Source organism: Halorubrum aquaticum, assembly GCF_900113615.1.
Taxonomy (GTDB): domain Archaea; phylum Halobacteriota; class Halobacteria; order Halobacteriales; family Haloferacaceae; genus Halorubrum; species Halorubrum aquaticum.
This window is the reverse complement of sequence record NZ_FOPZ01000009.1, coordinates 57,436-102,398: the sequence shown is the minus strand read 5'-3', so window position 1 is coordinate 102,398 and position 44,963 is coordinate 57,436. Positions and strand designations below refer to the sequence as shown.

General features: G+C 69.5%; 52 protein-coding genes (1 of these 52 running past the window's edge). 19 read left to right on the top strand and 33 right to left on the bottom strand.

Features of this window, described 5'->3' with window-relative positions:
* Positions 1-216, top strand: a 216-nt coding sequence (locus F3H10_RS16355; RefSeq protein WP_223174287.1) for a hypothetical protein, incomplete at its 5' end; no start/stop codon positions are given.
* A gap of 148 nt (positions 217-364) precedes the next feature.
* On the opposite strand, the gene F3H10_RS09500 is transcribed toward F3H10_RS16355, so the two are convergent.
* The 7 genes from F3H10_RS09500 to F3H10_RS09470 all read right to left on the bottom strand — a co-directional run bounded on the left by F3H10_RS09500 (position 365) and on the right by F3H10_RS09470 (position 4,815).
* Positions 365-637 carry a DUF7314 family protein gene (locus tag F3H10_RS09500; RefSeq protein ID WP_149784536.1) on the bottom strand — a complete coding sequence of 91 codons (273 nt, stop codon included), beginning with the start codon at positions 635-637 and terminating at the stop codon, positions 365-367.
* Positions 638-641: 4 nt separating this feature from the next.
* Entirely contained in the window at positions 642-1,016 is a 375-nt protein-coding gene (locus F3H10_RS09495) for a DUF7315 family membrane protein (RefSeq protein ID WP_149784540.1), read from the bottom strand.
* A gap of 158 nt (positions 1,017-1,174) precedes the next feature.
* A complete protein-coding gene (locus F3H10_RS09490) occupies positions 1,175-1,963 on the bottom strand; it encodes a cytochrome b family protein (RefSeq protein ID WP_149784535.1) in 789 nt (262 codons plus the stop codon).
* 4 nt (positions 1,964-1,967) lie between these two features.
* On the bottom strand, positions 1,968-2,777 hold the full coding sequence (locus F3H10_RS09485; RefSeq protein ID WP_149784534.1) for a cytochrome b: 810 nt from the start codon (positions 2,775-2,777) through the stop codon (positions 1,968-1,970).
* Between the two features lie 7 nt (positions 2,778-2,784).
* Positions 2,785-3,174, bottom strand: a complete 390-nt coding sequence (locus F3H10_RS09480) for a DUF7318 family protein (protein WP_149784533.1) — start codon at positions 3,172-3,174, stop codon at positions 2,785-2,787.
* Positions 3,171-3,818 (bottom strand): halocyanin domain-containing protein, encoded by a 648-nt coding sequence (locus F3H10_RS09475; RefSeq protein WP_149784532.1) that lies wholly within the window; start codon positions 3,816-3,818, stop codon positions 3,171-3,173. Before F3H10_RS09475 ends, F3H10_RS09480 begins: the two co-directional genes overlap by 4 nt.
* A 97-nt stretch (positions 3,819-3,915) precedes the next feature.
* Positions 3,916-4,815, bottom strand: coding sequence for a DUF7319 domain-containing protein (locus F3H10_RS09470; protein WP_149784531.1), 900 nt, complete (start codon positions 4,813-4,815; stop codon positions 3,916-3,918).
* Between the two features lie 113 nt (positions 4,816-4,928).
* Here F3H10_RS09470 and F3H10_RS09465 point away from each other — a divergent pair, with 113 nt between their 5' ends.
* The 7 genes from F3H10_RS09465 to F3H10_RS09435 all read left to right on the top strand — a co-directional run bounded on the left by F3H10_RS09465 (position 4,929) and on the right by F3H10_RS09435 (position 10,468).
* Complete coding sequence (locus F3H10_RS09465) at positions 4,929-5,411, top strand: DUF7321 family protein (protein WP_149784530.1); 483 nt, start codon at positions 4,929-4,931, stop codon at positions 5,409-5,411.
* Positions 5,412-5,480: 69 nt separating this feature from the next.
* Entirely contained in the window at positions 5,481-6,101 is a 621-nt protein-coding gene (locus tag F3H10_RS09460) for an HAD family hydrolase (RefSeq protein WP_149784529.1), read from the top strand.
* Positions 6,098-7,057 carry a CobD/CbiB family cobalamin biosynthesis protein gene (locus F3H10_RS09455; protein WP_149784528.1) on the top strand — a complete coding sequence of 320 codons (960 nt, stop codon included), beginning with the start codon at positions 6,098-6,100 and terminating at the stop codon, positions 7,055-7,057. The genes F3H10_RS09460 and F3H10_RS09455 overlap by 4 nt, the downstream gene beginning before the upstream one ends.
* Positions 7,054-7,872: an adenosylcobinamide-GDP ribazoletransferase gene (gene cobS, locus F3H10_RS09450; protein WP_223174286.1), complete on the top strand. Its 819-nt coding sequence runs from the start codon at positions 7,054-7,056 to the stop codon at positions 7,870-7,872. Before F3H10_RS09455 ends, cobS begins: the two co-directional genes overlap by 4 nt.
* Positions 7,857-8,603, top strand: coding sequence for an NTP transferase domain-containing protein (locus F3H10_RS09445; RefSeq protein ID WP_223174285.1), 747 nt, complete (start codon positions 7,857-7,859; stop codon positions 8,601-8,603). The genes cobS and F3H10_RS09445 overlap by 16 nt, the downstream gene beginning before the upstream one ends.
* 45 nt (positions 8,604-8,648) lie before the next feature.
* On the top strand, positions 8,649-9,656 hold the full coding sequence (locus F3H10_RS09440; protein ID WP_149784527.1) for a pyridoxal phosphate-dependent aminotransferase: 1,008 nt from the start codon (positions 8,649-8,651) through the stop codon (positions 9,654-9,656).
* On the top strand, positions 9,653-10,468 hold the full coding sequence (locus F3H10_RS09435) for an adenosylcobinamide amidohydrolase (protein WP_149784526.1): 816 nt from the start codon (positions 9,653-9,655) through the stop codon (positions 10,466-10,468). The genes F3H10_RS09440 and F3H10_RS09435 overlap by 4 nt, the downstream gene beginning before the upstream one ends.
* Here the strand turns inward: F3H10_RS09435 and F3H10_RS09430 are convergent.
* The 4 genes from F3H10_RS09430 to F3H10_RS09415 form a co-directional block, all read right to left on the bottom strand.
* On the bottom strand, positions 10,465-12,081 hold the full coding sequence (locus tag F3H10_RS09430; RefSeq protein WP_149784525.1) for an ATP-binding protein: 1,617 nt from the start codon (positions 12,079-12,081) through the stop codon (positions 10,465-10,467). The genes F3H10_RS09435 and F3H10_RS09430 overlap by 4 nt on opposite strands.
* Positions 12,082-12,137: 56 nt before the next feature.
* Positions 12,138-13,016: an MBL fold metallo-hydrolase gene (locus F3H10_RS09425; protein WP_149784524.1), complete on the bottom strand. Its 879-nt coding sequence runs from the start codon at positions 13,014-13,016 to the stop codon at positions 12,138-12,140.
* Positions 13,017-14,834: a radical SAM protein gene (locus F3H10_RS09420; RefSeq protein WP_149784523.1), complete on the bottom strand. Its 1,818-nt coding sequence runs from the start codon at positions 14,832-14,834 to the stop codon at positions 13,017-13,019.
* A gap of 74 nt (positions 14,835-14,908) precedes the next feature.
* Entirely contained in the window at positions 14,909-15,253 is a 345-nt protein-coding gene (locus F3H10_RS09415; RefSeq protein ID WP_142986701.1) for a TrmB family transcriptional regulator, read from the bottom strand.
* Positions 15,254-15,359: 106 nt separating this feature from the next.
* On the opposite strand from F3H10_RS09415, the gene F3H10_RS09410 reads away from it, so the two are divergent.
* The 3 genes from F3H10_RS09410 to F3H10_RS09405 all read left to right on the top strand — a co-directional run bounded on the left by F3H10_RS09410 (position 15,360) and on the right by F3H10_RS09405 (position 16,444).
* Complete coding sequence (locus F3H10_RS09410; protein WP_149784522.1) at positions 15,360-15,743, top strand: hypothetical protein; 384 nt, start codon at positions 15,360-15,362, stop codon at positions 15,741-15,743.
* Positions 15,744-15,834: 91 nt separating this feature from the next.
* Positions 15,835-15,990, top strand: coding sequence for a DUF7559 family protein (locus tag F3H10_RS16085; protein ID WP_188127913.1), 156 nt, complete (start codon positions 15,835-15,837; stop codon positions 15,988-15,990).
* Between the two features lie 4 nt (positions 15,991-15,994).
* On the top strand, positions 15,995-16,444 hold the full coding sequence (locus F3H10_RS09405) for an Hsp20/alpha crystallin family protein (RefSeq protein ID WP_149784521.1): 450 nt from the start codon (positions 15,995-15,997) through the stop codon (positions 16,442-16,444).
* On the opposite strand, the gene F3H10_RS09400 is transcribed toward F3H10_RS09405, so the two are convergent.
* On the bottom strand, positions 16,445-17,647 hold the full coding sequence (locus tag F3H10_RS09400; RefSeq protein WP_149784520.1) for an NAD(P)/FAD-dependent oxidoreductase: 1,203 nt from the start codon (positions 17,645-17,647) through the stop codon (positions 16,445-16,447).
* A gap of 81 nt (positions 17,648-17,728) precedes the next feature.
* A complete protein-coding gene (locus F3H10_RS09395) occupies positions 17,729-18,568 on the bottom strand; it encodes a DUF7388 family protein (protein WP_149784519.1) in 840 nt (279 codons plus the stop codon).
* A gap of 293 nt (positions 18,569-18,861) precedes the next feature.
* Here F3H10_RS09395 and F3H10_RS09390 point away from each other — a divergent pair, with 293 nt between their 5' ends.
* Entirely contained in the window at positions 18,862-19,887 is a 1,026-nt protein-coding gene (locus tag F3H10_RS09390; RefSeq protein WP_149784518.1) for a glutathione S-transferase family protein, read from the top strand.
* A gap of 174 nt (positions 19,888-20,061) precedes the next feature.
* Here the strand turns inward: F3H10_RS09390 and F3H10_RS09385 are convergent, their stop codons facing one another.
* The 5 genes from F3H10_RS09385 to F3H10_RS09365 all read right to left on the bottom strand — a co-directional run bounded on the left by F3H10_RS09385 (position 20,062) and on the right by F3H10_RS09365 (position 26,857).
* A complete protein-coding gene (locus F3H10_RS09385) occupies positions 20,062-20,877 on the bottom strand; it encodes a response regulator (protein WP_149784517.1) in 816 nt (271 codons plus the stop codon).
* A 139-nt stretch (positions 20,878-21,016) separates the two neighbouring features.
* A complete protein-coding gene (locus tag F3H10_RS09380; RefSeq protein WP_149784516.1) occupies positions 21,017-21,382 on the bottom strand; it encodes a HalOD1 output domain-containing protein in 366 nt (121 codons plus the stop codon).
* Positions 21,383-21,443: 61 nt separating this feature from the next.
* On the bottom strand, positions 21,444-22,094 hold the full coding sequence (locus tag F3H10_RS09375; RefSeq protein ID WP_149784515.1) for a helix-turn-helix domain-containing protein: 651 nt from the start codon (positions 22,092-22,094) through the stop codon (positions 21,444-21,446).
* A 140-nt stretch (positions 22,095-22,234) separates the two neighbouring features.
* Complete coding sequence (locus F3H10_RS09370; protein ID WP_149784514.1) at positions 22,235-24,736, bottom strand: efflux RND transporter permease subunit; 2,502 nt, start codon at positions 24,734-24,736, stop codon at positions 22,235-22,237.
* Between the two features lie 66 nt (positions 24,737-24,802).
* Complete coding sequence (locus F3H10_RS09365; RefSeq protein WP_149784513.1) at positions 24,803-26,857, bottom strand: COG1361 S-layer family protein; 2,055 nt, start codon at positions 26,855-26,857, stop codon at positions 24,803-24,805.
* Between the two features lie 253 nt (positions 26,858-27,110).
* On the opposite strand from F3H10_RS09365, the gene F3H10_RS09360 reads away from it, so the two are divergent.
* Complete coding sequence (locus tag F3H10_RS09360; protein ID WP_149784512.1) at positions 27,111-27,770, top strand: TetR/AcrR family transcriptional regulator; 660 nt, start codon at positions 27,111-27,113, stop codon at positions 27,768-27,770.
* A 7-nt stretch (positions 27,771-27,777) separates the two neighbouring features.
* Here F3H10_RS09360 and F3H10_RS09355 read toward each other — a convergent pair whose 3' ends face one another.
* Positions 27,778-28,479 (bottom strand): HD domain-containing protein, encoded by a 702-nt coding sequence (locus F3H10_RS09355; protein WP_149784511.1) that lies wholly within the window; start codon positions 28,477-28,479, stop codon positions 27,778-27,780.
* 493 nt (positions 28,480-28,972) lie between these two features.
* Between F3H10_RS09355 and F3H10_RS09350 the strand changes: the two genes are divergently transcribed.
* From F3H10_RS09350 to F3H10_RS09340, 3 genes are all read left to right on the top strand, one after another.
* Positions 28,973-29,833 (top strand): alanyl-tRNA editing protein, encoded by an 861-nt coding sequence (locus F3H10_RS09350; RefSeq protein ID WP_149784510.1) that lies wholly within the window; start codon positions 28,973-28,975, stop codon positions 29,831-29,833.
* A gap of 61 nt (positions 29,834-29,894) precedes the next feature.
* On the top strand, positions 29,895-30,218 hold the full coding sequence (locus F3H10_RS09345; RefSeq protein WP_149784509.1) for a transcription factor S: 324 nt from the start codon (positions 29,895-29,897) through the stop codon (positions 30,216-30,218).
* Between the two features lie 95 nt (positions 30,219-30,313).
* Positions 30,314-30,826 (top strand): hypothetical protein, encoded by a 513-nt coding sequence (locus F3H10_RS09340; RefSeq protein WP_149784508.1) that lies wholly within the window; start codon positions 30,314-30,316, stop codon positions 30,824-30,826.
* 32 nt (positions 30,827-30,858) lie between these two features.
* On the opposite strand, the gene F3H10_RS09335 is transcribed toward F3H10_RS09340, so the two are convergent.
* From F3H10_RS09335 to F3H10_RS09320, 4 genes are all read right to left on the bottom strand, one after another.
* The gene (locus tag F3H10_RS09335) at positions 30,859-31,158 is read right to left on the bottom strand and encodes a DUF4242 domain-containing protein (RefSeq protein WP_149784507.1); all 300 of its coding nucleotides are present in this window, start codon (positions 31,156-31,158) and stop codon (positions 30,859-30,861) included.
* Positions 31,159-31,265: 107 nt separating this feature from the next.
* Positions 31,266-31,772: a DUF7332 family protein gene (locus F3H10_RS09330; RefSeq protein ID WP_149784506.1), complete on the bottom strand. Its 507-nt coding sequence runs from the start codon at positions 31,770-31,772 to the stop codon at positions 31,266-31,268.
* Between the two features lie 44 nt (positions 31,773-31,816).
* Positions 31,817-32,254, bottom strand: coding sequence for a methylglyoxal synthase (locus tag F3H10_RS09325; protein WP_149784505.1), 438 nt, complete (start codon positions 32,252-32,254; stop codon positions 31,817-31,819).
* A 76-nt stretch (positions 32,255-32,330) separates the two neighbouring features.
* Positions 32,331-34,256, bottom strand: coding sequence for a beta-CASP ribonuclease aCPSF1 (locus tag F3H10_RS09320; protein ID WP_149784504.1), 1,926 nt, complete (start codon positions 34,254-34,256; stop codon positions 32,331-32,333).
* A gap of 221 nt (positions 34,257-34,477) precedes the next feature.
* Between F3H10_RS09320 and F3H10_RS09315 the strand changes: the two genes are divergently transcribed.
* Positions 34,478-34,993: a hypothetical protein gene (locus F3H10_RS09315; RefSeq protein WP_149784503.1), complete on the top strand. Its 516-nt coding sequence runs from the start codon at positions 34,478-34,480 to the stop codon at positions 34,991-34,993.
* A gap of 21 nt (positions 34,994-35,014) precedes the next feature.
* On the opposite strand, the gene F3H10_RS09310 is transcribed toward F3H10_RS09315, so the two are convergent.
* The 9 genes from F3H10_RS09310 to F3H10_RS09270 form a co-directional block, all read right to left on the bottom strand.
* Entirely contained in the window at positions 35,015-35,881 is an 867-nt protein-coding gene (locus F3H10_RS09310; RefSeq protein ID WP_149784502.1) for an SDR family oxidoreductase, read from the bottom strand.
* A 53-nt stretch (positions 35,882-35,934) separates the two neighbouring features.
* Positions 35,935-36,420: a GNAT family N-acetyltransferase gene (locus tag F3H10_RS09305; protein ID WP_149784501.1), complete on the bottom strand. Its 486-nt coding sequence runs from the start codon at positions 36,418-36,420 to the stop codon at positions 35,935-35,937.
* A 72-nt stretch (positions 36,421-36,492) separates the two neighbouring features.
* A complete protein-coding gene (gene psmA / locus F3H10_RS09300) occupies positions 36,493-37,272 on the bottom strand; it encodes an archaeal proteasome endopeptidase complex subunit alpha (RefSeq protein WP_149784500.1) in 780 nt (259 codons plus the stop codon).
* A gap of 4 nt (positions 37,273-37,276) precedes the next feature.
* Positions 37,277-37,756: an Rpp14/Pop5 family protein gene (locus tag F3H10_RS09295; protein ID WP_149784499.1), complete on the bottom strand. Its 480-nt coding sequence runs from the start codon at positions 37,754-37,756 to the stop codon at positions 37,277-37,279.
* A 60-nt stretch (positions 37,757-37,816) separates the two neighbouring features.
* Positions 37,817-38,461 (bottom strand): class I SAM-dependent methyltransferase, encoded by a 645-nt coding sequence (locus tag F3H10_RS09290; protein ID WP_149784498.1) that lies wholly within the window; start codon positions 38,459-38,461, stop codon positions 37,817-37,819.
* Positions 38,445-39,188, bottom strand: a complete 744-nt coding sequence (locus F3H10_RS09285; protein ID WP_149784497.1) for an RNase P subunit p30 family protein — start codon at positions 39,186-39,188, stop codon at positions 38,445-38,447. The genes F3H10_RS09290 and F3H10_RS09285 overlap by 17 nt, the downstream gene beginning before the upstream one ends.
* A gap of 77 nt (positions 39,189-39,265) precedes the next feature.
* Positions 39,266-40,153: a DUF6498-containing protein gene (locus F3H10_RS09280; protein ID WP_149784496.1), complete on the bottom strand. Its 888-nt coding sequence runs from the start codon at positions 40,151-40,153 to the stop codon at positions 39,266-39,268.
* A 102-nt stretch (positions 40,154-40,255) separates the two neighbouring features.
* A complete protein-coding gene (locus F3H10_RS09275) occupies positions 40,256-40,453 on the bottom strand; it encodes a DUF5800 family protein (protein WP_142986680.1) in 198 nt (65 codons plus the stop codon).
* Between the two features lie 508 nt (positions 40,454-40,961).
* Positions 40,962-41,138, bottom strand: a complete 177-nt coding sequence (locus F3H10_RS09270; protein WP_149784495.1) for a DUF5786 family protein — start codon at positions 41,136-41,138, stop codon at positions 40,962-40,964.
* Between the two features lie 152 nt (positions 41,139-41,290).
* Between F3H10_RS09270 and F3H10_RS09265 the strand changes: the two genes are divergently transcribed.
* Complete coding sequence (locus F3H10_RS09265; RefSeq protein WP_149784494.1) at positions 41,291-42,649, top strand: polymer-forming cytoskeletal protein; 1,359 nt, start codon at positions 41,291-41,293, stop codon at positions 42,647-42,649.
* Here the strand turns inward: F3H10_RS09265 and F3H10_RS09260 are convergent, their stop codons facing one another.
* Positions 42,650-43,411, bottom strand: coding sequence for a ribonuclease H-like domain-containing protein (locus F3H10_RS09260; RefSeq protein WP_149784493.1), 762 nt, complete (start codon positions 43,409-43,411; stop codon positions 42,650-42,652).
* Between the two features lie 537 nt (positions 43,412-43,948).
* Between F3H10_RS09260 and F3H10_RS09255 the strand changes: the two genes are divergently transcribed.
* On the top strand, positions 43,949-44,963 hold the 5' portion of the coding sequence (locus F3H10_RS09255) for a lipopolysaccharide biosynthesis protein (RefSeq protein WP_149784492.1). 494 nt of this gene lie beyond the right edge of the window; only the first 1,015 of its 1,509 coding nucleotides appear in the window; the start codon lies at positions 43,949-43,951; its stop codon lies beyond the right edge, outside the window.

Here is a 44,963-nt window from a genome sequence, read left to right as displayed (position 1 = left end):
TCAAAGGGGCAGTCGCCGGCGGCGGAGCCGCCGGCTGCCAGAGGCGCGGAGCGCCTCGCTGCCACGAGGACGAAGCCCGGCGAAGTAAGCACCGCAGGAGCGAACAAAGTGAGCGACGAGGAGCACAACGAGCCGCGCGAGTCCTCGTGGCTGGGGCTTTGGCGGTGTTCACTCCGCCAGCAACGACTCCCCTCTCCTCACCTCGATCATCACTGAAACACCCGTCCTATAAGCACTCGAAATATAACGGCCGTTTCACGCGAGAACCGGCCCGGAACGATTGGAGCGAAACGAGGTCGCCGAACGAGAGCCGACGCTCCGAAGAGCGTCGAAACGAGAGGACCGAAACGAGAGGATCGGCGCGTCAGTTCGCGGCGTCGCCGCCGATGTTGCTCCGCAGCTGCCGGCTGATCGGGATGAGTACCCAGAACGTGAGCGGGCCGAGGATCATCAGCCAGTAGAGCACGTCGCCGGTGAGAACGCCGATCTCGCCGTACACCGTCTCGACGCCCTCCGCCGGGTTGACCAACTGAACGACCTCGTAGTACGAGGGGGTCCGGTACCACGCGCCGAAGGTGATCCAGCCGAGGGCCCCGAGCGAGAACAGGGCCAGTCCTTTCATGAACTCGTCTGCCATTGTATCACCCTTCGTTGGAGTCCTCTTGAGGCTTTCCCATTCCCTGAGCGCGGAAGCGCGTGCCGAGGACGTACACCGCCGTTCCGAGCAGTATGGAGCCGACGCCCGCGATGGCGAGAAGCGCCGTTAGCGTGTCGGCCGCGAGCCCGATCCCGACGGCGCCGAGCGCGAAGACGATGAGCCGGCGGACGACGCTTACCTGGAGGGTCGCGGCGTCGATGAGGACGAACCCGACGAGATACGTCACCACGGCTGCCAGCGTCGAGAGCGCGGTGACGGTCTTGTAGAGCCGAAGCGGAACGACCACCTCGCGGCCGTTCGGGCCGACCCGCGGGCCGACCGGCTCGTTCCGCGGGTCCTCCTCGTCGTCCGCGGCGATCGGGTCGCCGGTCGCGTCGACCGCCTGACGCTCGTCGTGATCGCCGAACCCGTCGCGGTCGGCGGACTCGGTGCGGTCGGCGGACTCATCACGGTCGACGGGATCGTCGGTGTCGGGCATGGGAACGAAACGAGGGAGGACGAAGCGGTCGTCGGCCGTTACTTCGGCGGGCGCAGCATGTAGTAGCGACGGTTGAGGTCGTACATGTATCCCTCCCGCATCGTCTTCAGGACGGCGTAGGTGATGATCCCGCAGAGCACCGGCAGCAGGAACGTCAGCGTGACGAGCAGGTCGAGCTCGAACGGGAAGAAGTTCTGGATCGCGAGCGCGGCGAGCGTGAGCGACAGCACGACGCCGGTCACGCCGACGGCCGCCCAGAACGGCTCCTCGACCGGCCGGCGCGCGCTCCCCTTGTTGAGGAACGGAACGAGCCCGATCGCGCCGAAGACGATCCCGTGAGCGATGATCCCGAGGAACTCGTTGCCGAGCAGGATGTTCCCGTCGAGCACCGCGAGCTGGGGGTTGAGCGGGTTGAGCTTCAACAGCCCGAACGACCAGTAGAGGTACCAGTCGGGAAGGATGATCGCCGGGGTCGACCCGGGGTTGGCCGGGTGGCCGAAGTGCGGCGGCATCAGCGCCGCGATGAAGATCAACATCCCGATGAAGAAGCTCGTGATCGCGAGGTTGCGGATCGTCTCGTGGGGCCACGCGGGGAAGCCCAACACGTCGCGCTCGACGTACGTCGACTCCGCTCGCAGGTCCTCGTCCTCGCGGCGGGAGCGCTCGAAGTACTGATAGGTGAGCTGTGCGAGCCCCTGTGAGCGCTCCTTGCGCTCGCTCCAGGTGGGCGTCTCGTCGTCCGGCGGCACCGTCGCCGGCGGGCCGCCGTCCGTGCGTGCGTCCTCGTCGGTTCCACCGTCCGTCATGGGTTCGTTGTCTTCGGTCATTGGCTTAGTGCGGCTCCGCGATCCCCTGCACCCAGACGATGCCGACGTGGAGCGCGATGAGCGACGTCACCACGAACGGCAGCACGAACACGTGCAGGATGTACATTCTCACGAGCGTCGCCTGTCCGAGCGTGAACCCGCCGAACAGGAGTTGCGCCGCCCACTCCCCGACGATCGGGGTCGCGAGCGCCATCTCGACGCCGATCTGTGCCGCCCAGAAGGACAGCTGCTTCCACGGGAGGACGTACCCGGAGAACCCGAAGAAGAGGGTCAATCCGATCAGCACGACCCCGAGGATCCAGTTGACCTCGCGGGGCTCCTTGTACGCGCCGGTGAAGTAGACGCGCAGCATGTGGAGGAACACGGCCGCGACCATGAACTGGGCCGCCCAGCTGTGGATCGACCGGAGCATGAACCCGAACTGGACGTCCTGGAGGATCAGGACGACCGAGTCGTACGCGGCCGTCGGGTCGCCCTGTGCGGCGGCTCCCGCCGTCGACGGAGAGTAGTAGAATCCCAGCATCGCGCCGGAGACCGCCGCGACGAGGTACGCGATGATCGAGAGCGACCCGAGCGAGTACAGGGGGTACCAGTACCAGAACTTGTTGTCGAGGTCGTACTGTTCGGTGTGGCTCTTCGGCATCTGGAGGTTCGCGCGGTAGTACATCGTCTCGAGGAGTTCGAGGTAATCGACGATGCGGAGCCGCTTGTCGACCCAGATGAGCGTGGTGAGGAACGCGGTCTCGATGGCCGTCAGGTCCTGCCGCTTGAGCCACGCGTTGTGGTCCATCTCGTCGTTCTTTTTGAGGCTCATTGATTGATCACTTCTTGTAGTAGGGGTACACCGCCCGTTTGACGGTATCCCAGGCGTCGCCGGTCTCCAGTTCCACGCCGTCTTTGTCCTCCTCGCGGGTGTAGAGGTCCTCCCACTTCCGACGCCGCTTCTTGACGATCATCACGTCGGGGAGGAACTCCTTCCGATACAACAGGAGAATGAACGCCAGGTCCAAAAAGATGAGTGCGAGCAGCGCACCCATGAACATGTTTCCGGGTTCCGTCGACGCCCAGGAGAACATGAGCCCGTAGACGAACAGGAAGACGAACACGACCTCGATGATCGTGAGGAGGACGATCGCGATGGCGGCGGCCGTGCTCTCTCTGGCGGGTTCATACCGGTGGATGTCGCCGTACGAGGAGCCGCTCGAGCTCATCGGCTCCCCCCGTGGCCGGTGTGTGCGGACTCACCGTACTTGAGCATGTAGAAGGTGAACACCATCGTGAGCACGATCCCGAACCCGGCGGAGAGACCGACCCAGTGGGCGTGGATCGGCATGCCGACGTCGGCGATGTCCTCGGGCCAGCCGGTGTTCGCTCCGCCCGTCTCGACCGTCGGGACGTCCTCACCGACGGCGAGTCCGGCGTGCATGCCGACCGCGGTGTGTGGAACGCAGTGGTAGTGGGTGATGCCCGCGTCCTCCTCCGTGACCTCGTACTCGTAGGTGTATCCCTCCTCGTCGACTGGGTCGCCGCTGTCGAGCGAGGCGGGCCCGCCGTCCTCGACCGTCTGGACGTTGTGTGCGCCGCCGCTTCCGGTCCATTCCCAGGTGATGGTCGTTCCCGGGTCGACCCAGAGCTGAGTCGGGTCGAACGCGAGACCACTGTCGCCCGCGCCGACCGAGACGGTCACTTCGCTCTCTCCGCGAGCGTCCCTGTAACTCCCGAGGTTCCCGCTCGTGACCCCGCTCGGCCACTCCGGTTGCACCTCCTGTGCGGCGGCCGTTCCGGACACTCCGGCCGAGGCCGCGACCGCGGCGGTCGTGCCGCCGGCCGTTCGCACGAATTCCCGCCTTTTCATACAGGTTGACTCAGGACGGGGTGCGCTTAAACCCACCGACTATCCTCGATCGGTGGGCGGATAGTAAGGGGGGTTGAAACCTCCGAATTCGGCCGTTTCACCGATCGTCGGTCTCCTCGCTCAGGACCTCCCCGTCGACCGGGACGAACTCCGGTCGCTCCTCGGCCTCACGGAGCGCGCGCAGTCGGTCACGGTACTCCTCCGAACGGAACCGATCGGAGAGCCGCGCGTTGGCGACCATCGCGAAAAGGAAGAGCCCGACGAGGAGGAAGACTGCCCCCATCGCGGGCCCGACGATGCTGTCGAGGTCGGTCAGGAAGGACGCGCCGAGCAGGGCGACGCCCGCGATCACCTGTACCGCCGCGACGACCTGGATCATCAGGTTCCCGAACTCGCCGGACCCCTCCGGAACCGCGTCGGGATGGGGAAGCGACCAGTCCTCGGGCGGGTCGGCCACGTCGTACTCCTCCATCGCCGCGAGCGCGACGAGCGGCTCGACGTCCCGGAGCACCGTCCCGCGACCGCTCACCTCGCCGCTTGGGCGGACGATCGCGTACCCCTCGTCCGAGTAGACGAGCACGCGCTCCTCGCCGTCCTCTCGCACGCGCTCGAGGAGCCCGAACACCTCACGCCGAGCGATTCGGGTCTTGAGTTCCGCCTCGATTCGATCGAGCAGGCGGGGACCGGTGATCCACGTCTCGGGATCGAAGGCGGCGTCCCACTCCTCGGCGCTCATCCGGGCCATGTCCGCGGGCCCGAAGTCGTCGAAGTCGTACTCGGCGTCGACGCGCTCGCGGAGTTCGGCGAGGTCGTCGGGGCCGTCGGAGCCGCCGGGGGCGTCGGGGTCGCCGGAGTCGACGCCGCTCGGCGAACCGGCGTCGTTCGGCGGATCGACGTCGCTCGCCGGATCGCCGACCCCACCGCGCCCGTCCGGCCCGCCCTCGACGGCCTCCTCATCGGGACCGTCCGGCTCCGACTGCGTCGAGGTGTCCTCCATTGCCCGGACGTACGCGCTCGGGAGGGTAACTCTTTTTCGTCCGACGGCAGCCGGCGGGAACGGTTCGCCCGCGGATCGGGGAGTTTTACGCGCACGAGACCGAACCGAGAGCCATGGTCGACGAGTCGGTTGTCGCGGCGGCGGCGGGGATCTCCGTGACTGCGAGTCTCCCGTTCCTCCTGTACGGCGCGTGGATCATGATCGACACCGAGGTCGTGACGTGGAACGTGTTGACCCGCCACCTGCGGTACATCCTCGTCGGGCTGCTGTTGACGACCGTTCCCGTCGTGACCTGGATGATGCCGCGGCTCCTCGGACAGCTCTCGGGCGGAGCCGTCGTCCACGCCTTCCTGGGACTCCAGGCGTACGCGCTGTTGACGTTCGCGCTGACCGGGATCGTCCGGATCTTCCAGGCCAAGCGCGAGGCCGACGCCTACGACGACCCCGACGCCGACATCGACGACCTCCACGAGGACATGGGAAAGTGGCGCGGTCGGCTCCGCGTCGGCGTCGCCGGGTTCATGATCCTCTGGCTCTGTGCGTGGGTCTCCGGGCTCTACCGGTTCTACAACCTCCACCTCGAACAGTTGCTGTAGGCCCGGAACGCCAGCGAGTCGTGACCCGACCGACAGGTTCAATCCCGGTTTGTCCCTACAGGGGGTATCGTGGCAGTTACGTTCGATCTCTTCGGCACGCTCGTCGACGTGGAGTATCCGACGGACCCGGCCGAGATCGTCGCGCGCGAGCTCGAGTCGCGAGACGTCGCTGTCCCCGACGACTGGCACGTCGCGTACGGAGAGCGACACGTCGACGCCCCGGAGGGCGCGGAGGTCCCGCTCCCGGCACACGTGGCCGCGGCCCTCGACTCCCGCGGCGTCGACGCGCCCGACAACGTCGTCCGTCACGCGGTCGTGGCCGCCTTCGACCCCGACGTGACGCGCCGTGAGAACGCGCTGGAGGCGGTTCGGACGGCAGCCGACCGGGGCCCGGTGGGGATCTGCTCGAACTGCGCGGTCCCCGAGTTGGTCCCCCGGACGCTGATCCGCGCGGGGCTCCGCGGGGAGTTCGACGCGGTCACGACGAGCGTCGGCTGCGGCTGGCGGAAGCCGCATCCGAAGGCGTTCGAGGCCGCGGCGGAGTCGCTCGGCGTCGCGCCGTCCGCGCTGGTCCACGTCGGCGACGACCCGGCGACCGACGGCGGGGTCGTCGAGGTGGGCGGGCGGTTCCTCGACGTGACGGAGATCCCCCTCGAGTCGGTCGGCGGCGAGCTGGAGGCCGAGCCGTGACGCTCGCGGCGGCCGGCGCGCTCGCGCTCGCCGCCGCCCTCGACCGGACCTTCTCGGAACCGCCCACCCCCATTCATCCCGTTGCGTGGCTCGGTCGCGTCGTCGCCGCGCTCGACGCCCGCCTGCCCGACTCCCGGGGCGTCGGCGTCGCCCTCGCCGCCGTCGTTCCCGCCGCCTTCGCCGTCCTCCTCGCCGCACCCGTGTTCGCGGCCGGGACCCTCCTCCCCCGGTCCGCCGCGCCGGCCGCCGCGGCCGCGGGGCTCGTCCTGTTCGTCTGCTCCAGTCACCGAATGCTCCTCACGGTCGCCGGCGACGTGCTCGAACGCGTCGACCACGACGTCGACGCCGCGCGTCGCGAGTTGCGCGCGCTCGCGGGCCGGGACGCCGCGGACCTGTCGACCGAACACGTCCGGTCGGCCGTCGTCGAGAGCGCGGCCGAGAACCTCGCCGACGGCCTGATCGCGCCGCTCCTCGGCTTCGTCGTCGGGGGGATCCTCGCCCCGTACGCCGGCCTCTCGGCGGCGGGCGGGCTCGTCGTCGCCGCCGGCGCGGCCGCCTGGATCAAGGGCGTCAACACGCTGGACTCGATGCTCGGGTACCGCGACCGGCGGGCCGGCTGGGCGCCAGCGCGGCTCGACGACGCAGTCATGTGGCTCCCGGCGCGGGCGACCGCGCTCCTGCTCGTCGCGGCCGGCTGGAGACGGGCCTCGACCGGCCCGGTCGCGACCCTCGGACGCGCCCGATCCGCGGCTCGCGTCCCCGACTCCCCGAACTCCGGCTGGCCGATGGGGTCGCTCGCGGCGGTCCTCCGCGTTCGGCTGACGAAGCCGGGGACGTACACGCTGTTTCCGGAGGGAACGCTCCCGACGGCCTCGGAGGCGCGAGCGGGCGTACGGGTCGTCTCCCGGGCCGGCTGGCTCGGGTTCGGCGTCGCGGGGGTGTCGCTGGCGCTGTGACGGGGAGCGGTTCCGGTGCCGGGGACCCCGGCACGCCGGCCGTCCGCCCGATCCACGCGCTGCGGGGCGCGTTCACGTTCCTGACGCGGGTGCCGGTGCCGGGATCCGACCCCGCGGACTGGCACGCCTTCCGGCGGTCCCCCTGGACGTTCCCGGCCGTCGGCGCGGGGGTCGGCGCGGTCGCGGGGCTCGCCTTCCTCGCGCCGTCGCCGTGGACCGCCGCGACCGCCTACCTGCTCGCGCTCTACCTCCTGACCGGCGTCACCCACGCCGACGGGCTCGCGGACCTCGGCGACGCGGTCGCCGCACACGACCCCGACCGGCGGCTGGCGGTCCTGAAGGACGCCGACCTCGGCGTCGGGGGGGCGCTCGCGCTCGGCGTCACGCTGCTCGCCACGACGCTCGGCGCGGTCGGGCTCGCGACCGGGCTCGCCGGCGGTGACGTGCCCGTCGGAGGCGCGGCGTTTCGGGTCGTTCTCGCGGCCGAGGTCGGCGCGAAGGCGGGAATGGCGGTCCTCGCCTGTCTCGGGACGCCCGCCCACGAGGGATTGGGGTCGGCGGTCGTCGGCGAGGTCGGTCCGCGGTCGCTGGTGCCGGTCGCGGTCGTGTCGGTCCCCGTCCTGTTCGCGGCCCCGCCCGGCGCGCTTCCGGCGCTCGCGGCGGCGTTGCTCTCGGGCCCGTTCGTCGCGGTCCTCCTCCTCGTTCGCGTCCGTCCCTGGCTCGGCGGCGTGAGCGGCGACGTGCTCGGCGCGACCAACGAGATCGGGCGTGCGGTCGCGCTCCACGCGGGGGTGGTGGCGTGGACGATCGCGTGAGGAAGGCGGACGAGCCCGGGAGCGACGCGGACGACGACGGGACCGATGCGGCCGCCGGCCTCCCGGCCGTCCTCCTCTGTGGCGGACGCGGGACGCGTCTCGACGGCGACGTCGAGAAGCCGCTGGTCGAGGTCGGCGGCCGCCCGATGGTCGCCCACGTCCTCGACGCGCTGGCGGACGCCGGGGTCACCCGCGTCGTCGCGGTCGCGTCGCCGCACGCGCCCGACACCCGGCGCGCGCTCCGGTCCGGGACCGTTGCCGACTTCGGCGTCGGCGCCGACCTCCCGCGTACCGTCATCGACGGGAGCGGGGAGGGCTACGTCGCCGACCTCGACGTCGGGCTCTCGGTCGTCGACGGGCCGGCCGTCACCGTCGCCGCCGACCTGCCGCTGCTCCGCGGTCGCGACGTCGCCGCCGCGATCGACGAGGCGGTTCCCGGCGGGGACGCCGGCGTCAGCGTCGCCGACGGGGCGACCCCCGCCTCCGGCGACGTTCCGTCGGCGACCGCCGTTCGGTCCGTGACCGTCTGTGTGCCGGTCGCGTACAAACGCGACCTCGGCGCGAGCGTCGATACGTCCCTCGAACGCGCGGGAACCGCAGTCGCGCCGACCGGGCTGAACGTCGTCGGCGACGCCCCGGACCGGGTCGTCGTTCGCGAGCGCGACTCGCTCGCGGTCAACGTCAACCGCCCCGGCGACCTCGAGCTCGCGCGGCGGCTGATGAACCGGTGACCGATCGGAGACGGGTTTTTTGATGTTCGCGCCGGGATCGGTGGCATGGACGTAGAGGCGCTGGACGACGTCGGCCGCGTCCCTCACGGCGGGGCCACGGACCCGGGCGTGATCGACTTCAGCGCGAACACGAACCCGGAGACGCCCTCGGGCGTGACGGCCGTGTACGACTCCGCGCTCTCGGCTTCCGCCAGATACCCCGCGGACGACTACGTCGCCTTCCGTGCCGCCGCCGCCGACTACGTCGGCTGTGCTCCCGCCGAGGTGATCCCGACCGCCGGCGCGATGGCCGGGATGCGGCTGTTCTTCGCGCTCGCGCTCACCGACGGCGACTCGGCGGTCGTCCCCGAGCCGTCCTTCGGGGAGTACGCCCGCGAGATACGACTCCAGGGCGGCCGTCCGGTGGGAGTCGCACACGACGCGGTCCTCGAGGTCGACCCGACCGACCACGCGCTCGTCGTCGTCTGTACGCCGAACAACCCGACCGGGGAACTCGCCGACCGAAACGACCTCCTCGAGTTCGCCGCGCGCTGTCGGGAGGCCGGGACGACCCTGTTCGTCGACGAGGCGTTCCTCGATTTCACGCCCCGGGAGTCGCTTGCGGGCGAGCCCGGCGTCGTGGTCGCGCGCTCGCTCACGAAGGTATTCGGGCTCCCCGGGCTGCGGGCGGGCTTCCTCGTCGCGACGGGGACGCTCCGCGAGCGACTCGACCGCGCGCGACTTCCCTGGGGGCTGTCGACGCCGGCGGCCGCGGTCGGTACCCACTGTCTCCGTCGGACGGACTTCGTCGAGCGAACGCGCGAGCGCGTCGACGCCGAACGGGAGCGCGTCCGAGGGCGTCTCGCGACCGAGTGGGAGGTGTACCCCTCCGACGCGCCGTTCCTCCTGTTCGACACGGGGTCGGACGACCCCGACGTCGTGCTCGAGGCCGCCAGAGAGCGAGGGGTCGTGCTCCGGGACGCCCGGTCGTTCCCGCGGCTCGACAACCACCTGCGAACCGCGATCCGTCGGCCGCGTGAGAACGATCGGCTCCTCGACGCGCTCGGCGTATGAACGACGGTTCTCCCGCGTTCCGCGCCCACGTCGTCGACGGCGTCTGTCGGTTCCGCTCGGCCGACGGACCGACTCGATTCCTCTCGACCGGCTTCGACGGCGGAGTCCGCGTCGCCGACGCCGCCTACAACCTGACCGTCCCGGAGGGATGGGACGACGCGGGACGACGGGACCTCCGGGCGTACGTCGACGGCCGGATCGGGGCCGTGGGGTTCGGGGAGGAGACCGAGACGGACGGTCACGCCGGAAACGCCCCCGCGCTCCTCACCGGCGTCGACCAGCGGCACGCCCGGGTCGCGCGGCTCGACGGGGCGACGGCGCTCGCCACCGCGGGCGTCTCGAATCCGGCCGCGCTTCCGGTCCCGGGCGGGGAGGCCGCCGCCGACGCCGGTTCCCTCGGAACCGATGCCACCACGCCGACCGGGACGGTCAACCTCCTCGTGGGATCGGACCGAGCGCTCGCGCCGGGGGCGCTCGCGAACCTCGTCGCGGTCGTCGCCGAGGCGAAGGCCGCGACGCTGCTCGCGACGGTCGGGTTCCCCGGCACGACGAGCGACGCGGTCGTAGTCGGCTGCCCGGCGAGGTCCGATCCGGAGGACGAACCGGCGCCGTTCTCCGGCTCCGCCACCCCGGTCGGATCGGCGGTCAGGGCCTGCGTCCGCGAGGCGGTCCGCGCCTCGCTCGTCTCGCGGTACGGGGCGGACCTCGAGGACGCCCCGGAGACGGTCGCGGCCGCGGAACACGGGGTCGTGACCGATCGGTCTGCGACCGTCTCGACCCCGGTCGAGCCGGACCCGTCGACCGCGGGCTAGGGTTCCGCGTCGTCGCTCTCCCTCGACGACGAACTCCCGTCGAAACGACCCCCGAGGGCGACGTACCCGACCCCGAGGGACGCCCCCCAGACGCCGTGAGTGAGGAGCCCGATCGGGGGGAGGTTCGGCAGCGGGGCGGGGATCCCGACCGCCCGGAGCCACAGCGGCATGAGCACCCCCGCGGCGACCAACCAGAGGACGACACCCCACGACGCCCCGGCGACCGCCGCGTGGATCGGGCGATCGATCCGGTCTCGGAGCCTCGAACTCGACGCGCCGGCGACGAAGAGCAGCGCGAACACGACGCTGTGGAACTGGTGGGTGACCCACCCGATCCCGGCGCTCTCGACGCCGTACAGCGCTCCGATGACCGGAAGCACGCCGCTCGTCAGCCAGTAGACGCCGCCCATCACGGTCCCCGCGACGATCCCCGCGACGGTCGCTCGCCGGAGGTCGGGATACTGAACGCCGACCGCGGCGACCGCCGCGTCGGCGCTCGTTCGGGGAAGCCGTACCGTCACGCCGGTTCCACCTCCGCCCGCCGCGCGAGTTCCACCTCCGCTCGCCACGCGGATCCGCCCGCCGTACTCGCCGACGAGCAGGGAGACCGCCTGGAGCGCGAACCCGTTCGTCGGGTCGTCGTACTCCGGGAACGCGCCGCGTTCGAGCACGTCACGCTGTCGCTCCGAGAGCGGCTCCCCGTCGTCGGCTATCGTCACCGCGGCGTGGTGTCGTTCGACGGCCGTTTCGATCCGGACGCGTTCGGCGCCGCGGACGTCGACCGCGTGCTCGATCAACCGCTCGAACACGACGGAGAGCCGGTCGTCGGCGTCGATCTCGACGTTCCCGTCTGCGATCGCGTTCGGGTCGACCTCGACGGCCGCGTCGACGGCGTCGCCATGGACGTCCCGTGCCGTGGTCGCTTCGACGGCGGACTCGATCGCCGGCGACAGCGGGACCGGCACCGCGTCGCGTTCCTCGGCGATCGTCCCGACGCCGCTTATGGTCGATTCGATCCGGGCGGCACTCCGGCGGATCGCGTCGACCGAACGGTCCCGGTCCTCCCGCTCGCCCCGGAGCAGCTCGGCGTGGCCGTCGACGATCGACGCCGCGTTCAACACCTCGTGGCGCAGGAGGCGGTTGATGAACCGGGCTCGGTTCGCGCCGCGCACGACCGCCTCCCTGCGGCCCCGGATCGAGGCCTTTCGGTGGCCGTTGACCATCCCGCCGACCGCGCCGGCGAGCAGGACGTTCGCGACGAGCAGTTGGGTCCCGATCGCCTCGCCGACCATATCGGTCCCGGTCGCCGCGACCGTGACCGCGAGCGCGGCGACCATCGCGCCGACGCCGAGGAGACACCCGCTGGCGACGTCGGCGACGTACGAGGAGTCGAACGCGCCGACCGCGAGCGCGACGCCCGCGACGCTCACGGAGAGGCCGACGACCAGCGATCCGGCGGTGGCGACGATGGGGAGCGGCCCGCCGGAGAGGACGACCGCCTCGGAGACGAAGAACCGAGTGATCGCGAACCCGAGTCCCGCGACGAGGAGTCCGCCGTACCGACCGACGAGCGGCTCCGACCCGTCGCGGTCGGCGGCGGCCTCCCGAGTCATGCCCGATCCTTTCGGCCGGCCGATATAAGTGCGGCGTCGGGGCCGATCCCCTCCGCCTACCCGTCGCTCCACCGCCCGTCGATCCGCCCCTCGGAGGCGAGTTTCCAGAGGTGTGCGCGGACCGTCGCCCGCGCGAGGTCCTCCACGCCGGTCAGGTCCTTGTCGTAGGCCGCCTCGAGAACCGTCTCGACGTCGTCCGCGCCGGCCTCGACCGCCGCGAGCACCCGCTCTTCTCGCGCGAGGCGGTGGTCGATCAGTCGGTCGCAGGCCGCGACCGGGTCGTCGATCGCGGGGCCGTGGCCGGGGTGGAGCCGGTCGAGTCCCGCGTCCCGGACCCGTTCGAGGCTCGCGAGGTACTCGCGGAGGTCCCCCTCGGGCGCGCCCACGACGACGCTCCCCTCCGCGACCGCGAGGTCCCCGACGAGCGCCTCCGCCGGCGGCTCGGGCTCACGGTCCGCCGTCGCGTCGTTCTCGACCGCGAACGCGACGTGGTCGGGCGCGTGCCCCGGCGTGTCGAGCGCGCGGACGCCGGTCGTCCCGATGGCGTCGCCGTCGCGGAACGTCGCGTCCGGGTCGACCCCGGTCGCGTCGCGGAACCGATCGACGTGGTCCGCGTGTGCGTGAACGGTCGCGCCCGTCCGCGCCGCGTAGTCGGCGACCGCGCCGACGTGGTCGGGGTGCGTGTGGGTGACGGCGATGGCCTCGATCCCCCCACGCTCTCCCGGGAGCGTGCCGCGTTCCGCCACGGCCGCGTCCAACTCGTCCGTCCGGGCCGCGGGATCGACGAGGAGCCCGCCGACGAGGTACGCGTTCGTCGTGCCCGTCCGTGCGCGGGTGGCGACCGGCAGCTCAACGCGGGCGATCGCGGACGGCGATCGGGGGCCGTCCGCGTGCGATCCCTCCGCGTCCGATCCCTCCGCGTCCGATCGATCCATTCAGTCCCCCCGACCGAGCGAGGATCGGGACGCCGGACCGGGACCGGAACCCGCTCGATCGCGACCGGGGATCGGGACGCCCGTGTCGCCGGCGACCGCGAACCGAGAGAGGTCGACGACGCCGGCGTCGACGTCCCCGACCGTCTCGTACGGTCGCCCCACGACGACGTCCCCGGCCTTGCCCCGGTTGATCCCCGGGATCGCGGTCAGCTCGTCCATCGAGGCCGCGTTGACGTCGAGCGGGTACGGGACGCCCGTCACGGAGCGGTAGCCGTGGTCGGTGATCGCCACGTCGATCGCGGTGCCGAGCTCGCGTTCGCCGGGGACCGCGACGAGCAGCGCGTAGGTGCCGAGCTGGCGGCCGAACGTCTTGCCGTCCTGGTGGTACTCGAGGTGGACGTCCGGGAGGACGGTTCCGGGCGGGACCACCCGGTCGAGCATCGGGTTGTCGATCGTCTCGCGCACCTCGCGCTTGTAGGAGGAGAACCGGTCTTTGTGCTCCTGAGCGATCTCCGCGCCGGTCTCGGCCATCTCCGTGCCCGCGAACGCCATCACCTGCCGGACGTTGATCCGCCGGAGCATGAGCCCCTCGTCGTACACCCGCTGGAGAAACGCCTTGTTGTGCTCGTAGGTCTCCGGGCGCTCGCCCGCGAGCCCGTGGACGAGGTTGATCCCGGGAAGGAGCTTCGGGAGCCGCGGGGAGGCGTCCGGCCCGGTCGAGGGTCCGACGAGCCGGTCCGGGTCCCCCGGCGTCGTCTCGGGGGCGTCGCCCGGCCGCCAGCCGCCCTCCTCGTTGACGACGCGGACCGCCTCCAGGCACTCGTCGGCGGTGACGAGCAGGTTGTTCTCCTCCTGGACGACGGGGTCCGCGGACTCGAGCCCGAACGCCGCCGTGTCGCCGGGCGTGTTGTGTTCGGCGATCACGCGGATCGCCTCGCGGGAGGCCTCCGGGTAGTCGGTGATCGTCACGGGGTTCATGTTGTCGAGGTGGAGCGTTCGGAGGTCGGGCGCGACCTCGCGGATCCCGCCGTACAGCTCGCGGAGGGCGTCGGGGTTCGGGGCCTCGCCGTCGCCGCCGAACGCGAGGATGTCGGCCTGTCGGCCCAGCCGGAAGTGTTTGACTCCCCGGTCCGAGAGCGCGTCCACCTCGTCGACGACGGAGCGCGCATCCCGGAACGCCGGATTGCCGTAGAGCGGCTCCGTACAGAACGAGCACCGATAGGCACAGCCGCGGGAGGTCTCCATCTCGCAGATGAGGTAGTCGGGGTGGTTCGGGTGGTGTTCGACCACGAACGCGCCCTCGGCCGCCCACCGGTCCACCTCCTCGTTGTCGCGCATCCGGTTGTTGAACCCCTCGAGCCCGTTCGCGACGAGGTCGTGGGCCGCGGCCTCGACGTCGCCCTTGGCGACGAAGTCGTAATCGAGGTCGTCGCGCTCCATCTCCTGTGCGCCGGCGTTCTCCTCGCCGACGCCGAATCGGACCGGGCCGCCGAGCAGCGTGACGCCGTCGGCGGTCCACCCCAACTCGCGCACCTCGTCGGGCTCGGCGGGAGTGCCGCCGACGTAGTTGCCGGGGACGGTCATCCCGCCGACGTAGACGAACAGGTCCGCCTCGGCGACGTCGGCGTGTTTGTTCCGGTCCTCGCGCAGTTCGTCGATCGTGTGGTAGGTGATCGACGCCTCGGGAACGCCCGCGTCGACGAGCGCGCCGGCCGTGTACCGCGGGTACGTCGAGACGTACGGCGGCACCCCGAAGTGCGCCGGCTCGTCGACGTAGCCGTCGACGACGGTGACGGAGAGGTCGGCCGGATCTGTCATGTTGGAGGCCCGTAGTCGGCCGAGAGGGAAAACGCGTGCGGAACGTGAGGGAAGAGGGTCCGGTTGTCGGTTCGTTATTCTTCGTTCTCCTCTCGCGCCGCCGCCAGCCACTCCCCCCGGCTCTCCGGCCCGAGTTCGTCGTCGAGGAAGCCCGCCGTGGAGGCGAACGTCGTCGCCTCACGAACCGCATCGAGGTCGCCGATGGCCCAGTACGGCTCCCGATGCCGGACCAGATCCCGCTCGGCGAGCCGGTTCAACACCGGATGGATCGAGTTCTCGCTGACTTCGGTTGCTTCGGCGATCTCGGCCGCCTTGTACGCCTTATCGCGGTTGCGGACCAGAAACCGGACGACTCGCTCGGCGTTCGTGTCGCGATCTTCCGGGTCGCGCGAGTCGAACTCGTCGATACCGATGGGCATGTTCCGTTAATCGCTCGGCTTTCAGTATAAATGTATGTATGTATTATTGTATTTCTGTACTATCACCACCGATCGTTTATGTCTGATCGAGAGCAAGCAGGTGTGTATGTCCCCTCGACGCGCGACCCTCCTCACGTACTTCTCCGTCGGGCTCTTGGCCCTCCTGAGCGCGGGCCGGCTCCTCGAGGCCGGCGACGTCCCGTGGACCGTTCTCCTCGTCGTCGCGCTCGCGAGCGCGCTTCTCGTCGGCCCGGCCACGTGGCTCGCCCGCGATCGGCTCCCCGAGGACCGTCGGGAGACCCTCGCACTCGTCGGGATCACTCTCGCGATGCTCGCACTTCCGGTGTGGCTGGGGGTCTCGCTCGCGTTCGAACTCCCGCTGCTCCGGTGGCTCGACGCCCTCCTCGTCGGCGGCACGGTCGGGACGACCCTCGTCGTCCTCGCCGAGCGCACGGTCGTCCCCGAGCGACTGCGCGGGTTCGCCGTCTGAGCCGACGCCGACCCTCCCGCCGGCACGGTCGCCCGCGACCGGACGGCCGCCGCCACGTCGTTTAAGCCCTCGCCGACACAAGGTACGGGTGATGCCATCGACGATGGAGGTCAAATGCGAGAGCGACGACTGCGAACTCGACATGTTCGAGAACCACTACACCTACGACGTTCCCGACGACCACGCCGTCACGGACCTGACGTGCCCGTACTGCGGCGGGAGCGACCTCTCCGAGATCGAGGTGTAGCCCCGTGACCCGCATCGTCGACACCGGGCGCTCGGTCCTCCGCCGGGCGCTCGAGCGCGTCGGCCGCGGCTGGAGTCGGATGCAGGAGCGACGGCCCCTCTCCTCCGACCTCCTCGAGAGCGAGGACGCCTACCTCGTCGTCTTCGACGCGCCCGGCGTGAGCGGCGAGGACGTGGACGTGACGTTCCTCGACCGAACGGTGGAGGTACGACTCGATCGCTTCCGCGACTTCTACGACGGCTTCGAGGTCGTCTTTCCCGGCCGCGGGCTCACCCTCTCCGGCAGCGCCGAGCTCCCCGCCGACGCCGACGTGACGCCCCACGGCGCGAACGCGACGCTCACCCGGAACGGCACGCTACAGGTCGAGATCCCGAAGGACGGCGCGGCCGAGAGCGTCGCCGTCGTCGAGGAGGGTGACCCGGACGCCGACGGCGAGGCTGACGACGACTCGTAACTACCGGTTGCTCACCGACATCCCCTCCTCGATCTCGAACGTCTCGTCGCCCTCGAATCGCCCCGGGTCGAACGCCTCGATCCACGGCGAGTCGGGATCGTCTACCGCCGCGCCCGAGAGCGACGCGAGGGTTCCTTCGGCGAGGACCTCCCCCGTCGCCGGCGCGCGCATGAACCCGTGTCCCTGCCAGCCCGCGGCGACGAAGACGTCCTCCGCGACCGGTCCGAGGAGCGGGTCGCCGTCGGGCGTGGCCGTACACACCCCGGCCCACGCTCGCTCGACCTCGGGGTCGTGGTCGGCACGCTCGCGGAGCGCCTCCGAGACGTCCTCGACGAACCAGTCGTCACCCTCGCGGTCGTACGCGTCGGGGTCGGCCTCGAACGGCTCGGTGCCGTCGCCGGCCAGCAGCCCGGTCGGGTGCGGCCGGAAGTAGACGCCGGCGGTCGCGTCGTACGTCATCGGCCCGTCGTAGGCGACGCGACTCGTCAGCGCCTGGACGCGGTACGGCTTTACGGGCACCGCGATCCCGGCCGACTCGAGGAAACGCTCGGTGTGAGCGCCGACCGCGACGACGACCGCGTCGTACGCCCGCTCCTCCCCGCCGACGCGGAGCGTCGCGCCCGCGTCCGCGACGAGTTCGACCTCGGTACCGGTCTCGACGGTCACGCCCTCACGCGCCGCGCGCTCGCCGAGCGCGACGACGTAACTCCCGGGATCCGCCCATCCTGCCCCCTCGCCGACGGCGGCGACGGCGAGGTCGTCGGTCGAGAGCGGGAACCGCTCGCCGAGTTCGGCGGGCTCGAGAAGCGAGACGTCGCGGCCGTGCTCGCGCATGCGGTCGACCATCTCCGGCACCGCCTCGGCGTCCTCGTCGCCCTCGCGGACCGCGATGACGTACGGACAGGGAGAGAAGTCGAATCCGGGAAGCGTCCGGTCGAACGCGCGGAACCGCTCCATCGCGCGGGCGCCGATCGCCGCGTCGACGTCCTCGGCGTAGGCGTCGTAGAGCACGCCGGCCGCCCGGCCGGACGCGCCGCTCGCGAGCTCGTCGCGTTCGAAGAGCGTCACCGTCGCGCCGCGCGCGGCGAGGTCGTGAGCGGCGGTGACCCCGACCGCGCCGCCGCCGACGACCGCGACGGACGGGTCCGGGGTTCCGGCGGCGTCCGAAGGCTCCACAGCGTCCGATGGGTTCGAGTCCGTCATCGACGGCCCTTCTCGAAGCGGTAATAAAAACGGTCCGGCGATGCCGGGGTCGTGACGCCGACGACGTGGATGTCGAGACCCCTACGACAGGAACTCGTCGATCCCGCGGGCGGGATAGCCCACGACGCGGTCGACGCCGGCCTCCCGGAGTTCCTCGACGCGTTCCCGGACCGTCTCCGGCGAACCGACGAGCGCGAAGTCGCGTGCGGCCGCCGAGAGCACCTCGCGGGTCCGGCCCGTGGCGGTCGCGTCCGTCGGGGGGGCGTCCCCGCCCTCGCCGTCCGCACCCTCGCCTCCGTCGGGGAGCGCGCGGGCGACCGGCCGACGCCGGGAGACGTACGCGCCGACGCCGTCGAGGACGGCGTCCTCGTCGTCGGTCAGGACGGTCGGGGCGTAGACGGCGATCTCGCCGTCGAACCCGGCGGCGCGGAGCGCCCGCGCGTCCCGGTCGGTCGACCGCGAGAGCAGTTCGTACTGCGTCCCGCCGGCCGCGAGCGCGAGCCGCTCGACCCCCTCGGTCCCGATCCAGGCGTCCGGCGCGGCCTCACGGGCGGCACCGAACCGCGGGGCGATCGCCCGCGACGACTCCGACTCGTCGAGGTACGCGCCGTGCCCCGCGACGAGCAGCCGGCGCGCCCGGTCGGGGATCCGGTCGAGCAGCGAGTCGTCGCCGAGCGGGTCGAACCCGTCCGCCCGGACGGGCGTGGTGACGTACAGCGACTTCTCGGCGGCGATCGCCTCAAGCGTCGCGGCGTCCGGGAAGTGCTCGCGCCCCTCGTAGTCGATCGCCACGCGATCGACCGGCAGGTCGACCGCCCGGGTGACGTCGCACTCGGCCGGCTTCAACGCCGCCGCGTCGATCCCGGCGCGGACCATCGGGTTCGCGTCGTCCGCGACCTCGCTCTCGCTACCGGTCAACATCCCGTTACACCCCACGTCGATCGGCGAGCGGCCGTCGCCCGCGCTGAACTGTCCGTGCTCACGTAGAACTCCTCGTTACGATCGCGGAACGCGATCCATCGCCTGTGCGGCCATGACGGAGACACGTACCGCGGCGTGCGGGTTAAACCCGTCGGCATGCGGCAACGATCGCGGAGACAACGTGAGGGTCTCGGTCGCCCGGTGGCGTCCCATTGCCGGGTGGCGTACCATCGGTCGCCCGGTGACGTTCGCGTCCCCGGCCCCGTTATCCGTCTCGAGCCCGTTGTACGCGCATGAACCAGCTCGTCGACGGCGAGTGGCGGACGGACGCGTACGAATCGACCGACGAGGAGGGCGCGTTCCAGCGCGGCGAGAGCACCTTCCGGAACTGGGTCGCCGGCAGCGACGTGCCGGCGCACGTCGACGCCGAGCCGGACGAGCGGTTCCAGCCGGAGGCGGGCCGCTATCACCTGTACGTCTCGTACGCCTGCCCGTGGGCCCACCGGACGTTGCTGGCGCGGTCGCTGCTCGGGCTCGAGGACGCGATCGGCGTCAGCGTCGTCGACCCGTGGCGCGGCGAGGACGGCTGGCAGTTCTCCCCGGAGAAGGAAGGGTGTACGCCCGACCGGATCCACGGGAGCGACTACCTCCGCGAGCTGTACGTCGAGGCCGACCCCGACGCGACCTGTCGGGTGACCGTGCCCGTCCTCTGGGACACGGAGGAGGACACGATCGTCAACAACGAGTCCCGCGAGATCCTCCGGATCCTGACGACGGCCTTCGAGGACCTCGGCAACGACGTCTCGCTTTTGCCCGACGACCACGAGACGCGCGAGCGGGTCGACGAGGTGGTCACCGAGATCTACGAACCCGTCAACAACGGGGTCTACCGCGCCGGCTTCGCGACCGCACAGGCCGCCTACGACGACGCGATCGACGACCTCTTCGGGGCGCTCGACCGCTGGGACGAGCACCTCGCGGACCGGCGCTACCTCGTCGGCGACTCGCTCACCGAGGCCGACCTCTGTCTGTTCACGACGCTGGTCCGGTTCGACCAGGTGTACCACACGCACTTCATGTGTAACCGGCAGTACGTCCACCAGTACGAGCACCTCTGGCCGTACCTGCGCGACCTGTACACCACCCCGGGCGTCGCCGAGACGGTGAACATGGACCACATCAAGGAGCACTACTACACGACCCATCCGGACGTGACCCCCTCGGGAATCGTCGCGCGCGGCCCCGACCTCGACTGGGAGGCCCCCCACGACCGCGACCGGCTCGCCGGGTCGCCGCCGACGCCCCGCGCCGACGACTGAGCGATACCGCCGTACCACGTCGAATCGTATTCCACTCGAGACCCGTCAGGAACGAACTGCTGAACACGGAGGACGGAGTAACCGAGGGATCCGAGGGATTCGTACCCCGTACTCAGTAGCGCCTGAACGAAGCGTCGAGGTACTGTCGGGAAAGTCGCACGAGATAGGGAGGGTTCACGAATCAGTCGATACTGAACGGTCATCAATCGCCGGTGTGTCGGCCAGCGGTTTCGAGACTCCGGTGAAGTAGAACGCGATTCCGCCGTTCTCCGTTGGATACGCCTCGATGTCGAACCAACCGTCGAGCTGGCGGAAGTATTCGACGAACGAGGTGGGCTCCCGTGTTTCCATGACCTGTCGATACTCCGCTTCGAATCGAGTATCGAGTGCCTCGTTGAAGACCTCCCAGAAGTCCCGACCGATGAGGTGCCCTTCGGCCATGTCGTAGAGTTCCTCGGCCCGCTTATTGACGAGGGTGAACCGCCAATTCGAGTCCACTTCGACGATGGCATCCGTTACGCGCTCGAGGACTTCCCGGAGCTTTTGATCGCGTCGTCGGACCGTCTGGATGGACTGGTAATGTTCGATGGCGTTCGAAACGGCATTGGCGAGCACGGTATAACAATCCGTGGACCGTTGTTTCTGTAGGTAATCGGTGACTCCTGCTGAGATCGCGTCACTCGCGATCTCTTCGGTGCCTTTCCCGGTGAACAGTATGAACGGGAGGTCAGGATGTTCGTCTCGAACCATCTCCAGGAACTCAATACCGTTACAGCCGGGCATGTCGTAATCTGAAATGACGCAATCGAACGCTTGCTCGGAAGGTCCGTCCAAGCCGTTGCTGGCGCTGGTCGCCTGTACGATCTCGAACCGGTCGTCTTCGCGTTCCAGGAAAACGCTGACCAACTCCGTGAATCCGGGCTCGTCATCGACGTGGAGGACGCGAAACGTTCCTTCTTCCGTTCGTTGGGACGGTGAGGTCGCCGTCATCGTTCTCGCTTGTGGCTCGAGATCCAGTCGCGGATGCCACGTGCTGGGATCCCGTCATGTCCGACGGGCACATCGCTCGGTATCCCCTCCGGTTCGTTCTCCCGAACGGGGAGCCTTACGGCAAGGACTACGGAGTCACTCATCCTGCCACCACCTCGAGTACGTCATCAGTGCCGACCGTGATCTCGCACCCGGTATACTCGAAGGTCAGTCGGCTAACCGAAGGGAGATCAGCAGTACACAGCGCATCTAATACATCGCCGTCGATGCTGTCGTATAACGGATCGAGCTCCAACGGGTCTATCCCGGTGATCTTCGAGACGATGGTGATAACCGCGAAACTTGGCGTAGCTTGACCCGAGTCGTACTTCACACGATAGAGGCCCTCCCGTTCTTCGAACTCGTCGATGAACGCAGTGTCGGTCAGATCCCAACCTGACGCCGTTTCCGATGGTTCTCCCCTTTCGGTTCGGGATTCCTCAGCGCCTATGGGTGTGCCTTCCATACCTTGAATACGAGTACCGGAAGCATGTAGGTGACTTTTTCGTGGGAAACGGTTTTTTATATTACCGTTCGAGCTGCATGAGCGTGCTTGAGATCAATCGTCGAGTTCCCCTCCGTAGCCGAGACCCGACGGCCTGCGGTGAGATCCCGAGTTCGTTCGCTACGTCTCGACGAGTCGCCTCCCGCGGAGACTCATAATACCCCAGCGTGAACGCGACCGTCATCGCTTCACGCTGTGTATCGGTCAGGTCGTACTCCTGTCCCGATTCAAACGGCGAGAGCGCGTGAAGCTTCGTAAGCTCGAGGGGAATGTCGTGGTCTCGACAGTACGACTGGAAGTCGGCGAGAGCCTCCCGTGATTCAGCCCGAAACTCGAACGACCACTGGTCTTCACTCCCGAGCGCGGAGATGAGGTTCACGTCGTTTTCGATGATCGCGGTCAAGACGCTCTCGTACTCCAAGTCCCAGTCGATGCGAATGAACGCCGCCTCGTCAACGTCATCGATCACCCGAATGTCGTGGATTCCCGGATGCGTGACGTTCTCCATCGAGACGTTCTCGATTTCGACGTCTCGAACCCAGAAATACGGGATGATGAATTCGTTCGTCGGAACGACGCGGTCCAATTCGATCTCGGCCGCGGGAAACTCCGAGAAGACGGCGGCCAGTGGGAACTCACCGTCAGTCGCAGTGAACGTCGCTTCGATTGCCATGGATGACGTATGAGCGACCGTTGAAAAGGTGTACTGGCTGATCCGCCGTCGCCGACGTTTGTCCCCTACTATGTCAAGCGATCGGCCGGTTCGTCCAATGGGGTGTCTGACCGAGAGGATCTCAACCGATCACCCGCTCCTTATCTTCCGCCGCGCTCCGCCTCCTCCTCCCGGAGCGTCGCCTCCAGCCCGAGCCCGACGCGAGAGCCGTAGCGGTCCCACACGACCACCAGCGACGGCACCAACACGATCGAACAGAGGTACGCGTAGAACACGCCGAGCGCGAGCAGCGCGCCGAACTCCTGGATCAGCGGGATCACGGCGAGCCAGAGCACGCCGAGGCCGGTGACGGTCGTGAGCATGCTTCCGGTGAGCGCGCCCCCGGTGCCGCCGATGGTGACGTCGAGCGCCTCGTGTATCGGCTTGCCGCCCTTGTACTCGTCGACGAACCGATGGACGAAGTGGACGGTGTAATCCACTCCGAGCCCGATGGAAACGGAGAGGATGGGCGCGTTGATCGGCGTCAGCGGGATGTCGAGGAGCCACATCGACCCGGCCAGCAGCCCGACGGTCGCGAGCACGGGGACGAGGTTGAGGGCCCCGTAGACCGCCTTCCCCTCCAGATACCGGTACGAGAGCATCAGGAACGCCGCCGTGAAGACGAACGCCGCGATCAGGCTCTGAATCGCCGACTCGAGAAGCAACTCGATCACGGCCTCGTTGACGACGAGCGTCCCGGTCGCGACCGCGGTCAGCGGCGTCCGCTCCGCGAGCGCCCGAGCGTCAGCGACGGCCTGCGCGCTCTCGACGCCCGGCCGGATCGTGTAGTCGATCCGGGCGCTCCCGCGGTCGGCGGCGATGTACCCCCGCGCGCGTTCCTCCGCCGAGGAGTCGAGCAGTTCGTCGTACACCTCGTCGACGTTGCGGTCGGGGACGCCCGTGCCGAGCCGGTCGTTCCGCTCGACGGTCCGACGGAACTCGGGGTCGCTCTCGGCGTGTTCTTCGATCACCGTGACGATGCTCGTGCTCTGCGCGCGGCGCTCGTCGGTCGTCGCGAAGGTGTCCGGCGGGTTTCGCGTGGTCCGGTCGATGAGCTCGAGCGAGTCGTCGTCGCGAACCGACTGGTCGACGTACAGCGTCACGGAGCCCACGAAGTCCTGGTCGAACTCCTCCTCGAAGAGGGTGAGCACGTCGAGGAACGTGTAGTCCGTCGGCGCGAGCGGCTCGGGAAGCTGGCTGTAGGTCTCCAGCCGCTGTTCGTCCGGGAAGAACGCCTCCTCGGAGAACTCGGTGTCGACGCCCGTCCCGTACGCGCCGCCGAGCGCCCCGCCGAGGAGCACGACGACCACGACGAGGACGGGGGCGACGCGCGAGAGGTCGACGCCGACGTGGAGGACCCCGGCGAGCCGCGAGCCGCCCGTTCCGAGCGGCGTGGACCCGAACTCGGGGATCGGGAGCCGGTCGCGCCACCGATCGACGAGGACCTTCGCGGCGGGGAGGTAGATCCCGAAGACCAAGAGCGTGAACACCATCCCCACGGCGGCGACGATCCCGAAGTCGCGGTTCGGGTCGAACGGGCTCACGACGTTGGCGATCAGGCTGACGACGGTCGTGATCGTCACGAGCAGGAACGCGATGAACAGCTGGTCGGTCGTCGTCCGCATCGAGTCGCCGATCCCGCCGCCCTGCAGCCGTTCCTCGCGATAGCGGTTGATGATGTGTATCCCGAAGTCGATCCCGACCGCCACGAGAAGCGGAAACACGGTGATGAGCGAGTCGGAGAAGGGGATCCCGGCGTATCCCATGAACCCGAACGTCCAGAGGACGGACATCCCGAGCGCGGAGAGCCCGAGCGTCATGTCGATCGGGTCGCGATAGGCGAAAAGCAGGAAGAAGAGGATGAACAGGACCGCCGCCGGAAAGACGATGACGGCGGTGTCGGTGAGCAGCGCGTTGATCTCGCTCTGGAGTATCCCGTCGCCGAAGAGGATCGCGTTCTCGCCGGCCTCCATGCCCGGAACGGAGTCGACGACCTCGACGCTTCGGACCTGAAGCGTCTCCACCCGGGCGGTCGTCGCCGCGTCGGGCACGTCGTAGGTGACGCCGACGATCGCGCTGTCGGCCTGCTGGGCGGTGGGGTTGTAGTCCGTCGACAGCTGTGCGGCCACCGCCCCGGACTCGTCGGCGGCCTCGATCGCGTCCGCGAGTTCGGTCGGCGTCGCCTCCGCGACCGCGTCCCGCTGCTCGCCCGCCGTCTCCGCCGACGGATCGAGCCGCCTCGCGATCGCGTTCGCGTGGCTCGTCGTCGACGCGACCCGAAGCGTCGAGCGCGACTCCAGTCGGTCCTGCGTTTCGAGGATCCGCAAGAGCGCGTCCCGCGAGAGGACGTTGTCCTCGGTGACGATGACCTGCGCGGAGGTGGCCGAGCCGCCGATCGAGGACTCGAACTCCTCGTCGATCTCGTCGAGCGCCTGCTGGGCAGGGATGTCCTGGGTGAACTGGTCGGCCCCCGCGGACGTCGAGATCGCCGTGACGCCCCCGAGCGCGACGACGCTCACGAGCAGGAACGCGACGATGACGGTCACCGGGCGCTCGGTGGCGAGCTCGTCGATCCGCTCGACGACCCGATCGGCGAGGGTCACCGTCGCCTCCGCGGTTGCGGACCCCGTCTTTCGGGGGATCGATGCGTATCGAGTCCGGTCATCGGATCACTGTCGCCCGCGGTACCAGACCGCCCCGCCGACGAGCACGACGAGGACCAGAACGCCGAGAACGACCGTGCCGATCGGCGGACCGCCGCCGTCGTCGACGGGTTCGGACACGTCGACCGGGTACTGGGTCACGTCGGAGATCCGGTCGTTCCCGCGCTCGTCGTCGTACCGGAAGTCCAGCTCGACCGGGTACGTCCGGGCGCCGGCGCTTCCGGCGGCGGACACCTCGAACCGGATCTCGGTCGACTCGCCGGGCTCGAGTTCATCGACGAACGCCTCGTCCTCGACGGCCGAGATCGGGTCGTCGGCGTACAGTCCGGCGTTGATCGACGAGAGCGTCTCGGGCCGCTGGTTGGTGATCTCGAAGGTGATCCGCCGCGTCTCGCCGGCCGGCACGACCGGGTCGTCGGCCTCGATCGCGAACTCCGGCCGCCGCGGCGCGACCTCGATCCGGGCGGTCGACTCCTCGGTCAGCGTCGCGTCGTCACCCATGTACTCCACGGTGAACCGGACCTGCCGCGGTCCGGGATCCGCCTGCCCGCTCACGTCGGCGTCGAACGAGAAATCGGTCGACTCGCCGGGCGCGAGGTCCGGGAGGGCGTACCGGCTCTCGCCGAGCGTCACCCGGGTGCTCTGCGGCTCGGCCACCAGCACCGCCTCGTCGACGGTCCGCGGTCCGTCGTTCTCGAGCGTCCCGTTTATCGACCCGGAGTAGCCGACCTCCAGGGTCGAGTCGACGCCGTCGACCGCGAACGACTGGCCCGGACCCACCTCGATCCGGGCGGTCGACTCGTCGGTCGCGGTGCGGTCCCCGCTCTCGTGTTCGACGGTGAACCGGACCTGTCGCGGGCCGGGGTCGGCCTCGGGGGTCACGTCGGCGTCGAGCGAGAAGTCGGTCGACTCGCCGGGTTCGAGGTCGGGGAGCGCGTACCGGCTCTCGGCGAACGTCACGCCGGGGCTCGTCGACTCGGCCACGAGGACGGCGTCGTCGACCGCCAGCGGACCGTCGTTGGCCACCGTCCCGGTGACGTTCCCCGAGTGGCCGACCGCCAGGCTCCCGCCGACGCCGTCGACCGCGAACCGCTGTTCGGGCGTCGGCGTGACGCCGACCCGCGAGGACGGCGAGGTGACCTCCGCCCCGTCGCCGTCGCGGTACTCGACGTTCGAGCGCAACACGTAGGTCCCGCCGGCGAAGTCGGGCGCGACCGTCGAGTCGAACGTCACGGTGCGGTTCTCGCCGGGGGCCCAGTCGCCGACGAACACGTCCGGCGGGCCGTTCGCGCCCACCGTGACGCCGCTGCCCGAGGCGCTTCCCGTAACGATCGCGTCGCGGGCGGTCTCGTCGCCGACGTTCCGCAGCGTGGCGTCCACCTCGCCGGTGCCGCCGACCTGCGCGTCGGTGTCGGCGTCGACGATCGCGAACCGCGCGCCGTCGTCGACCACGACGGTGACGTCGAGCTCCTCGGTACGGGAGGACTCGTAGTTGGTGCTCCCGTTCGGGACGATGGTCCGAGTGTAGCGGTAGCGGACCGTCACGTCGATCTCGTACTCGCCGTCGGCCGCGTCGTCGGGGACGGCGATCTCGATGGGGACCGGTCTGGGCGTGCCGGGCGGCACGTCGCCGACGGCGACCTCGCCGGTCGTTACCTCGATCGGGTCGTCCTCGTCCTCCGCTTCGGCCTCCAGCCGGAGGCTGCGGGCGGTCGTCACGCGCGGGTCGATGTCGCTTCCCATCTCCATCTCGCCCGTGTTGAGGAGGTCGACCTCGATCGTCGTCTTCCCGCCGGTCGGAATCGTCGGCTGTGGGAGGTACGCTTCGAGGTCCGGCTCGCCGCGGACCTGTCCGAACTGGTCGACCGCGCCGTCGCCGTCGGAACCGCCGACCGCGAGCGTCCCCGCCGTGCCGGGACCGTCGGAGACGGTCGATCCGCCGGCGGCCGCTGGGGTCGGCGTCGGCTGTGCGGCGACGCCGGCGAAGCTCCCGACGGCGGCGACGAGGAGCGCGCCCGCGACGACGACCGCGACCGCCGTGCGCCCGCTCGACGGCGTCACCGCTCACCCCCTGAGTCGGAACGGTGGCGTGTGAGGACCCGGATATCTGGTCGGAGGTCGGGTGAGCCGTGTGGAGGGGTCGGAAGGACCGGAACGGGAGCGGGGGCCGCGAGCGTGACGTCGCGACTTCGGAGGGTCGGTCCCCCGAGCGTCGGTGGTCGAGTCATGGATCCGCCTCTCCCGCCCGCGGCATAAGCGTGTTGAATGAACGTTCAATCAGGAGCGATATATACCCCTACCGGGTACACCGCGCATGGACGACCCGTTCACGGAGCCGGCGGACACCCGGGAGACCATCCTCGGCGCGGCCTTCCGTGCGCTCTGTGAACACGGATACGCGGACCTCACGATAAAGCGGATCGGCGAGGCCTTCGAGAAGAGCCCCTCGCTCGTGTACCACCACTACGACGGGAAGGACGAGCTGTTGGTCGACCTCCTCGAGTTCCTGCTCGACGGGTTCGAGACGGCCGTTTCCGGGGACGCCTTCGAACTCCCGCCCCGGGCGCGGCTCGACGCCTACGTGGCCGCGATGGCCGATCCGGGCGGCGTCGACGACGAATACGCCCCCGACGGGCGGTTCCTCGTCGCGATGGTCGAACTCCGGGCGCAGGCGGCGACGGACGCGGCGTACCGCGAACACTTCGACCGAAGCGACCGCGTGTTCCGGCGGTTCCTCGAGCGGTCGGTCCGGGAGGCGGCCGCCGAGTCCGTCGCGAGCGGGGACGGCGCCGTGCCGCGGGAGGCCGAACGCGACGTCCACCCGGCGGCGGTCGCGGAGACGCTCCAGACGCTCGCGATCGGCGCGATGCTGCGCTGGTCCACGACCGCCGACCGCGACTGGACCGGGGCGGTTCGCGAGGAGGCGAGCCGGTACCTCTCGACGACGCTGCCCGCGGTGGATCCGGAGGCTTAAGCGCGCCTCACCGCTCGACGGCGCCGTTCGCGTCCATCCGGCTGACCTCCTCCTCGAGCCACTCGCGGATCCACTGGACGCGTTTGATCCGCTGGTGGGCGATGCTCTCCGCGGTGTCGGAGACGACCCGGTCGGTGTGGTCGCGGCCGCGGTCGAGCACCCGGTCGACCATCTTCGCGGCGTCCATGTGGGTGCGTGACTCGTAGCCCATCCGCAACAGCATCAACACGGCCCCGTTCGCGCCGACCTTGTCGAGCACGTCCGCCTCGATCAGACACCGGCTCTCCAGTGGCACGTCGGCCAGATCGCCGGTGTAGGAGTGGTCGACGACCGCCCCGCACACCTCCTCGATGAACGACTCGGGGTAGTTGCCGCGGCTCCGGAGGTACTCGCGGGCGACGCGCGCGCCGGCCTCGGCGTGGACGTCCTGGTCGGCCTCGAGTTTGGACACGTCGTGGAACACCGCCGCCACCCGGACCACGTCGGCGTCCGCGCCCTCCGCTTCGGCGATCTCCTCCGCGAGGTCGACCACGTTGAGGATGTGGTTGAAGCGGTATTCCGCCGAGTGCCAGGGGTACCACCGCATCCGGCCGCCGTCCTCCTCGCTCTCGACGCTGGCCGCGAGGTAATCGCGAACGAACCGTTTCATCTCCTCGAAGTCCTCCTCGTCCACCTCCGTTTCCTTAATCTCGACGCCCACGGGGACCACCTCGGGCGGAAAACTCGTGATTCATTAGCCTAACGGAGGGGCGTTCCGTTCTTAGTCGTTACGACGAGGGGCTCAGAAGTCGGTACGGCGGGAGTCCCGAGAACGTCCCCTGAGACGACGGTGAACCGCCCGTGGGAGAGAGTGAAACGTCCGGAGAGACGTGTACTGCGCGGTGAGGCGGCTCCTGTGGTGGCGCGAACCCCGTCTCGCGCCGTCGGCGCGAGCGGGAACGCGAGGGAGGTCGAGGCGACCCGCCGGCGGTTCCGGCGGGTCGCCGAGACCGAGGCTGGGGAGGCGTGAGGTGCGGGGCGGTCGCGGTCGGTGTGGGTCCGGGGTCGTGCGGTCGGCGAGGGGGGGACGCGGAACGTACCGGACGGAGCGGGACGTACTGGACGGAGCGGGACGTACCGGATGGATCGGAACGTACCGGACGTACCCTGAGGGCGGCATCCCCTCGCGGTGATTTATGTTTACCCGGGCGCTCTCCGATCACGTGACCGAGCAACGCTACCTCGTAGACGACACGGTCCGGCGGTTCGAGGCGACCGTCGAACGAACCCTCGAGGACCGGGTCGTCCTCGACGGAACCCACTTCTACCCGACTGGCGGCGGCCAGCCACACGACACCGGGACGCTCCGCGTCGCCGGCGACCCCGATCGGCGCTGGCGCGTCGTCGACGTCGAGAAGGCCGACACGGTATACCACACGCTCGCGCCCGCCGACCGGGCCGACCGGACCGATCGGATCGACGATGACGGCGAGAACGACGGCCACGACGGCGACATCGGAAACGACGGACACGCGACGCCGAGCGACCTCCCCGAACCCGGGACGGCCGTGATCGGCGAGATCGACTGGAACCGCCGTCGGGCACACGCACGATACCACACCGCACAGCACCTGCTCTCGGCGCTGCTCCTCGAGGAGTACGACGCGCGCACGACCGGCAACCAGCTGTACGCCGACCGCGCCCACCTCGACGCGGCCTACGACCGGTTCGACGCCGACGACCTCGCCCGGATCGAGACGCGACTGAACGAGCTCGTCGAGGACGACCGCCCCGTCGTGAGCTACACGATGGACCGCACCGAAGCGGAGGCGACGCTCGACGCCGACCGAACGCGGATCGACCTCCTCCCGGACTCGATCACCGAACTACGGATCGTCGAGATCGGCGGAACACGCGAGGGCGATGCCACGTCCGACGCAGCCGAACCCTACGACCGGACGGCCTGTGCGGGAACCCACGTCGGGTCCACGGGGGAGATCGGCGAGATCGTCGTCACCGGCCGCGAGACGAAGGGCAGCGAGGAGGAGCGGATCCGGTTCGCCCTCGCCGACCACGTCGAGTGAGACCGGACGGCCCCCGCGGCGGGATCCCGCCGCTTATGTGTCACCCCTCGTTGGTTCGTGCATGAAGTTCTGCGACGAGTGCGGCTCGATGATGAAGTCGGGCGAGGGCGAGGACCACTGGGTCTGTGACGCCTGCGGCTACGAGGTCGGCCGCGACGAGGACGAGGAGGACGCCTGGACGACACAGTCCCAGGTGGAGTCGGAGATCGTCGACGTCAGCGACGCCGAGGACAAGGGGCTCCCGGAGACGACCGCCTACTGCCCGGAGTGCGGCAACGACCGCGCGTACTGGTACATGCAACAGATCCGCTCGGCCGACGAGTCCGAGACGCGATTCTTCGTCTGTACCGAGTGCGAGCACAAGTGGCGCGAGGACGACCACTGAGGGGTTCCGTAGCCGAAGCGCGTTGCGGCCCGAACGCTCCGGTCGGTCCCGAACTGCCCCCGTCGTTTACCTTGGCTCCTGCCGAAAGAGGGGGTATGGAGCCACCGGTCGTCCCCGCCGACCGCCTCGACGGTTGGCGACGCGTCGACGAGACGACCGACCGGCCGTTCGCCGCCGGTCCCGTCTCGGTGACCGCGAGCACGGTCCGATACGAGCGCGCCGACCGGTCGGAACCGCGTCCCTTCTTCTTCGCGAGTCGCCTCCGGATCCGCCCCGAGACGGCGCCGAACGCCGCGCTCACTCGACTCGTCGAGAACAGGGCCGAGGCGGGCTTCCGTGACCGGCTCGCCGAGCGCGACATCGAGGACGTCGAGCCCCGCGGCGAGCGGACGATCGCGGTCGACGACCCCGACGCCGCCGAGGCGACGCTCGTCACCCTCCGCGGTCGTTGCGCGCTCGACGAGGGAACGGTGCCGGTCGAGGCGCTGCTCGCGGTGTGGGAGGCCGGGTCGTACCTGATCGCGGGCGGAGCCTACCGACTCGATACGGACGCGAACGACGCGAGACGGGAGCTCGTCGGGCTCGTGCGCGGCGTTCGCCCCGACTGACGGCCCCGGTCCTCGCGGGGAACGGTCGCGGGTTACTCGCCCTCCAGCGGCTCCCCGCGTCGGTCGATACGCGTCGCCGGCAGCCCGGCCCGGTCGGCGTGTTCGCGGATCGCCTCGGCGTCCTCGGCTCGGTAGTGACAGAACGTCCCGGTCACGTCGCCGTCCTCGTCGGTCATGACTTCCGAATCGACCCACTCGATCCCGACGCCCTCCTCGCGGAGCCGTTCGAGCACCTCGCCCGACTGCTCGCCGGCGGCGTCGAGTTCCTCCTCGGTGATCGGTTCGTCCAACTCGCGCAGGATCGTGAAGTCCTCCAACTCCCCGTCGGACATGATGCGGTACCACGTTCCCGCGGTCACGAAGATAAAGTCGTCGACGGTTGGGGTGGGGAGAGTCGATCGCCCCGGAGCGGAGCGGCTCGGAACGATCCGATCCGCGGTCAACAGGGAACCGCCCCGGCGGCCGATCCGACCGGCGGGCGGTCCTCGTCGTAGGCCGTGTCGTCGATCCCGCCGTCGAACATCGACAGCCGGAGTTCGTAGGCGTACAACAGGTCGAACGCCGCGAACGGGTCGATCCCGGTGGCGATCAGTCCGGGCGCGTTCAGGCGGACGCCAGCCGCGAGCGTCACGACCGGCTCGCCCTCGAGCGTCCCGGCGAGTTCGACGCCGAACTCGTCGCCCGCGGCGGGGTCGGTGAGCACGGAGACGTGAACGAGCGCGTCGATCGTCGCCGGCGGGTCGCCGATCGCCAGCGGATACCCGTCGCCGGCGAAGCACTCGGTCAGCGGCCCGACCTCACGGTCCGCGGTCCCGTCCGACGGGTCGGCGGTTCCCTCGGTCGGATCGGGGGTCGTCGCCGCGACCCCGCCGGGAACGGCCGCGGTCGCGACGAGGAGGACGAGACAGCAGATCGCGACCGTCCGCGCCGGCGTGATCGGTTCCATCGCTCCCGCGTACGGCGTCTCCTATATAAACTCCGACGGGCCGGTTATTCGTCTTGAGATCCGCGGTCCGTCAGCGGCGAGCGCTCGTCGAGGAGGTCCTCGGAGACCGGATACTCCGCGACGAGGAGCCCCTGAACGAGCAGTTCGGCCGACGCGAGGTTCGTCGCCACCGGCACGTCCTTCACGTCGCAGACGCGCAACAGCGCGGAGATGTCCGGCTCGTGCGGCTGGGCGGTGAGCGGATCGCGCAGGAAGACCAGCCCGTCGATCGCGCCGTTCGCCACCATCGCCCCGATCTGGAGGTCGCCGCCGAGCGGCCCGGAGGCCTGTCGGTTCACCGCCAGACCGGTCTCGTCGCTGATCCGCTTTCCGGTGGTGCCCGTCGTGACCAGTTCGTGTTCGCCGAGCACGTCCGCGTGCGTCTCCACGAACGCGACCATCTCGTCTTTGAGTTCGTCGTGGGCGATGAGCGCGATGCGCATGGATCGGCATCGCCGTGACGGAACTTAAACGTCAGCCGCGACGGCGTGGCGCGGATCGGGCAGTCACGTCGGCCGTCTACTTGAACCGGAACGTCTCCAGGTTCTTCGGCGCGAACGTCCGCATGTTGTAGTCGTGATACAGCGCCGAGGACAGGTCCTGAACGGACCGCTCGTCGCCGTGGACGCAGAGCACCTTCTCGGGACGCGGGTTCATCGTCTTCACGAAGTTCTCCAGGCCCTGCCGGTCGGCGTGTCCGGAGAAGCCGTCGACGGTCTCGACGCCCATCTCGAGCGAGAGGGTGTCGCCGCGGCCGCCGTTGCCCCAGTCGGAGACGGGGATCTCGTCCCAGCCGTTCTGGATCCGGCGACCGAGCGTCCCCTGTGCCTGGTAGCCGACGAACACGAGGTTCGAGTCCGGCTCCGGCCCGATGTGGCGGAGCCACGACATGATGGGGCCGCCCTCGATCATCCCCGACGTCGAGAGGATGATACACTCCTCGCCGTCGGCGACGTCCTGACGCTCGTCCTCGCCGCCGTCGATGTGGTTGAACTCCTCGGCGAGGAACGGGTTCTCGTCCTCGTGGAAGATCCGGTTCCGGAGGTCGTCGCGGAGGTACTCCGGATAGGTGGTGTGGATCGCGGTCGCCTCCCATATCATCCCGTCGAGGTGGACCGGCATCGAGGGGATCTCGCCCTCGCGCATCGCCTCCTCCAAGACGAGCATTATCTCCTGTGAGCGCCCGACCGCGAACGCCGGGATGACGACCTTGCCGCCCTGCTCGTACGTCTCGTTGATGACGCGTTTGAGCGCCTCCTCGGAGTCGGCCTGGTCGGTCTGGTAGTCGTTGCGGCCGCCGTAGGTCGACTCGAGGACCAGCGTCTCGACGCGCGGGAAGTCGTTGACCGCGCCGTTGAAGAGGCGGGTGTCCTCGTAGTGGATGTCCCCGGAGAAGGCGACGTTGTAGAGGCCGTCGCCGATGTGGAAGTGCGTCACCGCGCTGCCGAGGATGTGCCCCGCGTTGTGGAAGGTGAGCTTGATGTCGGGCGCGATGTCCGTCACGTCGCCGAACTCGAGCGGGATCGTGTGTTTGATCGTCTCACGGACCTGCGCGGACTCGTACGGCGGGGTGCGTCCCTCCTTGGCCGCCACGTCGAGGTAGTCGAGTTGGAGCAGCCCCATCAGGTCGCGGGTCGGCTCGGTGGTGTACACCGGGCCGTCGTAGCCGTACTTGAAGAGCAGGGGCAACAACGCGGAGTGGTCGAGGTGGGCGTGGGTCAACACGACGGCGTCGAGGGTCGCCGCGCCCGCGCCGAGCGCCTCGGGCACCTGGAGGTACGGGACCTCACCCTCAGCGCCGGGTTTGTCCCCGCAGTCGATCAGGATCCGCGTCTCGGGCGTCGAGAGGATGAACGCGGCCCGGCCGACCTCACGACAGCAGCCGAGCGTCGTGATCCGCACCCACTCGTCGTCGGACATCTCCTCGCGATGGATCTGTCGGCCGACGCGCTCGAGGATGTCGCGGCGCTCCTCGCGCTCGTTCTTCAGGAAGTTCCGGACGTTCGAAACCGTCGAGGACTCGATCGGCGGCGTCCGGACGACCTCCGGAGTCCAGCCGATCTCCTGGGTGATCTCCCGGAGCGTGGAGCCCCGACGGCCGATCACCATCCCGGGCTTTTCGGCCTCGATCACCACCTCGCCGGTGTCCTCGTGGAAGTCGAGATCCGTCACCCCGGCGTCGTCCGGAATGACGTCCCTGACCTCCTTTTCCGCCCGTTTCGGGGGGGACAACACCGAGGGATCCGGGCGGACCGTGATCCGCTTGCGGAGCTTCGAGGCGAGTCGCCGGATCAGGTCGCCGTCGCCCGCGAACCGCTTCGGGTCTCGGGTGTACACGACTAGCTCCGGCCCCTCGTATTTGACGTCCGTGACGCTCACGTCGTTCGGGACCTCCTGTTCTATCGTCGACTTCAGGTTCTCGAGTTGCTTATCGACTTGGCTCATAGCTCACCGCGGGCCGTAGATCGCCGCCGCCGTCGGGTCGGACGGAACCGATACGCGGCACGTCGCCGAGCGTTCGACCGTGACGGGGTAGGCATAGTGGAAGTACTGTCCGTATGTACCGTTGCGGGAACAGCCAGCGAAAACCCGCTTGTCTCGGAATACACTCCCTTCGTTATAAAAGACTTCGCAAAACCGATACCGCTTGCCGGCGTGGTCCGCCCATGCGCGTCACCCCGGAGGCCGTCCGCGAGGAGCACGCCCGCATCCGCGACCGCGCCCCGGTCGTCGTCCCGATCCTCAACGACACGCGCGATCGGCTCGGTTCGCTGTTCGGCACCGAGGTCGACCGCGTCGACGAGGGAACCTACCGCCGCGAGGTCGACGCCGTCTTCGCGGACGGCGAGGTCGGGGTCAACGTGGCGGGGTACGCCGGACTCCTCCGCGACCTCGACGTCGCCGGCGACTACCCCGGCTTCGTCGTCGACGAGGTCCTCGGTCGGGAGCTCGCGGCGACGATCGCCGGCGGACAGCCCCTCTCGCTGCTCGCACAGGCGACGTTTCACTTCACGGACGTCCACGTCGACCGCGACGTTACGGCCGAGGAGGACGGGACGGGCGCGGGGACCGCGGGGGCCGACGACCTCGACGCCGCGCTCGCCGCGGGCTTCCAGACGCGACTCCCCGGGTGGGAGTGGCGTGAGGGGGAGAGCCCGTTCGCGGTCGGTCCCGAGCGGTGAAGCGGATCCGCGACGAACCCGCTACGAGACGAAGTTCCGGATCAGGTCGAACCCCTTGTCGCGGATCGCGTCCGGGAGGAACCGGGCGAGCACGCCGACGCGCGCGGGCGTTCCGGGCTGGACGCGTGCTGGCGGTTTCGTCGCGCTCGCGGCGTTGAGGATCTCCCCGGCGACGAGTTCCGGCTCGACCGCGCCCGGCCCGTCCCCGCCGATCAGCCCCGTGTCGTCGAAGAACGCGTAGACGGCCTCGTACGCGCTCGAGCGTTCCAGCCCGTCGGCCTCCTCGGGGTCCGTCTCCCTCGAGACGCGGTCCGAGAAGTCCGTCCGAACGGTTCCGGGCTCGACCACGACCACGTCGACGCCGAACTCGCGGACCTCGTTGCGCAGCGCGTCCGACATCGCCTCGAGCGCGAACTTCGATCCGGCGTAGACGCCGCCGCCGGGGAACGACACCCGTCCCGCCACCGAGGAGACGTTGAGTATCGTCCCGTCGCGTTCGCGTCGCATCGCCGGCAACACGGCCCGAGTCAGCCGGTGGGGGCCGTAGACGTTGACGTCGAACTGTTCGTGGACCCGCTCGGTCGGAACGTCCTCCATCGGCCCGAACTGGCCGTAGCCGGCGTTGTTGACGAGCGCGTCGATCGCTCCCTCCTCGTCGAGGATCCGGTCGACGACGCGGTCGACGTCGCTCTGGTCGGTGACGTCGAGCGTCGCCAGCTCACAGCCCGCCTCGCCGAGCGTCTCGACGTCTGCGGGGTTCCGCGCGGTCGCGTAGGTCGTCCACCCCTCGTCGTTGAACGCGTGCGCGGTCGCGCGGCCGATGCCCGAGGAACACCCGGTGATGAGTACCGTCTTCTGCACGCGTCGTCGGTCGGCCCCCGCCGGCATAACTCTCCCGACCCGGACGCGGTTCCCTCACGGCTCGTCGGATCGACTCTCCCTCACAGCTCCTCGGTCCGAATTCCCATCCCCTTCGAGGCGGGTGCGGTCCGCTCGAACCCCCACCGCTCGTAGAAGCCGTCGACGTCCGCCAGCAGGTCGACGTACGCGCCCTCCGGCGCGTTCGCCCGGAGCCAGTCGACGAGCGCGTCCATCATCGCCGTCCCGATCCCCCGTCCCTGATGCGCCTCCGCGACGGCCATGTCCGAGAGGTGGAAGACCGACCCGCCGTCGCCGACGATCCGCGCCATCCCGACCGCCGTTTCGGTCGTCGATCCGGTCTCGACCACGTGGACGCCGTACGTCGTGTTCGGGAGCCCCCGCTCGACCGCCTCGCGCGACCGGTCGCTCATGCCGGCCTCCCGGCGAAGACGGACGAACGCGTCGACCGAGGGCGTCGTCTCGCGCAGTTCATAGCCGATCGGGAGCAGGGACCCGTCGCGTCCTCGTCCCGGTCCGCCCGCTTCGACCGCGTCACCGTCGCTCATGGAGTCCCGTTTCGCGTCCCGGAAAATGGTCGTTTCGACCGGACCGAGTCGGGTTCGGTCGGTTCGGGGCGTCTATTCCTCGTCGGCGTCCGCCGACTCGTCGTCCTCGACCTCGTCGTCGGTCGCGAGCAGGTCGCGCTCGGCGAGGATCGACTCGAGGTCCTCGGCCGGTACCTCGGCGTACTGCTCGTCGTCGACGGTGATCGTGGCGACGCCGACGCCCTCGGGGGTGAGCCCGTCGTCGTTGGTCTGTGCGAGGGTGTCGAGCGCGAGCCCGATCGCCTCGTCGGTGGTGATCCCCTCCTCGTACTCCGCCTCGAGGTAGTCGCGGAGGTCGCTCCGGTCGGAGCCGATGGAGAGCGCCTGCCACTCGTAGGGCGTCCCGGAGGGGTCGGTCTCGAAGAGGCGGGGCTCGCCGTTCTCGATCCCGCCGACGATGAGCGCGACGCCGAAGGGGCGCGCGCCGCCGATCTGGGTGTACTGCTGGATGTGGTCCGTTATCGTCTTCGTCAGCGTCTCGATCCCCATCGCCTCGCCGTACCGCAGGCGGTTCACCTGCGCCTGCCGGCGCGCGAAGTCGATGAGCTGGCGGGCGTCGGCGACGTGGCCCGCGCTGGCGACGCCGACGTGGTCGTCCGCCTTGTGGAGCTTCTCGATGCTCGCCGGCTCCATGAGCGGGGACCGGGCGCGCTTGTCGGCCGCGAGGACGACGCCGTCCTCAGCGCGGATGCCGACGCTCGCCGTGCCGCGTTTGACCGCCTCCCGTGCGTACTCGACCTGATAGAGCCTGCCGTCGGGAGAGAAGATGGTGATTCCTCGGTCGTACGCCTGTTGTTGGGATTGGCCCTGCATGATATCACTCGATGTCGAACGCCGCCGCGCCGACGTACCCCGACTCGGTCCGCACGTCGTACGCGTCGCCGCGCACGACGGCGGACCGATCGGCGTCCTCGAACGCGACGTCTCGCTGTGTCGAACTGGCGGCCGCGCGACCCATATATCTTTCTTCACAGGCACGGACCGTTCCGGAGATCCCGCGAACGCGGATCCCCACGGGTTCGCCGTCGACCGCACTCACGCAGCCGATCGTTGCTCGGGCCTCCTCGACGTGGCCGCGACGAACCCGGACGACCGCCTCGCCCGCACCGCCCGAAAACGAGAAGGAGAGCAGTTTCAGACCGGCGTCGGCGCTGCCCGCGTCGCCGAGGAGGTTGCCGGCGCCGTACCAGAGCGCGCGCTGGAACGCACGGCGGCCGATCTCGGCGTCCGGCCACGTCTCGATCCCGACGGCGAGGTACCGCCAGCGGGGCCGGAGGTGTTTCGGGAGGTGTTTCACGGGCCGGCCACCCGGTCGCTCCGCACGCGATCGCTCCGCGTCCGAACAGCCCCCATCCGGTCACTCCGCACCGGGCACCTCGTCGCCCGAGCCGATCCGCTCGGCGACGATCACGCCGACCTGGTCGTGGACGCGCTCGACCGCGACGACCGCGAAGCCGACGGACGTGAACGCCTCGACGAGGGTCCCGACCGTCGCGGGGTCGTCGACCTCCGGACTGTAGTACGGCTCGTCGGGGTCCGGCTCCTCGAAGAACATCACGTCGCCGAGGACGATCCGGCGCGCGCCCGTGTCGGCCATGACGCGGATCGCCTCGCGCTTCTCGTCGTCCGCGAGGTGATGGAGCGCGAAGTTCGAGGTGACGACGTCGATCGCCTCACGGTCCGGCCCCGCGAGGTTCGGTTCCCGGAACTCGCCGTACGCGAACTCGACGTTCGTGATCCGCGCCTCGGAGGCCTTCCGACGGCCCTCCTCCATCATCCCCTCGCTGACGTCCCGAGCGAGCACGAACTTCGCGTCCGGCGCGAGCGCGAGCGAGATCGCGCCGGTCCCCGCGCCGAGGTCGGCCACCACGTCGTCGGGGCCGGGGTCGGCGTAGCCGACGACGAGGTCCGCACAGGCGTGGTACTCGTCGCTCTTCGAGTCGTCGTACTCGGCGGCCTTCTCCGAGAAGCGGGCCGCGTGATCCTCAACGCTCCGTTTCATACCGTCCACGTCGGACCCCCGGCTCAATGAACCTCCCGGAGAGTCGCTCGCGGTTCCGCTCCGCGATCGAGCCCCACGCACGCAGCCCCTCGCGGACCCACTCCGGATCGAACCCCGCCTCCTCGGCGACGGCGACCATCTCACGGGGCGCACGGAGTTCGAGGTGGGAGGCGGCGTTGGCGCTGACGACGTGCGGGGCGTCGTAGTAGGTCACGATCTCGCGGAGCTTCCGGAGGTCGGCGAGTGCCCGGACGCGGTTCCCGCCCGTCTCCCCGAGGACCGGCCCGAGGTCGAACTCCACGTGGACGCCGTTGTCGCGGGCGGCCTTCGCGAGGACGTGGTTGAACCCGCCCGGTCCCGCGTTGGGCCGAACGAGCACGTCGACGCGCGGCTCCTCGACCGCGTACCGGTTCAGGCGGTCGTCGCCGCCGACGACGCAGACGACCGTGTGTTCGGAGCGGTGGTTCCCGACCGCGCCGGAGGCCTCCCTCGGGCCGTCGGCGTCGACCTCCACCGCGTCGACGACGTCGATCCCGCACTCGTCGGCGATCCCGTCCGGATCGCTCTCCGGGGGCGTGGGGATCGCCTCGCTCCCCGCGCCGTCCGCCGGCTCCAGCGCGGCCCGCGTCCGGACGACGATCCCGTCGTAGCCGTACCGTGCCGCCGTCATGGCCTGTCGCGCGACGGTGGCGTCGCCGTCGGGATACGCGTGGACCGCCTCGTACATGCCCCGCGCTTCGGGGGCCCGCGGTATCGGCGTTGCGCTTCCGGGCGGCCGCGTCGGTGCGGGTCGATCCTCCCGCCTCACCACTCCCGCTCCTGCTCCCGAAGCCACGCTGGCCGCGGGTCCTCGGGCGCGAACCACCCGGCGAGTCCGCCGGGGTCGACCTCGTCGAACGCGATCCGCCGCGACCGGTCCGCGGCGGCCTTCGCGAGCGCGAACGGGACCACGTACGCCAGCGCGAACGGGTCGACGTCGGTCGCTGGCGCGAGCGGTCCGAGAGCGGCCGGGTCGACGGGGAGCGCGTCGACCGCCCCCGCGACGAGGACGAGCCCGAGAAACGAGACCGGCACCGCCACCATGCCGATACAGAGGTAGTAGGTGACGACCCGCTGGGCGGCCTCGAGGACCATGTACGGCGACCACTGCTCGTAGCGCGGGGTGACGAAGAACTCCCGACGGATCTCGGCCGCCTGCGAGACGCAGACCGCGAGCGACGCGGCGAGGACCGCCGGCGACGACGCCGCGGCGACCGGATCGGTGACGACCGTGTCGGCGAGGACGAGCGCCCCGAACGCGAGGAACCCGGCGATCCCGAGCGACCGGGCGACCACGGGGACGTTCCGTCGGTAGATCGGCGGCACTCGCTCGGCGACCGCGGAGGGAAGGACTCGGTCGACGACGCCGACCGGCTCGGGGTCGCCGCTCCACCGGTCCGGATCGATCTCGGAGTTCTCGGAGAAGCCGACGATGTAGAACTCGCGGTCCTCGAGGTCGATGGGCCGCTCGGCGAACAGCGCGGCGACGCTGTAGGCGGCGACCATCACGACGAGTTCGATCCAGTAGACGACGAGGACCTCGGCCGCGCGCCAGCCGAGGACAAGGACTCCGGCGACCGGGAGGAGGTTCGCGGCGAGCACGACCGCGAGACCGCCGCCGTCGCTCGAGGTGGAGGGTCGGAGGGCGGTCATCACACGTCGTGGATCCGGATGAGTGTTAAATCCCGTCGGCTTCGCGTCGACGCTCACGTTTCGCCCGCGTCGACGCCCGGGTTTCGACTCCCGACGGCCGGACTACAGCACGTCGCCGACCCGAACCGGCTCGCCGTCGAGATCCGGTTCCTCGGCCACTATCTGGATGATCTCGTGGTCGGTCACGTCGCGGTATCCCTTGCCCGTGGCCTCCTCGATCAGGTCCTTCTCGAGTTCGAACTCGATCCCCTCGTAGACGACGTCGACGCCGTCCTCGTTGAACGTCAGGTCCGTGCTCATGGTCGTCCTATCCCGTCAACCGATAAAAGGGGCGCGACCGACGGGATCGTGCGGCGGTTTCGCTTAATAAATATGAGGAACGACCGATTCGCGGTGCGGTGGCGCGCCTCCGAGCGAGCCATCGGCTCGCGAGGAGCCCGCGAGGGACGCGGAGAGCGCTCGAAGAGCGCGAGCCGCGAGGCTGGGGAGGTGTGAGGTGCGGGGCTGTGCGGTATGGGTGGGACTCAAAGGGGCAGTCGCGAGGACGACGGCGGCCGAAGCAAGGACCGCAGGAGCGAACATAGTGAGCGACGAGGACCACAGCGAGGCCCCCGAGTCCTCGCGACTGGGGCTTTGGACGTGTTCTCTGAAGTCGTGATCACTGTGCCGGTAACGACCCCGTTCTCATCATCCCAATCTCCATCGAAACAGCCGTTCTACGAGCACGTCTATAGTACGGACGCGCCATCCGTTCCGATCCGAAAACGACGCGGTTCGGAGACCGGTACGGCCTCCCCGGATCCGCGCCCTACTCCTCGTCCTCTTTCATCGCGCCGAGCCGGTCGACCAGCGCGTCGGTGTCCGCGCCACCCTCGACGGAGACGTCGCCGTCGTGGTCGTGTTCGTGGACGTTCACCGCGCCGTCCTCGTCGGTGTCGACCTCCTGTCCCCCCTGCTCGCTCTCGTCGTACGATCCGAATCCCATGTCCCGGACTTCGGGCCCGCAGTGAAAAACCCGCTGGCCGCGGGTCGCATCGAGAGCGATCCACACGCACGGGGCGGTCGCCCCATCGCCGCCGTCCGACGCCCGTCCGACGCCCCCTATCGTTTATGTCGCCGCGGGGACTTCCCACGGGTGTGTCACTGAGGGGGAGCGGTCCGATAGACGAGCTCTCGGTCCCGTCGGGGACCACCGTTGAGGAGCACGACGTGGTCGTCGACGGCGACGTGCTCGTGGGCGGGCAGTCGACCGTCGAGTTCGGGATCCGCGGCCGCAACGTCGCCATCGGCGAGCGCGTCGACGTCGGCGACGACATCGAGGCCGACGGCGACTGCCGGCTCGACACCTGGTGTTCCGTCGACGGGAACGTCCTCGTGGGCGAGGACGCCTACCTCGGCGAGCGGGTGAGCGTCACCGGCCGGCTGATGGTCTCCGGCGACCTCGACATCGGCGACGACGTGGAGATCGAGGAGGGGTTCGAGGCCAACGGCTGGATCGTCATCCGGAACCCCGTCCCCACGCTCGTCTTCTACTTCATCGTGCTCTCCCAGCTGTTGCGGGTCGGCGAGACGAACGCGGCCGACGAGCTGGCCGAGGCGCTCGCCGACGGCGACGACGTGCGCGACCCGCTCCTCGTCCCCCGCGGCGCGGAGATCTCCGACGACGCCTGGCGCGTCTCGACGCCCGCGACCGTCGGCGACGACTGCCGGCTCCACGGTAACCTCCGGGCGGAGTCGGTCGTCGTCGGCGAGCGAAACGAGGTGTTCGGCTCGCTGCGCGCCCGCGAGGACGTGGCCGTCGGCGCCGAGACCACGATCCACGGCGACGTGACCACCCGCGGCGGGACGGTCACGATCGAGGCGGACGCACACGTCCGCGGCGACGTCTCCGCCGGCGACCTCGTGGTCCACGACGGCGCGGAGATCGACGGCTCGCTGCGCGCCCGCGGCGAGATGAAACTCGTCCAGTCGGTCGCGGACGAGGAGTCGAATGCGGGCGACGAGACGGACGCAGGTGAAGGGTCGGACGCGGACCGGGAGACGGGAGACGGCGCGGACGAAGCGGACGAAGTGGATGAAGCGGACGAAGTGGATGAAGCGGATGACGGGAGCGACGAAGCCGATGAGGACGCCGACGGCGAAGCCGATGAGGGCGGTGAGGACGACAGCGACGGCGACGACGAGAGCGAGCTCGATGAGGACGCCGAACCCGAAGCGATCGAGGACGCCTCCGGTGTGGGCGAACCCGCGGCGAACGGTGACGGACCCTCGGAGAACGATGCCGGAGGTCCTTCGTCCGACTCGGAAGGGAGCACCGAGGGACTCCAGGCGGCGATCGCGAACGCCGAAGTCGACGGTGCGAACGCGGAGACGGCGGGGTCCGCCGACGAGACCGACGACACGGAATCCGAGGCCGACGACACGGAATCCGAGGCCGAAGGCGTAGATCCCGAAGTCGATGACGACGCCGAGGACGTTCCGAACGAGACGGCCTGACTACTTCTCGACCGCCGGCGCGAACACGTCCCGATGGAGCGACTCACAGACCGCCTCCGCGAGCGTCCGCAGGTTCTCCGTGTCCTCGCGGTTGTACGACACCAGCGTCTCGAGGGCGTCGTCGTCGCCGCGCTCGTACTCGCGCCAGAGCCTGACCGCGTCCCGACCCGACAGGTCCGGGCGGTCGCGGTCGATTCCGATCTCCTTCTCGATGGGTTTCAGCCCGCCCGAGAGCCCGATCCGCTTACACGGGTACATGAGATCGAGGTGGGGCGTGTCGACCTCGATCCCGAAGGAGGTCTCGAGGAACGGCACGTCGAAGCGCGCGCCGTTGAACGTCGCCAGCAGGTCGGCCTCGCGGAACCGCTCGCGGAGGCGGTCGGCGGTGAGGTCCCGGCCCGCCACCAGCGTCGTCGTCTCCCCGCCCTGGTGGAAGCTGACCGTCGTGACCCGGTCGCGGTGCTCGTCGAGGCCGGTGGTCTCGATGTCGAAGAAGCAGGTCTCCTCCCGGAAGTCCTCGTAGAGCCGCCAGCGCTCGCCGCTCGGAAACCGTCGGTCGAAGTACGCGGCGTCGCCGTCGTCGAGGCGGGCCCGGGCCTCGGCGATGAACGACTCGATCCGTTCCGCCGTGGTCGAGCCGACGCCCGCGACGTCGACGGCGGGGTCGAACTCGTCCCATGTCCGGACGCCTCGCTGCCAGAGCCGGCGCTCCGTGGTCTCGCCGACCCCCTCGACCGGAATGAAGCTGTTCTCGATGCGCATGTCCGCTACCGGGAGGCCGGCGGGCAAAAACCCCGCGCTGGCTCCGTCGAGACCCTCGGCGGTCGACCGCTTTCCGCACCGCAGTCGCTCGATACGGGATGTTCACGAAGCGATCGACGTACCCGCTCGAGGCGCTCCCGTGTGATGGACCGGTTCCGTCATCGCGGTCCGCTCCCCGAGCAGTTGATCGAAGAACGGTCTGCCGGCGTCGATCTCCTCCTCGGGGGCGTGTCCACTCCGCTCTCCTAAACGACCCATGTAACGACGGCGTCGCCTACGGCCTCGAGTATACGGTTCATACCGCGACGGAGTCACCGCGTGGTGTGTTTTCATCGTCGGCGAGCCGGAGTCACGTCGCGGGAGCACCTCTACTCGGCCGCGAGCAACGACAGCGCCCCGTCGCTCCCGCACAGCACCGAGTAGGACCTGTTTATGGTCTGTTATAACATACATACCAATACTCTCGCTTCGACGTACTTCCCATATGGAACGGGAGTGTACGAACGCCACTCGAAGTGGAGAGGGTTTCCGACGGCGATGAAGGACCGGCTTCGAGAACTCGTCGAGACACTGGTTCCGAAGGGGTCCGTCGTCCAACAGGCCGCGAAAGGCGGCGTCTGGATGACCGTGATCCGCGTCCTCAGTCAGGGCTCGTATCTCGTGATGCTTCTCGTTCTCGCGCGGTTGCTCTCCCCGCGCGACTTCGGCATCCTCGGTATCGCGCTGTTGACGCTGAGCGCGATCAAGAAGTTCAGTAACATCGGCATAAGCACCGCGCTCGTCCAACAGAAAGCGGAGGACGTCGACGAGTATCTGAACACCGCGTGGATGCTGGAGATCGGCCGGGGAGTACTGATCGTCGTCGCGCTGTTCCTCACAGCGCCGTTCATCGCGCGGTTCTTCGGCGAGGCGAACTCGGAGTTGACGGCCGTTATTCGCGTCATCGGCGTCTCGCCGCTGATATACGGGCTACAGAACCCCGCCGTCGTCTACTTCCGAAAGGACCTCGACTTCCACAAGGAGTTCGTCTACCAGACGACCAGTAGCTTCGTCCGATGTGGCGTCGGCATCGGGTACGCGATCGTCAGTCCGACGGTGTGGGCGCTCGTCGTCGCGTTCATCAGCGTGAACGCGTCGAAGGTAGTGCTGTCGTACGCCCTTCACGACTACCGCCCGTGGCCGTCGGTAGACCGAGCGGCCCTGTCGGAGCTCGTCGACTACGGGAAGTGGATCACGGGGGCGTCCATCACGCAGTTCATCCACAGCGAGGGCGATGACGTGTTCGTGGGCTGGTTCCTGTCCGCGACGGCGGTCGGCTTCTACCAGTACGCCCACCGGATCGCCGATATGCCCGCGACCCAGTTTACGCAGGTGATTACGACGGTCACCTTCCCGGCGTTCTCGAAGCTACAGGACGACGCCACGGCGCTCAGAGACGCGTTGCTGGGAACGACCCGACTGGTCGCAGTGGTCGCCTTTCCCGTCTCGGCAGGGATGGCGCTCATCGCGCCGTCGTTCGTGCCGGTCGCGCTCGGTGAAAAGTGGACGCCGA

What these genes read in the sequence shown, in the direction of transcription:
- F3H10_RS09305 (WP_149784501.1), bottom strand. Translation starts at nt 36,420, where the DNA reads ATGAGCGACGGTGACGCGGTCGAAGCGGGCGGACCGGGACGAGGACGC.
- F3H10_RS09425 (WP_149784524.1), bottom strand. Translation starts at nt 13,016, where the DNA reads ATGGATCGATCGGACGCGGAGGGATCGGACGCGGAGGGATCGCACGCG.
- F3H10_RS09400 (WP_149784520.1), bottom strand. Translation starts at nt 17,647, where the DNA reads ATGACGGACTCGAACCCATCGGACGCTGTGGAGCCTTCGGACGCCGCC.
- F3H10_RS09485 (WP_149784534.1), bottom strand. Translation starts at nt 2,777, where the DNA reads ATGAGCCTCAAAAAGAACGACGAGATGGACCACAACGCGTGGCTCAAG.
- F3H10_RS09315 (WP_149784503.1), top strand. Translation starts at nt 34,478, where the DNA reads ATGCGCGTCACCCCGGAGGCCGTCCGCGAGGAGCACGCCCGCATCCGC.
- F3H10_RS09340 (WP_149784508.1), top strand. Translation starts at nt 30,314, where the DNA reads ATGGAGCCACCGGTCGTCCCCGCCGACCGCCTCGACGGTTGGCGACGC.
- F3H10_RS09415 (WP_142986701.1), bottom strand. Translation starts at nt 15,253, where the DNA reads ATGCCCATCGGTATCGACGAGTTCGACTCGCGCGACCCGGAAGATCGC.
- F3H10_RS09475 (WP_149784532.1), bottom strand. Translation starts at nt 3,818, where the DNA reads ATGAAAAGGCGGGAATTCGTGCGAACGGCCGGCGGCACGACCGCCGCG.
- psmA (WP_149784500.1), bottom strand. Translation starts at nt 37,272, where the DNA reads ATGCAGGGCCAATCCCAACAACAGGCGTACGACCGAGGAATCACCATC.
- F3H10_RS09375 (WP_149784515.1), bottom strand. Translation starts at nt 22,094, where the DNA reads ATGGCAATCGAAGCGACGTTCACTGCGACTGACGGTGAGTTCCCACTG.
- F3H10_RS09280 (WP_149784496.1), bottom strand. Translation starts at nt 40,153, where the DNA reads ATGACCGCCCTCCGACCCTCCACCTCGAGCGACGGCGGCGGTCTCGCG.
- F3H10_RS09290 (WP_149784498.1), bottom strand. Translation starts at nt 38,461, where the DNA reads ATGAAACGGAGCGTTGAGGATCACGCGGCCCGCTTCTCGGAGAAGGCC.
- F3H10_RS09270 (WP_149784495.1), bottom strand. Translation starts at nt 41,138, where the DNA reads ATGGGATTCGGATCGTACGACGAGAGCGAGCAGGGGGGACAGGAGGTC.
- F3H10_RS09260 (WP_149784493.1), bottom strand. Translation starts at nt 43,411, where the DNA reads ATGCGCATCGAGAACAGCTTCATTCCGGTCGAGGGGGTCGGCGAGACC.
- F3H10_RS09480 (WP_149784533.1), bottom strand. Translation starts at nt 3,174, where the DNA reads ATGAGCTCGAGCGGCTCCTCGTACGGCGACATCCACCGGTATGAACCC.
- F3H10_RS09500 (WP_149784536.1), bottom strand. Translation starts at nt 637, where the DNA reads ATGGCAGACGAGTTCATGAAAGGACTGGCCCTGTTCTCGCTCGGGGCC.
- F3H10_RS09310 (WP_149784502.1), bottom strand. Translation starts at nt 35,881, where the DNA reads ATGCCGGCGGGGGCCGACCGACGACGCGTGCAGAAGACGGTACTCATC.
- F3H10_RS16085 (WP_188127913.1), top strand. Translation starts at nt 15,835, where the DNA reads ATGCCATCGACGATGGAGGTCAAATGCGAGAGCGACGACTGCGAACTC.
- F3H10_RS09345 (WP_149784509.1), top strand. Translation starts at nt 29,895, where the DNA reads ATGAAGTTCTGCGACGAGTGCGGCTCGATGATGAAGTCGGGCGAGGGC.
- F3H10_RS09430 (WP_149784525.1), bottom strand. Translation starts at nt 12,081, where the DNA reads ATGACTCGGGAGGCCGCCGCCGACCGCGACGGGTCGGAGCCGCTCGTC.
- F3H10_RS09380 (WP_149784516.1), bottom strand. Translation starts at nt 21,382, where the DNA reads ATGGAAGGCACACCCATAGGCGCTGAGGAATCCCGAACCGAAAGGGGA.
- F3H10_RS09410 (WP_149784522.1), top strand. Translation starts at nt 15,360, where the DNA reads ATGTCCCCTCGACGCGCGACCCTCCTCACGTACTTCTCCGTCGGGCTC.
- F3H10_RS09440 (WP_149784527.1), top strand. Translation starts at nt 8,649, where the DNA reads ATGGACGTAGAGGCGCTGGACGACGTCGGCCGCGTCCCTCACGGCGGG.
- F3H10_RS09435 (WP_149784526.1), top strand. Translation starts at nt 9,653, where the DNA reads ATGAACGACGGTTCTCCCGCGTTCCGCGCCCACGTCGTCGACGGCGTC.
- F3H10_RS09360 (WP_149784512.1), top strand. Translation starts at nt 27,111, where the DNA reads ATGGACGACCCGTTCACGGAGCCGGCGGACACCCGGGAGACCATCCTC.
- F3H10_RS09385 (WP_149784517.1), bottom strand. Translation starts at nt 20,877, where the DNA reads ATGACGGCGACCTCACCGTCCCAACGAACGGAAGAAGGAACGTTTCGC.
- F3H10_RS09465 (WP_149784530.1), top strand. Translation starts at nt 4,929, where the DNA reads ATGGTCGACGAGTCGGTTGTCGCGGCGGCGGCGGGGATCTCCGTGACT.
- F3H10_RS09335 (WP_149784507.1), bottom strand. Translation starts at nt 31,158, where the DNA reads ATGTCCGACGGGGAGTTGGAGGACTTCACGATCCTGCGCGAGTTGGAC.
- F3H10_RS09330 (WP_149784506.1), bottom strand. Translation starts at nt 31,772, where the DNA reads ATGGAACCGATCACGCCGGCGCGGACGGTCGCGATCTGCTGTCTCGTC.
- F3H10_RS09490 (WP_149784535.1), bottom strand. Translation starts at nt 1,963, where the DNA reads ATGACCGAAGACAACGAACCCATGACGGACGGTGGAACCGACGAGGAC.
- F3H10_RS09470 (WP_149784531.1), bottom strand. Translation starts at nt 4,815, where the DNA reads ATGGAGGACACCTCGACGCAGTCGGAGCCGGACGGTCCCGATGAGGAG.
- F3H10_RS09420 (WP_149784523.1), bottom strand. Translation starts at nt 14,834, where the DNA reads ATGACAGATCCGGCCGACCTCTCCGTCACCGTCGTCGACGGCTACGTC.
- F3H10_RS09395 (WP_149784519.1), bottom strand. Translation starts at nt 18,568, where the DNA reads ATGTTGACCGGTAGCGAGAGCGAGGTCGCGGACGACGCGAACCCGATG.
- F3H10_RS09325 (WP_149784505.1), bottom strand. Translation starts at nt 32,254, where the DNA reads ATGCGCATCGCGCTCATCGCCCACGACGAACTCAAAGACGAGATGGTC.
- F3H10_RS09390 (WP_149784518.1), top strand. Translation starts at nt 18,862, where the DNA reads ATGAACCAGCTCGTCGACGGCGAGTGGCGGACGGACGCGTACGAATCG.
- F3H10_RS09275 (WP_142986680.1), bottom strand. Translation starts at nt 40,453, where the DNA reads ATGAGCACGGACCTGACGTTCAACGAGGACGGCGTCGACGTCGTCTAC.
- F3H10_RS09285 (WP_149784497.1), bottom strand. Translation starts at nt 39,188, where the DNA reads ATGTACGAGGCGGTCCACGCGTATCCCGACGGCGACGCCACCGTCGCG.
- F3H10_RS09320 (WP_149784504.1), bottom strand. Translation starts at nt 34,256, where the DNA reads ATGAGCCAAGTCGATAAGCAACTCGAGAACCTGAAGTCGACGATAGAA.